Origin of the sequence: Bacillus sp. Brlt_9 (assembly GCF_051948935.1) — a bacterium.
GTDB lineage: Bacteria > Bacillota > Bacilli > Bacillales > Bacillaceae_G > Bacillus_A.
This window is the reverse complement of record NZ_JAYJLO010000002.1, coordinates 1,036,495-1,094,165: the sequence shown is the minus strand read 5'-3', so window position 1 is coordinate 1,094,165 and position 57,671 is coordinate 1,036,495. Positions and strand designations below refer to the sequence as shown.

Below are 57,671 nucleotides of genomic sequence, written 5' to 3'. Positions count from 1 at the left end.
AAATATATAACAGGTTCCGAAAGTAAACCGACTAAACAGGAAATAAAAGATTTTGCGGCAAATTGGATTAACTGGGAGTCTTACGCAACTTTTTATTTGTGGCGAGTATTATACTAAAAAACCAAGTAGCGCATCCACACTACTTGGTTCTTTTTTAAGCTTGTTCTTCGAATCGTCTTGCAATCTCTATAATAACTTGAACAGCTTTTTCCATCGTATCTACCGAAACATACTCGAATTTACCGTGATAGTTTTCACCACCTGTGAAAATATTCGGCGTTGGTAATCCCATATATGATAACTGTGATCCATCTGTCCCGCCGCGAATCGGATGAATGTTTGGTTCAATATTTAAACTTTTCATCGCTTCATATGCAATATCAACAATTTCTCTCACTGGTTCGATTTTTTCAAGCATGTTGTAGTATTGATCATTCATTTCTAAAACGACTGCATCTTGTCCATACTTCTCTTGCATTTGCTTCACAATATTTTCAACGTTATGTTTACGCGCTTCAAAATTTTCACGATCAAAATCTCGAATAATATAATACGCTTTACTTTGCTCAACATCACCATTTAATGAAAGCAAATGATAGAATCCTTCATAGCCCTCAGTATATTCTGGTGCCTCTTCTACTGGTAAATGCCCATTAAACTCCATAGCAAGTTTAGTTGCGTTACGCATTTTATTTTTCGCTGTTCCAGGATGTGTATTCGTTCCGTTAAACGTTAACTTAGCACCTGCAGCATTAAAGCTTTCATACTCCAAGCCCCCTAATGGACCGCCATCCATCGTATAAGCACATGATGCACCAAACGCTTCTACATCAAAATGCGCTGGCCCACGACCAATTTCTTCATCCGGCGTAAATGCCACTCTTATTTTCCCATGCTTAATTTGCGGATTATGTATTAAATAGTTCATTGCAACCATAATTTCAGTCAAACCAGCCTTATCATCTGCTCCTAGAAGTGTCGTACCATCCGTTGTAATAATTGTATGTCCTTTATATGATGGTAATTCTGGGAACTGTTCTGGCGTTAACACAACATTTAGCTCTTCATTTAAAGTAATCGCCTTGCCATCAAAATTTTCATGAATTTGTGGTTTTACGTTTTTCCCTGTAAAGTCTGTTGCCGTATCTAAATGTGCTAAAAAGCCGATTACAGGAACATCCTTATCTGTATTAGCAGGAAGTGTTGCCATTACATAACCGTTATCATCCATCGTTACTTCTGTTAACCCAATTTCTTTTAGCTCTTCCACTAATAACTTACCAAATTCAATTTGTCCAGGTGTTGTTGGTACTGTATGGCTTTCTTCATTTGATTGCGTATCAATTTTTACATATCTCGTAAATCTTTCAATAAGTTCTTGTTTCAAACTCGTTCACTCCCTTTTATGTTTCTCCCTCTATTATAGTCCTTAAAACGAAATATTTTAACTTTTTTGACTGCGAATATATATTTCATTTGTATTTTAGAAATTATAAATAACAGCTAAAAAGTCGTAATATTTGTACATTAAAACTCTTACATGTAATATACATAATTATACACTATGGGAGGTTTTAAAGATGAGGTTAACTCTCTTTCGCTATTTTCTTTTTTTCTTAGGATTAATTTTTTTCGGCCTTGGAAATGCTCTTGCAGTCAAAGTTAAATTTCTCGGTTTACATCCTTGGGAAGTTTTAAACATGGCTCTCTACCAAAGGTTTGGATGGACCATTGGTACGTGGAGTGTCATATGTGGATTATGTCTCGTTCTCATTTCTTTACTAGTAGATCGAAAATATATAAATGTGGGTACATTTTTAAATGCACTACTTATCGGTCCCATTATGGACTTTTTCTTACAATCAAATATCCTTCCAAACGCTAGTGATTATTTATGGATAAACTTACTCATTTTATTTGCTGGTATTGCCATTACAGGTATCGGTGGAGGTATGTATGTTGCGGCTGGAATTGGCGCTGGACCTCGTGATGGATTCATGCTTACTATTTCTGATAAAACAGGTCTATCTATTAGCCGTGCTCGAATCATTGTAGAATGCATTGTACTAGTTATCGGATTTATGCTCGGTGGTCCTGTTTTTATCGTAACTTTTCTATACACTTTTATTCAAAGTCCAATCTTTCAGCAATCATTTAAGGTATTTCAAACACTACTACATACTTTACAAACCAAAGATAAAGTTAGTGAGCATATTTAAATTACAACTTAATACAAATCAAACACCCTATTTACGATTCTCACCGCAAATAGGGTGTTTCTTTTTCATCTCACAATTTAAGAATATATGCTACTCACTCACAATAAAAGTATATACATCGTTATAAATACAACCATTTACCCTAATAACGTACTTCCCGGGTTTACTAAAACGAATTGTGTATTTATTTAGCTGAATGGCTTCTTTATCTCCAGAAAGAACATCAATGCTTCTGCCACTTAATACATATAATTCATTTAGGTTCATTGATACATCAATTACATTGAAATTCCCCTCTTCCACTTGCTGTGATTCCGCAGCGCTTACACTTCGTTCTAAAAACAGTAGTCCACTTAATCCAATCGTTCCCGCTAAAGCTACTCCCGCAAACTTTTTAATCTTTTTCATCACAATGTCCTCCTTATAGATTTTGTGTAAAGGCGATTTCCCCTTTACACCACAAAGCCTATATGTAATATAATGAAATGTAAACGAGGACAGTACGACAAAATACTACATCTTTTTCTCCAATTGAATAGAAATCCATCGTTTGGAATTTTGACGCATTTAAAATTGTTTCCCTAAATCACTTTCCCCATAATTTATTCAAATACTGAATAATTACTTATTGATTTAACATTCTAAAAATAGTTGATAAAAATGCTTTCTATTCAAATAAGAAGATTTTACTATAAAATCCATGCAACCAATTTTATTCCGCTTTCCATAATCTCTCTACATTCATGAATTGTTCTTCTTTAAACTCCATCTTATATATATCTGGTTTTGACGTATTCATTAAAAATTCAAAACCATATTGTTTATCGAAATAGTTCATCATTAATGTCATGACAAGCCCATGTGTACCAATTACAATTTTTTGTCCTTGAAAATCCATTAATATTTCTTTTAACACTTTCACTATCCGTCTCTGACAATCCTTATATGACTCTCCTTCTGTTCGTGCAAAATCCGGATTTGCGAACATCTTCTTTACAAGTGGGTACACCTCTTTATCTGATATAATCTGATCCTCACTTGAAAACATACACTCTTTGAGATTTTCATATACTACTATTTCTTTTTCATAGAAGTTCGCTGACTCCTCTATCGTTAACATAGCCCGATTATAGGGACTGGAAATAAAAGTATCAATCCTCTCCGCTTTTAATATATCATTTACCCTACGGGCATCCATATGTCCCTTCTCAGTTAACCCGCGCGTTCTTTCATTTCCTTCTAACTTTGGAGATTCACCATGTCTAACCATATAAATATATGTACTCATAATTCCTCCTTGTAAATATTCATTCGTCTTTTATAAACTTTTCTGATCTGTTCGTCTAATCCATTCTCCTACTAAACTCTCGAATAATTCAGGCTGTTCAATTTGCAAATTATGCCCTGCCATATCTAACACTGCTAATGTCGCTCTTGGATAATCATCAATAATTCCTATAATATCTTGATAACCTACCGATATGTCTTGTCTTCCGGCTAATAAAAGAACGGGTTTCTCATATTTCTTATGATGAAAAGCCATAGTAAGAGAGTAATTCTTTTGCAACCTTTCAATAAATTCATAATTAGCAACAGCTATTCCTGGCTTAATTTCCTCTTTAAATCTCGTATATGTATATTCATTCGCGACCACTGCTAACTCGCAAAATTCTTCTCTATCAGTAGAAGTTAGTGTATTTAAAAACTCCTTATCTTGTACAATTACCTGTTTATCTGGTAAACGTCTTTCTTTTTGATGGGCTACAACAACAGGACATACTAATAATAATCCATTCACTCTCTCACACATCTTTGAAAGTATCCCTCTAGCTAAATATCCGCCGAAAGACTCTCCTACTAGTAAAAAATCTTCCCTTGGAATGATTTCTTCAATAAATGTATTTAACACTTCTAATATATGATTTGAACTATTTAGCCAATCTGGAGCGTTCGACTTCCCCATTCCAGGTAAATCAATATATATTCGCTTATAACCTTCATATTTCTGAAATACTGATTCCATACATTTCATCATTAACCTATGGCCTATGGTCAGGGGCGCAGCCATGTATGATAATGACCGGTTTACCCTCTCCCACAATCTCATAATATATTTGTATATCTTTAATTCGCCATAACATAAAAAGTCCTCCCTATTTATACATTCCTTTTGAATAGAAACACTAGCAAACTTATAAGAATACACGTTCTCAATTTACATTCTTTTATAATTAATTGTCAAATTAAAATTTTCAGATTATAAAAAACAAGAAAGCTTCCTCCTATTTTTATTACATAGAAGAAAGCAGATTTATTTTTACCCAATCCTAATTTGAAACCTTGTTATTATTAGTTTCGTTATTCGTTATTCTTCTATTTTCATTAACACAATTCTCCAACCATCTGGATCCTCTATCGTTATCCCCTTGTCTTTCCAGTATGGGTTTTCAGGTTCGACCTCATCATATCCCAATGCATGCAGCCTTTTACTTACCTTTTTCATTTCACTATCTTCACTCATATAAAATACCAGTAAATTATCTTTTGTCGGAGCTGGACAAGGACTTCCATCTATATGTCTTGTAAATTCTAAATGATACTCTTCATCTGGGAGTCCAAACATGATCCCATCATAACCTTCATGATCGTAGAATTCACCTATACGTTTTAAACCTAATCCTTTTTCATAAAATATTGTAACCTCTTCAAACTGATCAGTTGGACGTGCGATTCGAAACTTCACCCAATTCTTCATGCTTTTCCTCCCATACTAAAAATTTCATACTTGATTACATATTATTGTACATACGTAACACGTTTTTGAAATCACTCGTTAGTATGAGAATAGATACATACAAAGGTCTTACTCAAAATAACCTATTACGACCAAAAACTCACCTTCCAAGAAAGTCCTTACCATTTTATATGCAATTTTGCATCTCCACTTGCAAATCACTAAAAAATCTTTAAAATTCAAAGGATGACTAAATATACATTTCCTATTTAAAATCTTGATGCAATACATATTATCAAACGCAATATTTTTTAAATTTTAAGAAGTATTAAACTCTTCAATACTTTCCTTATAAACAAGATTTTCATAAGGAAATCTGATACAATTCTTAAGTAATATTATTATGTATAGATATTACGAATATAGTGCATAATTAAAGAAGGTGATTTTATTGGAATTAAATAAAAATTTACAACTATGTATATTAATTGGAACATTAATATGTTATTCAATCTATTTTATGTTTTTCTATCTGTTCCCCACTCATTTTTCAAATTCAGATGTACGCTTCGCTTCACTTATTGTTGAAACCATTACATTTGTCTCATTGATTTACTCTATATATTCTAAAAAAGTTAGTTCAAATCCGTTTTGGATATGTATCACAATAGCGATTGGTAGTTTTTTATTAGGAAAAATAGTATATACATATCAAGATAGCTTCTTCGAAATTCCAATACATCGTTTTACTATTTCTGATGTATTTTACATGTTTTTTCTACTCTTCTGTCTTATCGCTTTCTGCTATAAAATTTTAAAAGAATGTGATAAATGGGAAAAAGCGTTCTTTATTTGTGATATATGCATCGTACTTACTTCCATATTCACATTGGAATGGTATTTATTTAATCAACCAAATTTAAATATATTCTCTCTTTCACTAGGAGATGTTTTCCTTTCATTTCTATATCCAATTGCAGATTTATTATTTCTTCTACTAGGTGTTAGTCTTTTTTTCCGTCCAACAATTTTTAATTCCAAACGGAAAATTTACATCTTTATTTTTGTATTAATAAGTTCTGCAACTTTTAACTATATTTATTTTTACTTAAATAATCATTTATCAACTGAAACGATAACATTATTACGTCTTTTATATAGAATACCTATATTATTTATTGCAATAGCTGGATCTATTTCAGGAGATCATAATAGCCATAAAAATTATTTTATTGTTAACCCTATAATAGGAAAAAAAGCTTTAGTTGTATTTCCCTATCTTGCTGTTGCAATACTAATCGGGTTTACATTAAAAGAACAAACAGCATCTTCAACTCTCATTACAGGAAATTGTATTACTTTTATTTTCGTACTCATTCGTCATTCTATTGTACGTATGCAAAACAATTCCCTAACAAAACGTTTACAGGCATTTAATGCTCAACTAGAAGAAAAAGTTACTTTACGAACTTCTGATTTAGTTTATAAATCAGAGGCTCTATCTCAAAAACAACAAAAATTCAGATCACTATATGAATATCATCCTGACCCTATTTTTACGATTGATTTACATGGAATCTTCTTAAATGTAAATAAAGCTGGGAGTATGTTACTGGGAGCACCAACGAATGAGTTACTCGGTGAAACTTGTTTTTCGATTATTTTAGAAGAAGATAAACATAAACTAGCATCTGCATTAGAAAAAGTGAAACAACAAGAATCGGCATCCTTACAACTTAGCTCTCAATATAAAGATGGCTTTACTTATTTTTTATATGTTACCATCGTTCCTATTATGATAGACGGACAAATTTCAGGAAGCTATATTATGGTGAAAGATATTACTGCACTAAAAAAGCAGCAAGAAGAAATAAAATATTTAGCATTCCATGATACTGTAACGAAAATTGGGAATCGTGCCTTTTTCCATAAGAAATTAAAAAGAGTTATAAAAAATGCTAAAACAACAGACAGTGAGTTCGCATTATTATACTTAGATTTAGATCGCTTTAAAGCAATTAACGATACACTTGGACATTCGTCAGGAGATTACATATTAGAAGAAGTAGCAAAGCGATTCCAATCATGTCTTCCATCACATACTCATCTGTCAAGAATCGGTGGTGATGAGTTTACTATCTTAATTGAAAATTATACTGACGAAGATTCCTTATTCGAGTTATGTAACCAATTATTTGAAAGCATAGAAAAACCGTTTGTCATACACGAGCATACATTAACTTTATCACTTAGTATCGGCATCGCTATTTATCCACATTCTGGAATCGATACCGCTACACTTCTGAAAAACGCTAATGTTGCCATGTATGATGCGAAAGCAAAAGAACTTAACTCTGCCTCTATTTATGACGATGTAATTGCTAAAAAAATTGAAAGACGATTACGATTAGAAAAAGATTTACCAAACGCAATACAAAATGAAGAATTGTTCCTTTTATATCAACCTCAAGTTGATAGCGAATCTAACAAAATTATCGGTGCTGAAGCTTTAATCAGGTGGAACCATCCCGAATTAGGCGTTATTTCTCCATATGAATTTATTCCGATTGCTGAAGAAACACTACAAATTATTCCAATAGGAAAGTGGACATTACAGCAAGCCTGTGAACAAATGAAACGTTGGCACACACTCGGATATTCTCATTTAAAAATTGGTGTAAACTTATCTGCTAAAGAATTTGAACAAGAAGATTTTGTAAAGTCTATTTCTTCTACTTTGGCAACTACAGGCTTACCAGCCAGTTCTCTCGATCTTGAATTAACAGAACGAATTGCAATGATGGATGAGCGAGAAACGTTGATAAAATTACGTACACTAAAGAGTTTAGGCGTTCACATTTCAATCGACGACTTTGGTACAGGCTATTCTTCGCTAGCTTACTTACCTTTATATCCAATCGATACGTTAAAAATTCCAAGAGAATTTATTACAATGTCTGAAACATGTGACGATGGAATGGAAATTATTAAAACAATCATCACATTAGCAAATACATTAGGAATGTCTGTCATTGCTGAAGGTGTAGAAACGAAAGAACACGTAAATTTCCTTCAAAAAAACAAATGTCAGTTTATTCAAGGTTACTATTATAGTAAACCTATTCATATTAATGCATTTACTGAGCTATTAAAAAGTGGGATTCACCCATAGTACATAGTTAATCGGGATAAGTAATAATGAATTTGAACAACTATAGTAAAAAGGAAAGAAGATACCTTCTTTCCTTTTTACTATTTAAATTTCTATTACTTCACCACTTCATTTATTATATCTATTAATTGATGAATTCCCTCATCATTTGTTTTCTTATAGCCATTCATGTTTTGAATGTATCTCTCCTTATTTGTATTCAACTTATTTACTGCATGTATGAATGCATTCGTACTTACTTTGTCTTGGAATATAACTTCTGCATATCCTTGTCGAGAAAAATATTCAGCATTTAAAACTTGATCTCCCCTACTGGAACTGTTAGTTAACGGGATCAGCAACATCGGTTTCTTCAAGAATAGCAATTCAGAAATAGCAGTAGAACCCGCTCTCGAAACTACAACACTCGCCATATTTAGTATATGCGGCAACTCTTCCCCTATATATTCAAATTGTATATAGCCCTCCATGCCAATAGATGAATCCACCTTCCCTTTACCGCACATATGAACAATATTAAAATTTAATAGTAATGTTTCCAAACTTCTCCTTACCATATCATTTATCCATTGAGCACCTTGACTCCCACCCATAATTAACAATACTGGTTTATCTTGCTGAAATTTACAATAGCTTCTTCCCCGCAATACGTTGCCCCTCTCAATTTCTTCTCTTACAATTGGTCCTACATAAACTTTTTTCTCATTACGTACATTTTCTCCGGTCTGAGGAAATGTTGTGCATAGTTTTGTAGTAAATGGTAATGCTATTTTATTTGCTAATCCTAACGTACTGTCCGGTTCACGTATTATTACGGGTACTTTATTCATCCACGCTCCTATTACTACAGGAACGGAAACAAATCCTCCTGCCGAAAAAATAACATCTGGTTTTATCCGTTTCATTAATTTATAACTTTGTATGCAACCTTTTATTATTTTAAAAGGATCTTTAAAGTTCTCCCAATCCCAATATCTCCTAAGCTTCCCCGTTGAAATACTATTGTATTTAACATTTTGAACTAATAGTTTTTCAATTCCGTTTTGAGATCCAATATACTCAACTCCCCATCCTTTTTCTATGAATTTAGGAATCAATACCATATTAATCATTACATGTCCGGCTGTACCGCCCCCAGTAAAGAGAATCTTTTTATTCATAATTTATATCCACCTTTATTATTAAAAATCTTATTTTATACTAATCTATTACATGTAAGTAAACTTACTATTATTTATATAAACCTTTAACTCAAATCCTATATCTTGCAAAAAATCTTTAATGAGATCATAAAAATCATTTCCATACTCACTACATTCATACTGAGCAAAGACTTGAATTACCGACCTAGTTCCTGTACCTATTACTGTTTTTTTCCTATCACCCTTTTTACCTTCCACATAGGCTCGACATTTATTTATCGCCTCATAGATACGCAAAACATGCTCTTCTTCATCTTTCCAGTCCAGCGTATCAACAATTAAAAGAAATAGGGTATTTTGATTATTTATTGCTTTATAGCCATTCATATATTTCTTACACCCTTTTTATTTTTCATTGAATGCAGATGTCACTACACTTCGCATACTCAAGTACATCTTTTAATGATTGATGGAATTGAATTTCTGGGACCCAACCTAACCTTTTTATATCCTCTATTACTAAACTCTCATTTGATTCGCTCCCACTATGCTCTGCTTCTTTTATGGAAAAATTCAGCTGTGTTAATTCTTTGTATTGTTCTATTACATCTAATAAAGACCGTTTTACTCCTGATCCAATATTATATTGTTTTCTATTTATTCCATCGCGTAATAACACATGATACGCTTTAACCGCATCACGTACATCTAGAAAATCCCTACTATCTTTCAAACTGTTTACTTCAATAACGGCTTTACTTCTACCTGATGCTATATCTATCATTTTTTTTGCGAGAATCGAACAAATACCATTTGATACTCCTGGACCAATTAAGTTTGAGGGCTTTGCAATGATAATATTTGAATCCATTAATCTGCCCCAAGCCTCTGCAATAATGACTTGCATCGTTTTACTTAAACTATATGGATTTGAAATTTTTATTTCGTTTATAGGATCTGCTTGCAAAGCAGATCCTATAACTAATGTTCTACAATGTGGTGCTTCTTGCTTAATTGCTTCTAATAAATATAACGTTCCTATTACATTAATCTCTACATATTCAAGTGCAGCTGTCCAAGACTCTATAACCGAATTCCTTCCTGCTAAATGCAATACATAATCTGGCTTTATTTGTTTCATTACCTTCATTACTTCGCTCTTATTTGTTAAATTACAAGTAATACCATTTTCAATTTTTTCTCTATGTGTACGATTTTGAAACATAGGAATTACATGAAAGCCCTGTTCTAAAAAATATTGGCAAGCATGGCGTCCTGTAAAACCATTTGCACCCGTTATTAAAAGGCTCGCATTTTTTTTCATCGTAAAAACCCTCCTTTTAATAGCATTTGTTTCACCTCATGTTTTGCAAGTAAGTCTTGTTGAGAACTAAAACTCTTCACATCCACAAGCGGATAACTAGCATAATATTCTTGAAGCCCTTCTATAGGAATAGTCGGTAGTACCACAAAATAATTTTGATCAAAACTTATACTCGTTTTACTCTCTACCTCAGATAAAAGCATTTCACTTAATTTTTCACCCGGCCTTATCCCTACCTCTTTTAACTTCACATTTTCTTTATTCGAATCTTCAATTAACACTTCTGCTAAATCTGTTATTTTACATGCCGGCATTTTCATAACAAAGATTTCCCCGCCTCTGCCTTGATATACGGCTTTAAATAACAATCCAACAGCATCTTCAATTGTTAAGAAAAATCTAGTCATATTTGCATCGGTAATCCCTACTTGTGAAGATTTTTTAATTTGTTTTTTAAAAAGCGGTACCACACTTCCACTTGTCCCTAAAACATTTCCACCACGAACACAAATAAATTTTGTTTGCTTCGTTTGCACATTCGCATGAACCATTAACTTTTCACCAATTGCTTTTGTCATCCCATACGTATTTGATGGATCTGCTGCTTTATCCGTTGAAACATATATCACTTTCTCAACTTGCATCTGTATAGATGCTTCAATTACATTTTGCGTACCATGTATATTGGTTTTTATAGCTTCATAAGGATAATACTCACATACTGGAACGTGTTTTAAAGCTGCAAGATGGAATACATAATGTACACCTTGGCATGCATAGACTAATTGATTCTTGTCACGAATATCTCCAATAATAAATTTTAATCTATCATCATTTATAAACTGTTGCTGCATTTCAAACTGAACCGTTTCATTTCTTGAAAAAACCCTAATTTCTTTCGGTGATTTTTCTAATAGTTGTTTTATAAGTTCATGTCCCCACGAGCCTGTGCCACCAGTGATTAAAATTATTTTATTTAGCATTCCTTTTCCTCCTACCAAGCATTTCAATTAAAATTTATTGAATTATTTTCAATTGATTCAAATCATAATCGTCGTTTGTTACATTTAATTGACAAAATAAAAAAACCAAAACTATTAAATATAGTTTCGGTTTTTTATTTCACCTTACAACAGTAAGATTTTTTATACTGTTTGCATGATAACTAAATTTCCTGTAAAAAACACCGCTCATTTATTTCTTATACTCGTAATAAAATAAATAGAATGACTCATAGCCAATAGTCATGCTTAAATTTATAAAAAGGGAGGTAACGGAATGTACCGAAGCAATTCAAATCATACATATAACGGACCTTCCAAAGCACTGCCTCTCTCCCTATTTGATGTGAAAAATGAATTGAAACATAAAAGCAAACTCATTCCTTCTGGCACGATGTATAAATTAACAAAAGAAGATCAAATCATTATCAACAATATAAAAATACAAACAGGACAGCTAAATAAAAATAATGTGACAAGAACACGCGCATACTACCAATTTTACATTCAATATCCAGAAATACATTGGGCACTACTTGGGCATATGGTATCACGTAACGGCGGTTGGAATATGACTGATTTGAAGGGCGATTTATATACGAAAATTTTATCAGAGAAAGATCAAATCACATTTTTTTCTTTTTTAGAAAGAGGGAATTGGCTTATTTTTCAAGATGTATATCCTCAATTTCTGCTTTATGAACAAAGTGTAAAAAGAGCACAAAAGCTATTTCACCTTCTCCCTCACCTAAATGTTTCTACATTTATGGAAACGATGTGGAACGATTTTTGGAAAACCGGTAACAAACAAACATTAGCGATTGCAACTATTATTAATGAACAAAACTACTTAGAAAAAAGAGTGATTCAAAATGTACACTTTAAAAAGACTGTACTAAATAGTATTGGATTTAAACTATTTGATTTCTTTCAATTTAATCATATCCTTTTCCCATTCTACGCAAATGATAAGAAAGAAAAAGTATTACTATTTGGTGATACAATGAAACATTTCACTTCCTTACATGAACGGATCTTAATTGGAAAAAGGTTGTATTCATTATTATTTCGGGATACACATGTTTTATCTCAAGTAATAAGCTGGGCCCAACACCATCCTCATACAGGATCAAGGAAAGATTACTGGCCTCATTTATTTTCCAGTGTGAATGAATCTTTTTCCCGTGAGTTTTATAAACGCCGAATAAAGAAATGCCAGTTGCGTAATGGCGCTTATCGTATATACAGCCCTGCACTCATCTATGCATGGCCAGATATAGAGCATGAAGAAGTTGACAGTGAAGATTGGTTTACGGACTGGCAAGTCGTAAATTACTTAGTGGATAAGGAGGAAAATATACATGGACAAATTACAGAAGACTACTGTAAAACACTCGAAAAAATTGAACTTGCCATTCTTGCAAAGAAAAATGTTCTCCTTCGAGAAGACGAATAACCTTTTCGCATTAGTCATTACAATCTTACTCTCTTCTATTATCGGAACTTACTTAGATGCTTTTTTTGTTGCGAAGCAAATATATTCCTTTCCGGTTAGACCATTCTCATCCATCTTTTCAGTTAACATCGGCTTTACTTTGTTTGTACTACCGATTTTAACAACGATTTTCATACAAATTTCAAAAACATTATCTGCAGTTTCTAGAATTCTTTTTATTATTTTAATAGGTATTTGTGCCAGTATTTTTGAACAGATTGCTGAAAGATTTGGTTTCTTTATTCATAGCTTGGATTGGAATCATACATATTCTTTATTTGGCTATATGATTTTCTTTTCTTTTATTTGGAAAGTATATGATTTCATACAAAAATAAAGAGATCCTTATAGATCTCTTTTTAAGCATACTCTTCGGTTATTACTAATGATGTAGGGTTTTGAAGACTTTTTGAACGTAAACGATAAGCAACGATTTTCTTTTTATATTGCTTTATTACATCAACATGTTCTTCATGGCTATACAGAGAAAACTTAATCTCTTTATTCCCTTTCTTCGTGTGAATAACGATTGGTGTTCCTTCCCCTTGCGGCGGAAAATAATGTTTATCTAAAAATAGAGCCTCATTAAATTCATGAATAACTTGTAGTTTCGTTTCTCCCTCTATATTTTTTCCTTCTATCGATATAGAGGTATTCTCCGCCTCAAGCTTTTGATGCAATTCAAATCTACTAATAATTGATTCTACAACAGAAGTGGGCATACTAGAAACTAATACTTTAATAGCGCCAAAAATAAATAATGTAACTATAAACCATGTTGTCATTGTTATCATCTCCATTACATTTAAAAAATAAATTTCGTTCCATACGGTATGAATATACTAATGAGTATTCCCGTTACAATCATCGTCACCGAACCGATCGTCGCTTCTTTCTCTCCTTCCTTCACGAGACGGCTCACACCGATAATATGTGACGCGCAGCCCATCCCTACTCCTTTTCCAATCGTACTCGTTATACGGAAAAACTTAAGTACTGTTGGTCCGATAATAGCACCTGTTATTCCTGCAACAACTACAAAACTAGAAGTCATAGATGGAATACCACCAATTTGATCCGCTAATGATAGGGCAATAGGCATCGTTGCTAACTGTGGTAAAGTAGTTAATATAAGTTCCTTATCTATATTTAAAATTCCGCCAATCACTACATTCATACTCGTTACAGCCACTATACCTATCACTACTCCGATAAGTATCGATAAAAAATTTTTCATAAGTATCTTTCGCTCTTTAAATAGAGGTATGGCTAATGCTACAATTGCAGGGCTCAATAAGCTTGAAAGAACGTCTCCCCCATTTTCCCTATACTCATGATGAGAAATACCAAAAATCAAAAATAAACAAATCATAATTGCCGTAACTGTTAACACCGGTAACGTAAATGCAAACGTAAATTTTTTATATAGCTTTGTCGCCAAGAAATAAATTGCTACAGTAATAATAATTAAGACCATTTGAATCGTGCACCTTGTCGATTTTATTTTTTTGTTGTTATTAATAATTGACTTATATACCCTGAAACAATCAAAGTTACTACAGTACTTGCAACTACTAAAAGGAATATAATACTCCCCTTACTTAAAAGAAAAGACCCGTATTCCATCAGCCCTGTTGTCGAAGGGATTAAAAATAACGGTAAAAATACGATTAACTTTTCCGCACCTACCTCAAACCATTTTAACGGTAAAATGCGAGTGGAAAGGAGCAGGAACAGTATTAACATCCCTATTAAACTTCCCGGTATTGATAGATGGAATATTTCCTGAATCCACGTACCAACTAAGCTAAATATATATAGCACGCCTACTTGAAGTAAAAGCGTCACGTACTTCATTTCTTTCCCTCATTTCACTATCACACATCCATATTATGAAATTTCATTTAGCGTGTCGGCAAACCGTTTAATTCCAAGTTGAATTTGTTCTATATTCGCTCTACCAAACGTAAATCGTATATATTCATTTTTCGAACCTAAAACACTGCCCGGAACAAATGCGACACCATTCCGTATAGATTCACCTAATAAGTGATATTCATCAAACTTTCCTTTCACTTTACACCATACATGTATTCCACCCTCTGGCACGAAACATTCAACTCGGTCTCCCAATGTTCCTTCAAGCTCTGCAATTAATTCATCTCTTCTTTGCTTCAATTGTCCACGAAGTATCGTAATATGTGTATGAAAATCCTTTGATTCTAAAAATTGATTTGCTACCCACTGCGTAAATACACTATGGCCAAAATCAACTTGTTGCTTTGCATCTGCTAAACGCTCAATTACGCGTGTAGGACCAATTATCCATCCAATACGTAATCCTGATGCAACAATTTTTGATAATGAACTTATGTAAAGAACATTTCCATTTTGGTCCATTGATTTTAATGTTGGGTTCACTTCTCCATTAAAAGAAATTAAACTATACGGATCATCTTCTACAATTGGTATACCGAACTCAGAAGACAGTTCTAAAATCTTTTTACGTCTCGCTAATGAAAGCACAGTACCCGTTGGATTTTGATAATCTGGATTCAAAAATACCATACGAATGCGATGCTTTTTGTTCAAATCGATTAAGTCATCTGGATTCATTCCATGCTCATCAACAGGTAAATGAAATATGTTTAAACCGGCCGATTTAAACATTGGAAGCGAAAAACAATACGAAGGATCTTCAATCGCAATCGCATCGCCAGGTTTTAATAAACATTGAACGATAAGATTAAGCGCCTGTTGTGCTCCAGATGTAATAAGAATAGAGCTTGAATCTGCTTCAATTTGTTTATATTGCTGAACATGTGCTGCAATTGTTTTTCTCAACATCTCATTTCCAAGTGGATGGTCATAGCCGAGATTTTCCATAAATGTTTTCTCCGACAAAATTGTTCGAAATCTATCACTCGGAATTAATTCTGGTGACAGTTCACCACTTGCTAGATTAATTAAATCATCTTTTTGTGTTTCCGTTCGAATTTGTTGAACGAGTGGTACGTTAGGTAAGAACGATCCATCCTCCACATACCTACCCCAGTTCGGTATTCGTTTATGTGAGACACCCCATATGTCTGTATTAACCCATGTTCCGCTTCCCTTTTGCCGTTCTACTACTCCAAGTGATTTTAATTCTTCATACGCAGCTACTATTGTACTCCGGTTCACCTGTAATTCCTTTGCCAATATACGCTCAGAAGGTAACTTACTATCAGAAGGAAATTCACCTGAAGAAATGCCTCTTTCAATATAATCAGCAATTTGTTTATATACAGGTGTCTTATCTGCACGATTTGGTTTCCATTCCATCTAGTTCCCTCCTTTTAAAACGAACTATCCTCATTTTTTACTAACAGTATTCACCGTAAAAATAGTATTAATTAGTCACATTTCCTTATCCGTAAATCGATATATCCAAAATGACTCTCTTTCTGATTACTCAATAGCTTCTGAAATTCCAACTTCATACTCTCATTTCAGTTCTTTTACAAACTATCAAATCATTACCGCATACCATGTTACCCCGACCAGTAGAACAAAAAGAAGAAAAATATAGATTGCAGATAAGTTTTTCACATTTCTTTTTGTAGACTTACCGTAATTCTCCTCCACGTTTCTTGCAACTAGTACAGTCCCAAACAGCGATACAATTACAATAATAACGACTAGTGAAATTGCAAAACTCATTGTCTTTTCACCTCTCTAAGACCCATCTATTTTAATTAAAGAACTTACATAAAAACCTTCCTCTTTAAAACGTTGATAACATACTACCTTTCTTCTCTTATCATAATAGATGTTTGCAAAAAGCGGACCAACCACTTTTATGTTTTTTTGCTCATCCACTTAAAAAATAAAAGCAACTGATCACTTATGATCAGTTGCTTTTTCGTAAAGTTAATTATATTCATTTTTCACTTAAAATTGATCCGATTTAAAAGTTTAGTCTTTTCATAATGAAACATCGACTGAGATAACTCGAAAATTGTCCCGTTTACAAGACAAACTGTATTTTCAATAAGAAGCGCCGGATCACCTTCATTTAATTCTAAAAGCTGTGCATTTTCTTTATTTACTTTTTCACAACTAATAACTTTATCTGCAAAACCAATATTTAATTGTAAATCTTCAATGAAATAACTGTATACAGAGCTTAATGCTATTTCTTCGTTCAAATATGGAATAATATCCTTTTTGAAATAACTTACTTCAATAGAGAATGGTTTAGCATCTACAATTCTTAAGCGCTTCAAAAAATACAACCTAGTTCCAGCTTCGCATTGCATCCGCTTTGCTATCTCTTCGTCCGCATCTATTACTTCAAGCTCTAACACTTTCGTTTCAATATTTTGTGAAACAAGATTTTTCGTTAATCCACGTAAACTTCCTAAATTAATGTAATCTGTTACAGAAGTTTCGCGTAAAAACATACCACTACCTTGCACTTGAAAAATATAACCTCTATTCACAAGCTGACTAATTACTTTACGTATCGTATTACGGCTTACTTCAAATCGATTCATCAACGCTTCTTCTGTAGGTAGTTTTTTCGTTTCATTAAAAAGCCCATCTCGAATGTTTTGCTCTAACACATCTGCAATTTGTTTATACTTTGCACTCATACACTTTCTCCTAAAATACTCTTTTATCTGTTATAACTCTTCCCCTCTCGTTTCGATCACACGTTTATACCAATGAAACGAAAGTTTCTTCTTACGTTTTAAGTTATCATTATGATCGACAAAAATAAAGCCATATTGCTTTTTATATCCATTTAACCAACTTAAAAGATCAATCACTGACCATGCATAATAACCTTTTAAGTTAATTCCCTCTTCAATTGCACGCTTCATTACTTTTAAATGCGCTTCAATAAATTTAATTCTCGGAACATCTACAATTTCTCCGTCAATGATTGGATCTTCATCACCAAGTCCATTTTCCGTTACATACATCTTTATGTCACCGTAACGCGCTTTCAACATATGCAATCCATCTAAGAAACCTTCGGGAGATATTTCCCATCCCCATTTTGTATATGTTTTATCATCCATTTTAACTGTTCGATAAAAACCATCAAAAGAAGGGTTACCTGGAGCAAGCGTTGAGTTTTCTCGAGAATGTTCCTCACTCTTTATATTCATATCGTATCTTTCTACTCGTATTGGTTGATAATAATTCAAGCCAATAAAATCATTTTCTTCTGCATTTTGTTTAATGATTTCTAATTCTTCAACCGTCCAATTAGGAGTCCATCCTTTTTCCTTTAATTGTTGTACAACATAAGACGGATACTCGCCTTTTAAAATTGGATCATAATACCAATACGTTTCATATTCATTCGCATGATTTGCTGCTCGTATATTTTCTTTTTGATCATCCACACTATAAGCAGGTAAGAAAACATGTGTAATCCCAATCTCACCATATTGTTTCAGCTGCTTGTACACCGCAACTGTTTTCGCATGTGCATAAAATACATAATGAGTCGCTTGAAAATACTTTGGAACATCATTTTGAATTCCTGGTGGATGTGCACCTTTTAAATAACCTAATCCACAAAACATTACTGTCTCATTAAAAGTAATCCAATGCTTAACTCTGTCACCAAATGCCTTAAAACAAGTTTCTGCATATTTTACGAAAGCCTCTGCTGTTCTTTTATTCGTCCATCCACCATCTTTTTCTAACGGTAATGGTAAATCCCAATGATATAAAGTGACAAACGGCACAATCCCGTATTTTAAACATTCATCAATTAAGTTGTTATAAAATTCAATCCCTTTTTCATTTACCTTTCCATCTCCAGTCGGCAATATTCTCGCCCAAGAAATAGAAAAACGATACGATTCTAATCCCATCTCAGCCATTAAGCGAACATCTTCCTTATATCGATGATAATGATCAACAGCTACATCACCATTTGTTCCATTGTATGTTTTGCCAGGAATTTTTGAAAACTCGTCCCAATTCGTAACACCTTTTCCATCTTCATTCCATGCACCTTCTACTTGATAAGAAGCTGAAGCAGCTCCGAATAAAAAATCATGTGGAAACTTCATAGTATATACCTCCATTTCATTACAACAAATAAAATTCATTCATACATATAAAATTTATAGGTACAAATTTTATATGTATGATTATATCTTATGTTTTTATTTTTTTCTATTATAAAAGTACAATTTCTATTGTTGGTTATTGGAAAAGAAAAAGAAGCGATATATTTTATCACTTCTTACTCTCATCATCTTTATTCTTTTATTAATGACTTATTCGCTCTTATAACTTCTTGATACAATAATGGTGACCACTTTTCATTTATGTAGTCTTGAATTACCCAGCCCACTCTCGAAGGATTCTTTTGTTTTATATGGTTTGCAATTTCAGGATTTATATAAGAAGCGTAGTAATATGGACTATTCCATGCTGTACCACCAGAAGACAAGCTTGTAAAATTAATATATAGATGATTTAAATCCTCGCTATTGTTCATCGTTTCATCCATCGTATCTTTAATAGATTTTACTTTCTCATCATAACTCACTTTATATTTATCTTGTACTGTTACATTTACATTTTGGTTTACAGTTGTGGTAAACGTCTCATTATCTGGCCAATAAAAATTATTATATCCTCCAGATTCATTACTACCACTATATCTTTTTAGTAGTACAATTTTCCCACGAGCATCTCCAAGTTTTATATTTCCTTCTGTTTTTAAAAAGATAGGATCAACATAATAATTTTTTTCAAACGTACTACTAAATGAACCTTCTACCCCTTTCATATCCTCATACTCTTTTTTTAAGGACATAATAATCGTTTCACTCGGGTTATCTTTTAAAAATTGTTTCGCTTCGTTTATGAATTCATGTAGTGTTACATAAAGATATAATGGTCCATGATGAAGAACTATCGTATTATCATCTGTTAAACGTCCTCTTATATCAAAAATGCGAGCTCCATGATCCATTTGATAGCGAAAATCATACTCTTGCGTCATTCCCCACACTTGCTTAATCGGATTTTGCAACTTGAACGTCCCACTATCATGTGTTCCTGGAATTGAAATTCGTGCTAACGGGATATTATCAGGTATAGGTTGCATCCATTTTGACCAATTTTCAAGCTCATTAACAGAGCTAGCTGCAACTACTTGCTTATCATGTAAAGCAAATACAAATGTGATAAATATTGTAATACATATGAATAATTTCAAAATTAACTTCTTATTGCTCATTATTATCCCTCTCTCTTTCTGTTTTTACATCAAACTTATTGAATATAATATAAGCTAGTTCATAAAAAATAAATAACATTTCATCAATATGAAATATTGCATAGAAGTAAAGTTAAAAAATCATTCACATATACTAAATTAGAAAAATTTAAAGGAACTTCATCTGAAGTTCCTTTTGCTTATTTTATGTTCAATACATATGAACCATCTTTATTCTCATATTTATAGACGTATAAATAATATTTTCCTGGCCTTGCATTATAAGTTCCTTTAACTACCTTTCCTTCATTTTCACCATATGCTACATAGTTATTTAAATCTGATTCATGATGAAGTACCCATGTCATTCCGATATTTTGTTCATTTAGTAGAGAAATATTAATATTTTCCGGTGAGTCAATTTGGAAAGTAAATACATCTACTCTATCACTATTATGTAGCGTTCCTTTCACCGGTGTATGAAAGTTAACTTTATTTGCCTGTCTAGGCTCATTGTTTGGTTCATTTTCTGTTACTTGTAACTCATTCCCACCGTTTGGTTTTCTTTGTTCATAACCTAAGTTTACTAGTATAGACTTCAAATCTGGTAAAACACCAATTTTATCTGCATATGGATCTTTAGATTTTGTTCCTGTGCTATGGTTGCTTAATATTGCTCTTAGTTCACTTGGTCTATATGGTTGTCCTAAATTTTCTTTAGCAATGCTTTGTACTAAAGTCGCTGCCCCAGCAATAATTGGCGAAGCACTAGATGTTCCGCTAAAGCTTGAAGTATAAAGATTTACAGCACTTCTACTTTGCTCGGCTGTAGTTGTATCTACATTTTCTCCCCATCCGTACACATCAATACGGCTTCCATAATTCGAAAACCACATACGTTCATGAGGGAAAGATGAAGAGCCAGCTCCTACCATAATTGCACCCGAATCTTTAAAATCTTTACTATTACGATTTAAGACTTGCTTACCCTTTCTATCTTTGAACTGATCTAAATCATTCCACCCATTTGCTCCAGCCTCTATAATTACAATTCCCTTATCTGTACCAGCACGAATTGCATCAAAAATATCTGGTTGTACTTCAACAGGTAAATATTTATCACCATATCCATCAAAGGATGCTTGCGCCTCTAACAATAAAACATCCCCAGCTTCTAACTGATTTACAGCGCTTAATATTGCATCAGCCGTATTATACTGTCCGTTATCTCTTATTTGAGAGATAACCTTTGCTTTCGCTTTTGGCGCAATCCCAATATTCCCAACTCCATTGTCCTCAGAGGATACAATTCCTAGTACAGACGTCCCATGACCGACATGCTGATCTATATTTCTTCCAGACATTAATTCAATATTTTGATGTAATAAATCCTCATGATTTAATAGCCATCCGTATTCCATATCAACAAAAGTGATACCATTTCCATTACCGCCTTGAATTCCCCAGGCGAAAGGCGCATTAATACCGTATGGGGCTGCTTCAAGATAACCTTGTTTTTTAAATCTAGGATTGTTATTAGGATTAAGAGCTACACTTGATGATTGCACTTCAGGTGGCATTATTTTCTCTTGTTTCTTCATATACGCATCTTCTATTAAAGAAGATGCCTTTAACTTATCTACTATTTCTTCTTCATACCCACTATTTTGATTTTGAAGAATATAGTAGTTTAATAAACTTGTAGATACATGATTAGGTGCTTTCACTTCAAGGTTTTGTATTTGTTCCGGGCTTACAGATGTGAATAAACGAGTAAATGTTACATCTGGATATTCTGTCAAAAGATCTTTTATTACTTTATCATTCGTTTGAGATTGTATTTGTTTTTCAATACCATCTTCATATGGCAAATCCAAATCCGCTTTAAATTTTACAATGATTTGCTTATCTGTTTCTTGTTCTATCCCTAATTTACTCTGCTGTTCTATAGAATCAGCATATACACTATTGATAGTGCCTCCTGTTCCTAAAAGTGTTGTAATGATTACAGTTGACGCACACATTTTTTGAAATATTTTCATTACATCAATCCTCCTATTAATAATTATTAATCATTATATTAATCTATAATGATTTTATTTCTATAACGTATTCCCTTTCTACTAAATAGATTATAGTAATCAGAAATATGAACTTCAATGTATTTTCATATGCAATATTTCATATTCTGACTCTACACTACACGAATATGAAACTTATAGTGATTATTTATTTTATATGTGCTAATATACTTACATTAATATATTACGTATATAAACATTTCAAACTACATTACTTAATAGTTTCACCTTAATTTTTTCTTAGGAGGATTTACAATGAAATTACTAAAAATAAAACATATAATCCCTTTATCTGCGGCTGCAATTACATTCGTATGTAGTCAAAGTACAGCTGAAGCTTCTACTATTCATACAGTAAAAAAGAACGATACACTTTGGGGCATTAGTAAACAATACGGCGTTTCAATACAATCCATTAAACAGGCTAATCATAAAGGAAACAATCAAACCTTTATTGGTGAACAGTTACATATTCCAGGTTCCGTCAACTCAAATGAAATCACTGTTCGCCAAAATGCCAAGCCTGCGAACATTTCTGGACAAATTATTTATCAAGTTCAACCGGGAGATTCATTAGAAACGATAGCAAAACGTTACAATGTCACTGTCCAATCTATAAAACAAATGAACAATACAGTCGGAAACAAGCTTTATACAGGACAACATTTAAAAATTAACTCAAGTATTTCACAAAAAGAAAAAGACTTAATGGCACGCTTAGTTACCGCTGAAGCAGGTGGCGAATCATATAAAGGAAAAGTAGCAGTAGCGAAAGTTATACTAAACCGTGTAAATGCAAAAGGTTTTCCAAATACAATAACCGGTGTTATTTATGAACCTATTAAACACGGCTATGCCTTTACTCCTGTTACAGATGGAAGAATTAATCATCCTGCAAGCCCAGAAGCAAAAATGGCAGTAGAAGAGGCTATCTCCACAAATGGAATACATTCTGACTGGCTTTATTTCTATAATCCGAAAACATCAACAGACAAATGGATTACGACACGTCAAACAGTAGCAGGAATCGGTAACCACGTCTTCGCTAAATAAGATTTAAATTCATTTACAGACCTCTTCACTTAAAAGGTCTGTTTTTTTATATGTAAAATTTTATTAATCATATGACATAGTGATTTTTTAAAACTATCTCTTCTTTCAAATAAAAACATTTGTATTTACTCCACCAGTCGGAGAAATTAAAAAGCAACAAGTTCAAATACTCCTTCTTTATTAATAAAAGCTATTTCTTAACTTCATAAAATTGTTATACACTAGAAAAATAAAAAACAAACTATTCGTTAGCAGGTGAAAGAATATGTATGATGTTACAATTATCGGAGCTGGAGTAAGTAGCATTTTTATGGCTTATTCACTAGCTAAAAGTAACAAAAAGGTTTTAATTCTGGATAAAGGTAAAGCGCTAGAAGATCGTCATTGTCCTTTAGACGCAGGAAAAGCATGTACTTGTAATACATGTGCTAAATATTTCGGGTTTGGTGGTTTAGGAAAATCTGAAGGGAAGTTTAATTATACAAACGGATTTGGCGGAGAACTTGAGCAAAAAGTCGGTAAAGAAGGCTTTATACAACTTATGGCTGAAGTAGATGAAATTCTATGTCAGTTCGGAGGAAGTTCTGTTTCAAAATATTCTACAGAAAATCCAACTCTCAATAAGAGAGCTGAAGCGTGTGGCTTACAAATGCTCACAACAGAAGTAAGGCATCTTGGTACTACCCTTTCAAGTGAGATTTTTCAGCAACTCTATGAATTTTTACTTACGAAAATAAATATACAATTTCATATAGATGTACAACATATTATGAAACAGAAAGATCATTTTACAATAGAGACAAATGAAGGAACAGTTCAATCCAAGCAACTAGTATTTGCAACTGGACGTTCCGGAGCGGATTGGTTAAAAAAAATGTGCACTTCTCTCAATATTTCTCAGGAACAAACTCGTGTAGATTTAGGTATTAGAGTAGAGATGAAAGAACACCAATTACGTTCTATATTAAAAGATACATTTGAGACAAAACTTTCTTATGAGCATGAAAACTTCACTGCAACTACGTACTGTATGAATCCAAAAGGACGTATTATTAGAAAGTACGAAGAAGGTTTAGTTATGCCTGACGGTCAAAATTTTCGAGAGAAAGGAACTGGCACACCTAACTTAAATTTCACTTTATTTATCCCGCGCTATTTTTCAACTCTCAAAGAAGCAAATATATACGCGAGTTCAATTATTAAAAACATTAACCAAGGAAAAGATCGGATTGTTATTCAGCGCTTAGAGGACTTACTAAATGAACAACCTACAACAGAGAACGTCATGAAACATAACCGTATACATCCTACACTACAAGGAGATTATGGCGATTTGCATACAGAGATTCCTCCATTATATATTGAAGGGCTTAAAGAGTTTTTATTACGATTAGAACAATTTATCCGAGAACCGATTGATAAAGATACTTTGTTATATGGAATTGACGGAAAGTTCTATGCTCCTATGATAAAAATCAATAACCATTTTGAAACAAGTGTGCATGGACTATTTTTAGTTGGAGATTGTTCCGGCGTCACTCATTCCTTATCTCAAGCTGCTGCAAGTGGGTTGTATGTTGGAAAATATTTATCTCATATTTAATTTCCTTCATTCAGATTGCAATTAAATATTTTAAATTCCATAGTAATAACTTACTAACGCTTCTCCTGCCAGGAATCAGGATTTTACGAGATACATATTTAACATAGCTATTGACATTCAATTCTAACAAATTGAATGTCAATAGTTTTAAAAGCCTCTATTCATTTCCACTTTCATTTGTTCGATATTTTGTAACATCATCATAGTGTTTAATATGTTAGGATGTCTATAAGTATTTTTTACTACAACTATGACTTTTTCTGTTCTGTTTCTAAAAAATAGATTTACGCTTTAAAATTCCCCATTGTACGTATATGAATACTTCATATTATGACCTTTAGAAAGCATAAGCTGAATGGTTCATTATACTCAGATAGTTATAAAAACATAATATATAACATAAGTTAAATAAATTGTATAAAGAAGGTGTAACAATGAAAAATAAAATTAATTTACAAATGCAAAATATAAGCTTTGTTTTAATAATTGCTTTAGCAGTATGGTTAAAAACATATCTTATTACAAGATTCAGTTTTGATTTAAAAATTGAGTCTTCTACACAAGAGCTTATTTTATTTATTAGCCCTCTCGCTACATCATTAGCTTTTGTCGGATTAGCATTATTTGCAACCGGTGAAAAGCGAAATTATATAGCGCTATGTATTAATTTATTATTAACAATCGTACTCGTTGGGAATGTCATGTTCTATGATTTTTATAGTGATTTCGTAACGTTACCAGTACTTGGACAAACATCAAACTTTGGTCAATTAGGCGGCAGTATTTTAGAAATATTGAACTATAAAATTATACTCGCTTTCGTAGACATTATTTTCTTCTTTATTTTGTTAAAGAAGAAGGCACTAGTCTTCCAAACAGGACGTGTAACTCATCCGGCACGCTTCGTATATTTTCTCTTAACGATCGGTGTATTTTTTGCAAATCTACATCTTGCAGAAAAAGAACGACCTGAACTATTAACGAGATCATTTGACCGAGTCATGCTTGTTAAAAATTTAGGACTATACACTCATCAAGTATATGATTTAACACTGCAAGTAAAAGCAGGATCACAAAAAGCACTTGCTGATAGTAGTAAATTACAAGAAACTGAAAACTACGTAAAGGCAAACCAAAGTGAGCCAAACCCTAATATGTTTGGTGCAGCAAAAGGAAAAAACGTAATTGTCGTTACTCTTGAATCCTTGCAAACCTTCTTAATAGGCGCATCAGTTAACGGTCAAGAAGTTACGCCATTTTTGAATGAATTCATAAATGAAAGCTATTACTTCGATAACTTTTTCCACCAAACTGGGCAAGGAAAAACATCCGATTCTGAATTTCTAATTGATACGTCGTTATATCCATTAAATCGAGGAGCTGTATTTTTCACGCACGGTAACAATGATTATACTGCGACTCCGGAAATTTTACGTCAGCAAGGCTATTTCACTTCTGTATTCCATGCAAATAACGCAACATTTTGGAATCGTAATATCATGTACTCTGCTCTTGGATATGATCGTTACTATAATGAACTTGATTACAAAATTACACCCGAAACACATTTAAATTGGGGATTAAAAGATATTGAATACTTCGATCAATCAGTAGATATATTAAAAACTGTTGATCAACCATTTTACGCTCGTTTCCTTACGTTAACGAACCATTATCCATTTACGTATGATGAAGATACAAAATTCATTGAACCATATAACTCTGGTAATGGTGTATTTGATCGTTATATCGTAACAGCACGTTACTTAGACGAATCCATTAAAAAATTTATTGAGCGTTTAAAAGCCGAAGGAATGTATGATGATTCTATTATTGTGTTATACGGTGATCATTATGGTATTTCTGAAAAACATAATCGTGCAATGGCACAGTTTTTAGAAAAAGATCAAATAACAGAATTTGATACTTTAAATTTACAACGCACACCTTTATATATTCATATGCCTGGCCAAACAGAAGGTCAAACGATTTCAAAGCCTACGGGACAAATCAATATGAAACCTACGATTCTAAATTTATTAGGGATTGATACTACGAACGATATCCGTTTTGGTCATGATATGTTTTCAGATGAATATACCGGCTTTGTCGTTTTACGTGATGGTAGCTTTATTACAGACAAGTATGCATACACAAACAACACTTTCTATGACCGCATTACAGGTGAAATTGTAGATTTACCAAAAAAAGAAGCACAAGCACTCATTAACCGTGCACAAAATGAATTACGAATGTCTGACAAAATTATTGAAGGCGATTTATTACGTTTCTCAGAAAGTAATAAAATGAAAACTGGCGAAGTACAAACTAAAATTAAAGAGACTGAAAAATAATTTAAATAGTAAAAGGGAGCAACTCATTACAGTTGCTCCCTTTTACTATCTTATAACATATGATGCAATTTCATATAAAAAAACCTCATATATTTTACTTTTATTCTACACTTGTTTCTAAAGTTACATCTGTATAGGTATAATCATTACCTATATTTAAAATCACTTCACATTGACGTAGTCTCAATTCAAAGAGCATGATAGAATCATGGTAGACTTCTGGATTTGATTTCATTTTATGTAATATCTCTTGTTTTTCTTGTATTTCTAAATGCGTGTTTTCTACAGCTTGTTTCAAGGAGTTAAATGGATTCCTAAAGAATATATGAATATCCCTCTCTTGCGTGTTTTCAAATAGCTCAAATTGCAAGAAAAATTTCTTCATAATAGAAGTTGTTACCTCGGTATAATCTTCATTTTCTACATACTGTTTATATTTGTTATATAGAATACTTTTGTTTTTAGGAAGAACTCCAAATAATTTACCGGCACTTTTTAGTAAAAATTGTGCTGGCGTAAATCGACGTAAAATATTTACTTCATCCATTTGTATTCTAGTCGTCATTCTGTCCGTATCTCTGCTCCAGTCATCAAGCACTTTAAAATCACATGCTAACTGTATTCGATTTTCTCCAAATAAAGAATTAAGTCCTTCACTAAGTTCTTCTAGGTATGATTGACTTTCAAGGAGCTTATTATTAGAAGTTGCAATCCAATTTTGCATAGAAAGAGCAAGTTTAGGTAATACCGTTTGTTCTAAATATTTATGCACTCTCTCATTCATTGCTTTATTTAGTTCCGTATCCATGTGCCCGAAATTACTTTCTTCACTAATTAAATCCGAACAACTCTGTAATATCTTCGGAATATTTTCAGTAAGATCGTTCGTAATTTCCGTTTTCATTGTGCGATATGACTGTGTAATGAAATGAATTTTTTCCTTCTCAAAAGCAGTAAGGTTATTCATACTACCATTTAGTTTCACTAGCATATCTTCATTCCAATTAATCGCATCCACTAGATTGTTTTCTTTCTCAACGCGTTTATCCAAAAGATATGTAATTGTTTTTCGAATGAAGAACAATAGCTTTTCAGTACGTTCTGCATCGATATTTTTATGATTAAAGTTAAAATGAATAAACTCAGTCAACTCATTTAATTGTTGACTACTTGTATATAGCGAAGAGTAAGGGAAAATTCTCGCTTGCGGGAAATATGTGTTTATTCTCGCTTGCGTATCATATAATACTCTTTTCACTTCTGCTTCACTGTATATGTTATCGATTTTATTTAATAAGAAATGAATTTGTAAATTTGGTGTATGTTCTTGAATGCTTAATAGAATGTCACGTTCTTTGTCAGTAAAAGGTGAATCCGCATTCAATACGAATAGTAATTCGTCTACAGAGTTTAAATATTCGAATATTTCATCTCTAGTGTCGTTATTCCTATTAAAGCCAGGTGTAACTACAAATGTAAGTTTATTTTCACTTAAAAATCTGCACGGTAATTTAAATTCAACACATGCTCTATCTCTATATGTTTGATGGTGTTGAGACATCATATTATGGTAATCAGAGATATCTTCCGTTGTTGTAATTGCATAGTCTGTTATGGCGTTAATTTCTGTATGAGCATCATTTTTTAAAACTACTACATTCGAAATTGATTTTTCTATTATATTTTCTCCTAATATAGAGTTAATAAATGTAGTTTTTCCGTTCCCTGAAGTTCCTGTTACTAAAATGCGGTTTGTGCTTAAATTTGCGAGTTCGCCAACTAACCATCTAAATCGGTGACCCATTTCTATATTATGCTCTTGTGCCCACTCTGTAATAGATTCAAAAAGATGCAAACTATACTCTAAGCCATTCACATGATTAATAGAATATAACAACAGATTTTCCGCATGTTTTATATTGTCTGAATCTATTTTGGAAGGGAAAATCTCATCCCATGCCAATACAGCCGCTGATGGGAATACAGCATAAGATGGATTGACTACCTTTAACCAATTTGTTAACAAGTTTGGAATAATATCGTGCAATTGTTTAAGCATATATTGACCTTGAATTAATTCAAAGTACGTTTCTTCGTAAAGAGAAGAAATTTTGTCCCATATATCGGACGAATGTATTTCAATATGTAAGAAAAATTCATTTATTGTGTTAAGCCATAATAAGTAATTTTGTTCATTTTTATAACTGTTCCAAAGTGATGAAACCATTTGCGTAAATTGTACTTGATCTACATTATTTAACGTAACTAATACTTCATAGAAATAATCTGGTGCAATATGTTTAGTAAATCTTTTATCGATATATCCTTTTAAAACCTCAAACCACGGATAAGATTCTGTTCGAATTAACTCATTCACAGCAAGCTCTACTGCACTATCAAAATCTTGCTGCTCCTCATAAAAGGAACGGGCAATTTTTGTGACATTTGGATAATCCGGATTTAAAGAAACTGCTTCTTTAATAACAGCGAAAGCTGAGTCAACATTATTTTGCTCTATGTAAAGAGAAAGTAATTGTAGTCTAATTTCCGTCATCAATATTATATTATCAGTAGTAATGGAAGTATAAACATTTTCAGCAACTTGTAATTGATTAAGCTCAAAATAGGCATCCGCAATATTTTTTTGTGCCCACGGTGCTAATTCATTATTAACTTTCTCCCATTTAAAAATAGCTGCTTCAAAATCTTGATGCTGATAATAAAACTCACCTTGTGCAAAACGAATGTAAGATCCATCAGAAATCTCATTTCTTTCTTCGTTCACATAAACTTCTCCAAGTACGTCAAGAGGTGATTTTGTTTCATTCTCCATTAGGAATGTTTCATAATACATCTTTTTTATTAATTGTTTTTCTACTCTCATCTTTTCCCCCACTATATATTGAAAATACATTTTTAAGATATGTCAATACTTTTTGTATGTATGCTTTTTATCTTAACAAAGAATATCTTTTGGAAAATTTCATTTTCCTTTCATTTTTCAAGTTAGATTGAATTTTTATGAGAAAAGTTTCAGTTTTTTTTCAATTCCCTTTCAGTTATGAAACAGCATTAAATGTTCCTAATAACCTAATAACACTATAATCTTCCGCATTATATTATCAGGAAAACCCTATATGAATCATATTATAAAAACATTTTATAACGAATATATATACGACATTCCCTTCACTAATAAATAAAAGAAATCATTATCATATATTTCTCACATTCTTTTCCTTTGAAATATTCCAATAGGTACGCAATTAAATTCCATTAACCTCTATAAATAACTAGTCCAAAAAAAATCTATATGCATATCATGTTATAGTAAAGAATTCAGGAAATCCTAAAAGGAGGCATTTTCATGTTTGAAGATAAATCTAAAATAAACTACCCATATGAATTTACTGAAACTACAACAATCCCGCTAAAAAATCCCATTAATAAAAACTTCAAAAACGGCTCTGGTACACATACTTTTCCAATTAAAAAACACTATAAAGAACAGGTGTTATATACGGAAAAAATTAATAATAATAAAAATAAATAACCTTATAGACTCTTATAACAATTAATCAAATAAGAATCTATATTAGACCTTGCATAGTTATAGGTAATCTATAAATCTTTCTTATACAACTCGTGTACTTTTAAAAAGTGCTGATATACAGCGCTTTTTTATACATAGATAATAGAAGAACAAAAAAGGTATGGATATTTTCCACACCTTTTTTGTTCTTTACTATTTATAAATGGCGTACATTCATGTTTATTTCACCTAATGGTACTTTAATGGGCCTTCTAGAATTCATTGAATTGAATTTATATCCCTTCCGATTCCTACTTTTTATAGGCCATTATTGCTCTATTATACATATTTTTAAATTTACCAAACACAATTTCAAAGTTACTTAGTTTTCATAAAATATTTTTTGTTTCCGCTGGAATGGATAGGATTTAATCTCATCTGTATCTAAATTTTCATGAAATAAATGAACGGCTATAATTTGTCTACAATCGTAGGTATGATAATAATATGTTCCAGACTCCATACACATTACGCTTGTATAAATGGTATTATCTAATGCACCTTCTTCTGTTATTACTCCGCCTTTAGGAACCTCGCAATTTGATAAGATATGAAATAGGGCCGATACTCCCTCTTCTTCACTATCTATACCTTGAATATTTTGTTTACCATATGCTGCTCGCACAAACCTTGATGGCGGGGTGAAATCCCCTGGAAGTCCCATTGAGCCTGAGCCCTGACCAAAAGCACTTAATGGTAAGTTACTCCACTCAGTTGGCGCGAATGGCTGCGATTTAAGACCAATATATTGTCTTAAATTTTGCAAATGCCAATTAAATTCCGGACTATTCGTCATCACGCCTAGTGGGTTGTCATACATTTTTAATCCTTCACTTATCGGCTCCAGTACAATGCAATCCCCCCATTTATCCGCTAAAATCCAATGTAGTGGTGGCGTAAGTCCTAAATCCGGTAATGGTATATCCAAAAAGGTAAGGCTATCTATAGATTTCTTTAACTCTTTGACAGAATTGAATTGTGTAAGACTCCAAGTTACAAAATCAAATGGAGCCAAATTCGTTTTGTTGTCATCTATGCTTTGACTATAAGTAGCGAATCCTGGAAAATAGAGTGTTGCACATGTCATACCTGCTTCATTTACTCCGTCCGCCATAATGATCCTTCCTTGATGATTAATTCCCATTCCAACCGTAGCATGTTTCGTATTAATAATTTCACCAGTTATATTATTCCACTGGTAATGTCGAGGAATGATTATTACTTCTTGATTCATATCTAATGTGAAGTCCATCGTTCTTGCAAAAAGGTGCTGACCGTTTTTTGTCTGTAATGTCAAACTAGTACACATAAAGAACACCCCATTTTATGGTTTTATCTACACTTTACATAATTCCGATAAATCTGTAAATTAAAAACCTCTTTCTTTACAAAAAAATAAGAAAACACATATAAACTACAAATAGATTATTTCTAGTTTATAAATGAATTTTATATATATAGTTGCAAAAGAATTATATGAAAAAGGAGCGACTTGTTCTAATCTGTATCCTCTCTACTACACTGATATTTCCAAAACAACTTTTGCACCGCACAGCTTTTCCGAATTACTTAAGTAAAGGTTTCCACCGTGTTGCTTTGCAAAATTTTTAGCAATGTATAAGCCCATTCCATGATGATTTTTAGAGTTTCTACTTTTATCTCCTCTATAAAACTGCTCTGTAGCTGAATTTATTTCCTCTTCTGTAAACCCTCTTCCCGAGTCCTCGACAATAAATTGCAGTTTTTCACTAATCATTTCCACTGAAAACATCAAGTCACCGTTTGTTGGAGAATATTCAATTGCATTCATCATTATATTCATAATGGCTCTTTTCAAAGCAGTCTCATCAACATGAATCAAATTTGGCATATCCTGAACATTTTTAATTAAATTTAACTGTTTGCCCAAAACACAAATTGCACATTCTTCTATAATATTACGAATAAAGTTATGTAGATCTATTTGCTTAAATTGAAGTGAAGTGCCTTCCTCACATTTCGTAATATCGAGCAAAGATTTCATATATATTTCCATCTCATCAATACTTTTCAAAATATGCTCATTACATTTCTTCTGATTTGAATCTAGCATTGATTCATTTAATAGCTCTGCATTCCCTCTCAATATCGTTAATGGCGTTTTGATGTCATGTGCCAAAGCAGCAATCTGCTCTCTTCTATTTGTTTCCATATTCCACTGCGTACGTAACGAACGATTTAATTCATCTTTCATTTTTACTAAAGAAGTTAATACTTCATTCACTTCTTTTATTTTAGATTGTTCCACTTGAAAATCTAAATCTTCCTTTTGAATTTTATCTGTTACATTTCTCAAAATCAGCATTTCCTTTGACAATGATTTACCAAAAGAGCGAGATAGAAATATCACTTCGGCAACAAATAGTAGAATAAAAAGAACAATTTCACAAACTTCCGGACTTGGTAAATACTTCTGCAAAAAAGGATTTTTAAAAGTAGCATGTAAAGTATATAGAATGACACAAACATCTTTATCGCGTTCTATAATTGCATAATAGTACTTACCATCGCCTTTTTCATCATTCTGCATGTTATTCCATATTTGCCCCGCATATTCTTTATTAATACTCCCTTGAATAACGTTTCCTGAAAAATCATACACAGCATATTTATATTGTTTTAAAATTTGATCATCGTCCTCTTCGGCTTTAACTATGGCGTCTCTTTGTGATTCAATCTGTTTTTCATAATAATTCGCTGGAAGGATTATCTCTGCGTTAACTCCAATTTGGAATAGAATCATAAAAAAAGTAACTAATGCAATCGTTCCTATTGAAAATGCAAAGATATACTGGATTAATATTTTGCTAAGGTTGATTTGTTTTTTTACTTTCTCCATTTATAACCAATTCCCCATACTGTTTCTATTGGATTCATGCCATACTTAGATAATTTATGACGGATATTTTTAATATGTTCCACAATTACTTGGTTATCACTTTCTCCCTCATAACCAAAAACATTTTCGTAAATCTTTTCTCTTGAAAATACTTGTCCATGATTCAAAGCTAAATACTCGCAAATTCCATACTCACTTTTCGTAAATGCAATAGATGTATCGTCATGCCATATTTCTTTACATGATAGATGAAATGTAAGACCTGACAGGAAAAATGCATTTTGCTTTTCTCTATGCTCACGCCTTACATGTGCGGACACCCTCGCACGCAGTTCTCCAAGTCCAAAAGGTTTTGTAATATAGTCATCTCCACCGAGACTAAGCCCTGTGATCAGATCCTTCTCCATTGTTTTGGCTGTTAGAAACACAATTGGACTATCAACCAAATCCCGTATTTCCTTACAAAGTGTAAATCCATCTATTTCTGGCATCATGACATCTAATAGAATTAAATCATAATGACAAAATTTCTCCTTTTGTATAGTAAGAGGATTACTAACAGCAGTTACCTCATGGCCTTCTTTCTCTAAAGCACTTTTTATAATATAAAGGATGCCTTCTTCATCATCAATTGCTAATATTCTTGCCATATAGAATCCCTCCTCTCGCTTCCATTATAATACAAATGCACTTACATTTCTTTACGGCCTTCATAAAAGGAAAACCATACAAGGGAAATAACAAATGCAATGATCGTGAAACAAACGCAAATCACTGCTCCAGTTGCTGCCTCTACTGGTAAGGCACGAATAGAACTAGTACTTAATTTGTATTCCAAAAAATAATTGCATAATCTCATACTCCACGCACATGGCGTGTATTTCCAAATCACATCCCCCATCCCTGTAAGCATTAAAGCTGCCAGCAAGCTTTCTATAATTCCAATCCCCATGGAAGCACCTTTACTAAAGCGAAAATTTAAGAACAGATGCCATATATACATAAAGATTTGACAACTAAAAAGAATGAAGGAAATTTCAACATACAAAGCAAATGGAATTTCATTTTGTCCTAACAGAAAATGAAAACCTGTCGCAAACCCAACGACTGCCAACATAGTGGAACAAAACCCACATATTAAAAGTAAACATACTTTACTAATTAACGCTTTACGTCTTCCGTATTCCGTTGATAAAAGTTCTTTAAAATTCCCTGCCAAAGCTTCCTGTTCCACGACAGAAGAACACACTATGCTAATTAGCAACGGAAAAGATATCGATAATACTTGTATATAGCCTGAAACTTTATTTATAGAATCAAATTTTGAAAAGGAATAATAACTTAAAAAAAGAGCAATACCGATGATTGGCATCGCTACATGTATCCAGAAAAAAATCGTGTGTTTCATTTTTATAAAATCAGCTCTTAATACCCTCGACAAAACCGCCATATTATTTTGCCTCCTGCTTTTCAAACCACTTTGCCGTCACATAAGTGAATAACAGGAACAACACAACAGAAATTACTATACCTGGCAAAATTGCATCGTAGGAAAGGAGTTCTGGTTTAAACGTTACACTTCCGGTTTCTGCATACAAACCATTTGGTAGTATTTTTAAAATAGGAATCATCAGTCTACTTGGATATGTGTATGGACTAATCATCCAAATATCTTTTGTTGCCAATACAACGCCAAAAATTCCATTTGCCCCTATATTCAACAGAAGCGTCGGAAATAGACCTATTTTGTTACCTAAAAACAAGCAGATTGGAATTTGCCACATAAAAGTAACGATTAAAAGAACGCTTCCTAATAGTGCATTTACCGTAGGAATGATTCGGAAATCCCCTTTATTTACTAGTAAACTAGATAACTCGATTCCACAGAAAAACAGTATGCATGAAAAACTCAAGATCCCTAAAATTAGTAACACTTTAGAAATCCATACTCGTTTTAATGAAACTGGTAACGATAAGATGGAACGATTATTCATTTTTTTATCTTTCTCCGCAAGAAGTACACAACTTAAAGAAACCATTCCTGGAAGCATCGTAATGTACCACCAATTGTAACTAGATAATTGAAAATAATCCCTCGATAATAAAAAAGCAATTAGTATTGTAGCAAATGGAACTAGCCATATAAGTTTGTTCAAAAAAGTATGTTTAATTTTAATTTTTTCAGATGCAATATATAGATTCATTTCTTATACCTCCCTTCTATACTTTCCAGCCACTTGTACAAATAAATCTTCCAGGTCATCATCCTTATTCAGCTTCCCCTGGTACCCCAATACACCGCCTGATATAATCCCAACATGATCTGCAATTTGACTTACTTCGCTTAAAATATGGCTGGATAAAATGACAGTAATTCCTTTTGCGGGAAAGGAAAGGATTAGCTTTCTTAATTCCTGAATCCCAAAAGGATCTAGTCCATTCATCGGTTCATCTAATATTAAAAACTTCGGATGATTCAGCAAGGCAATCGCAATTCCCAATCGTTGCTTCATCCCCATAGAAAAATTCTTCGCTTTTTTCTTATCTGTATTCTCTAGCTCCACAACATGCAATACTTCATCAATCCTTGATTTAGGCAAACCTAAAACAGTCGTACGAACCTGCAGATTTTCTCTTGCTGTTAAATTTTCATAAAGTGGTGGAGACTCAATTAAAGCACCAATAGAATGTAAATCTTGCCGCGTCCATTTATGACCATCAAAATAAATCTCACCAGAAGTAGGTATAAGCATACCTGTTATCATTTTTAAAGTTGTCGATTTCCCTGCCCCATTAGGACCTAACAATCCATAAATTGCATATTTCGGTACAGAAAGTGAAATATTTTGTACCACACTGTTCTTTCTAAATGTTTTGCAAAGATTTTTTGTTTCTAACATCATCTCAGTCATCCTAAACTTCCTCCTCGTATATTGTAATTCTAGAGTAAACGACAATTATAAGGATTCTATAAGGAAAAGAAAAAACATAGAGAGAAAAAGAAGTTTTTACATGCAACCTGTATGAAAACTATGGATTCATATGATTTTTCTATAATTGGTTGCAGCTGAAGAATTTATAAAAAAAGAATATCTAAACAAAAAAGAAGCGATTTATTTCATCGCTTCTTTTTATTAAATCATATTATCCCTACATAACCCTCTTAAACATCTTCTCCAACTCATAAGTAGAATGATGCACAAGAATCGGTCTGCCGTGCGGGCATGTGTATGGGTTTGTTGTTGTACGAAGTTCCTCAAGTAAAGCAAATATTTGATCGTTCGTTAAATATTGATTTGCTTTAATGGAGGCTTTACAGCTCATCATGATGGCTGCTTCTTCACGCAGTTTTTTAATATCAACTTTTTTTAGTTTGACAACTTGTTCCATCATTTCGTCGATAATTTCTGTTTCTTGCCCTTTCGGGAACCACGTTGGATGCGAGCGAACGATAAAGGATTGATGGCCGAATTGCTCCAAGAATAGTCCAACTTTTTTCAGTTCTTCTAGCTGCTCTTCGACACGTAAAAATTCAGTAAGAGATAAGTCAATACGGTATGGTACAAGTAGTTCTTGTACTTCTTGTGCTACCCTTCCTACTTTATCACGGAAGTATTCATAATTAATACGTTCCTGCGCGGCATGCTGGTCAATCATATATAAGCCTTTATCATTTTGAGCGAAAATATATGTTCCATGCATTTGTCCAATTGGATAAAGCGGCGGTAAATCATTACCGTTCATTTCAATCTCTTTTATTTCCTGAACTTCTTCTTCTAATTCCTCTAACTCAAAGTCTTCATCGTTACTGCTCCATGATTTCTCTTCTCGAATCGGTTCTTGAATTATAGGTTTAGTAGATGGCTGCCAACTTTGTTCTTCTCTTACGAGCGACTGTGGTGGTTGCCATTCTTGCTTCGGCGGTTGCCACAGTTGTGCTGGCTGTTTCACAGCCAGTGGTTCTTCTTGTTTTTCATCCATGCCAGTCGGTAAAACGATGTTTGGCATAGATGGTTCTTTCGGCTTCGTATGCTCAAACTGGAATTGTTCTTGCACACTTTCATCTTTTTCTTTTTTCTTCGTTGTTACACCTGCATCTGGAATGAGCTGTATTTTTTTGAATGCTGCTTGCAAAGTTTCTTCGATCAGCTTTAGTAATTCTTGTTCTTTACTAAAACGAACTTCTAATTTCGCTGGATGCACGTTAACGTCAACTAGCATTGGATCCATTTCAATCGATAAGAAGCCGATTGGATATCGTCCGACTGGCAATAATGTATGGTATCCTTGCTGAACGGCTTTCATTAATACGAAATTTCGAACGTAACGACCATTTACGATCGTTGACATATAATTTCGAGATGCTCTCGTTACTTCTGGTAATGTTACATAACCTTTAATTGTGAAATCTAAAGATTCAGCTTCAATTGGAATAAGCTTCTTCGCAACTTGAATGCTGTAAATCGATGCAAGTACTTGTCTTACATCACCATTTCCTGATGTGTGAAGCAATTTCTTTTCATTATGAAACAGCTTTAACGATACTTCTGGGTGTGACATTGCGATACGATACACGATATCTGTAATATTCCCAAGCTCTGTATGAATGGTTTTCATATATTTAAGACGCGCTGGTGTATTAAAGAATAAGTTTTGTACTGTAATATCTGTTCCTTTTCGGCTCGCTGTTTTCTCCTGCTTTATAATGTCTCCACCTTTAATCATAAGGTGCGTACCAGGCGCATCACCTGTGCTAGTGATTAATTCTAATTCACTAACTGAGGCAATACTCGGCAATGCCTCACCACGGAAACCGAGTGTTCTAATGCGAAACAGATCGTTCTCATCTTTAATTTTGCTCGTTGCATGTCGTTCAAAAGCGACAATACAATCTTCTTCTGCAATGCCATCCCCATTATCTATGATGCGAATTTTTGATAAACCAGCTTCTTCTAAGTGGATTTCAATAGATGTACTATTCGCATCGATAGAATTTTCCACAAGTTCTTTTACGACTGAAGCAGGGCGCTCTACTACTTCCCCTGCCGCAATTAAGTTAGAGAGTTGGTCATCGAGTTTGCGAATTTTCCCCATCTACTTACTCATCCTTTCTTTAACTTTTTCTGTAAGCGATACAGTTCGTTCATCGCTTCTAAAGGTGTCATATCAAGTAAATCAATTTTTTTAATTTGTGCAAGTACTGCCGTTTCTTTTGCATCTAGAACTGGCTTGTCTTGTTTTTTTGAAGACTGTTCTCCACCAAAGAATGATAATTGTGATTCTTCTTCAGTCTCTACTTTCGCCCTTTGTACTTCTACTGGCTCTTCTTTTACAACTACAGGTTCTGGAATAACTTCTTGCTCCTGCACTTTCACTTCTACACGCTTTGGAATAATAATTTCTTCCTGTCCTTCTAGTTGTGCTAACACTTCTTTCGCACGAGCGATTAAACTATCTGGAAGCTCCGCAAGTTGTGCAACATGAATTCCGTAACTTTTATCAGCTGCTCCATCTTGAATTTTATGAAGGAATACTACTTTTCCGTTCTCCTCAATTGCTGAAACGTGTACATTCTTCAGTTGATCTAAACTTTCTTCTAGCACCGTCAATTCATGATAATGCGTAGAGAATAACGTTTTCGCACCAATTTGGTCATGAATATGTTCAATGATTGCTTGTGCAAGTGCCATACCATCATACGTAGATGTACCGCGTCCAATTTCATCGAATAAAATTAAACTTCTTTCTGATGCATTTGCAATTGCATTTTTTGCTTCTAACATTTCGACCATAAATGTACTTTGACCTGATATTAAATCATCCGCTGCACCAATTCTCGTAAAGATTTGATCAAATACAGGTAATACTGCTTCTGTTGCTGGTACGAAACAACCGATTTGCGACATAACAGTTACAAGTGCTAATTGTCTCATATACGTACTTTTACCAGACATGTTCGGTCCTGTAATTAAAAAGACATCCATCTTCTCTGGCATAATACAATCATTCGGTACATACAATTTCCCGTTCAATACTTTTTCAACGACAGGATGACGACCATCTTTAATAAAGATTTCACGCTTCGTTGTTAGTACAGGTTTTACAAACTGTTCTTCTTCACTAACTGTCGCAAAACTTTGCAGTACATCTAATTCACTAATTACTTTCGCTAAATGCTGTAATTTCGGAATGAAGACTTTTACCTCTTCACGAAGCGCTGTAAATAAATCGTATTCTAGTTGTACAATTTTTTCTTCTGCTTCTAAGATTAATGTTTCTTTTTCTTTCAGTTCATCTGTAATGAAACGTTCCGCATTAGCAAGCGTTTGTTTACGCTCATAGCGCCCTTCTGGAAGTGCTGCAAGATTCGCCTTCGTCACTTCAATGTAGTAGCCGAAAATACGATTGTACCCGATTTTTAACGATTTAACTCCTGTAATATCACGCTCTCGTTTTTCAAGCTCAGCAATCCACGTTTTTCCGTTTTTACTAACGTAACGATATTGATCAAGCTTGTCATTATAACCGTCTTTAATAATATCTCCATCTTTAATAGAAAGCGGTGGGTTTTCTTGAATACTTCTTCCTAGTAATTCAGTTAAGCTCTCACATGGATCCGCCCCTTGAATTAACCTTGCTGCATAAGCATTATCTAACAAACTAATCGCTTCTAAAATAGCTGGTACTTGAAGTAAAGATCGTCTTAACTGTAATAAGTCCCGTGCATTCACATTACCAAATGCAACTTTCCCTGCTAAACGTTCTAAATCATATACTTCTTTTAGTTTTTCTTTTAAATCTTCACGTAAGAAGTAATCATTTACAAATGTCTCAACCATTTCTAAACGCTCTTCAACTTTTTCTTTCTGAATAAGTGGACGTTCCATCCACTGTTTTAACATACGACCACCCATAGCTGTTTTTGTTTTATCTAATAGCCATAATAATGATCCTGTTTTTTCTTTCGTTCGAAGTGTTTCTGTCAGCTCTAAATTTCGCTTTGAATGCACATCAATTTTCATAAATTGATTCGTATAATAAATTTCTACTGGTTGTAAATGATCTAACGAACGTTTTTGTGTTCTTATTACATAGTTAAATAAGCGCCCAATTGCTTTAATTAACTTTGCTTGTGAAACATTTTTCACAAGGTGTTCTAATCCTTCAGGAATTGCCGTTGCATCTTCATATGAAATCGTCATTTTTAACGTTTCAGTTAACTTGTTTAGTTCATCTTTAGAGAATGAAGAATCTACAACAATTTCTTTCGAACCAGTTGCATACACTTCTAATAAAATATCTTCTACTGAACCAGTCAGTAACGTTACTGTATTTTGTCCAGTCGTTAAATCATTACAAGCTAACGCATATGATCCATCTTCAAAATGCGTTAATGCTGCTAAGAAGTTATTTTCTTTCTCATCAATCGTACGCCCTTCCATCATCGTTCCTGGCGTAATTAGTTGTACGACTTCACGGCGTACTACACCTTTAGCTGTTTTCGGATCTTCTACTTGCTCACAAACCGCTACTTTATATCCTTTTTCAACAAGTTGTTCAATATAGTTTTTAGCCGCATGATGCGGTACACCGCACATCGGTATACGATCACTACTACCACCATCTCGGCTCGTTAATGTAATTTCAAGTTCATGAGCTGCTTTAACTGCATCTTCAAAGAACATTTCATAAAAGTCGCCTAAGCGAAAAAATAAAAAGGCATCTTGATAGTCTGCCTTAACCTTTAAATATTGCTGTATCATAGGCGTATATTGCTTCATACTTATCCTCCATAATTCTTACATAATAATCTATATTCATATATGTCACATTTCACGGACATCCATATCTCCTGTTTCAGGAGTCTTTCTTCATTATAGCACATTTCATAAGGAATCATGTTCATTCAAGTACCACTTATGTAAAGTAAAAAGCTAGGAAGAACTTCTCCCTAGCTTTCTATTACTCTTCTTCTGCATCAACGATAAAGTTCGGATCTAATTCTTCAAACTCATCATCATCGATTTGGAAATCTTCGTCTGATTCTACACAACCTTCAGGGTTTACACTTACACAAATTTTCGTTTCGCCAACTACTTCTGTTACAAATTCACGTTCTACAGTTACAACAATTTTATTACCGTTTGGTGATACAAGAGCTTCTAAACAATTTGGTGGCTGAATGACACGAGCAATAATTTCTAAATCATCACCAGAAAAGTTTTTATCACGATAGCCAATGCTTACTTCATCCGTGTAGTTCACACGCTCTGTTACAACTTCTGTCTTTGTATTGCCATCAAATGAATACCAAGTGTTCACATCATAGAAACCTTCAATTTCCACATGCTTTCCATTCTTTCTTGCTTCGTACGAGTGGTTAATTACCCAGCACCCTAAAATACTTGTTGGTTCATTATTCGATTCACATGTATGCGTTGACTTTGTATACTTACGTCCTTTTCCAACCACTGCTTTTGTAATAATCTCTCTAAATTCGGACATTCGTAACCCTCCTCAATCACTATTCACTTAATCATATGCGTGACAATAGCGGAATGTGTCATTCTTTTTTTGAGAAGAACTTACGTTTAATTCACTAAAAAAAGAGATGTCAATTCGACATCTCTTTAACAACCACAATTTCCCTTTTTACTTTCTACCGCTGCGCCCGTTTCGCCCTTCAATACATCGCCATTCGTTGAAATTAATATTTCATCTGTTACGTTGTTAGAAATCGTACTTGCCACTAGCTGTAGTAAGTCATTTACATATGTTTGTGAAGATTTAAATTCTTGTACAACCGGGATGCTATCTAACTTATCTTGCAGAGCATCAATTTCAGCTTCTACTTTTTTCAAAGCTTCCCATTTCCCGTAATGCTGCAAGTTTACTGCTTGTTTTTGCAGCGCTTTAATTTCATCAATTGCGCGCTTTACATTTTCATTTTTATGAATTTGCGCCTCTGCTTTTTTAAAAAAATCAACTTCTTCTGTTTCAGAGATCATTTTTGCTAATTCTTTTGCTTGCTCAACAATTTCATCTTTCGTATATGCTTTCATCTATTATTCCACCTCAATCGGCTCTTCAACTAGTTCTCCGTTAAGAGACCAAGTTTTTGCGTCCGTTACTTTTACTTTCACAAGCTGACCAATTAAAGATTTTGGAGCAACGAAGTTTACAAGTTTATTCGTACGAGTATAACCTGCAAGTACTTCCGCGTTATTTTTACTTTCCCCATCAACTAATACTTCTACAATTTGACCCTTATAACCATCATTCTTTTCAATTGCCAATTTATTTACTAATGCATTTAAGCGTTGAAGACGTTCTTTCTTCACATCCATCGGTACATTATCTTTCATTTTTGCAGCTGGTGTACCTTCGCGCGGAGAATAAATAAAGGTAAAGGCAGTATCAAATCCTACTTCACGATATAACGACATCGTTTCTTCAAATTGCTCATCTGTTTCATTTGGGAAACCGACGATAATATCGGTTGTTAATACCGCGTTTGGAATTGCTTCTTTAATTTTTCTTACAAGCTCTAAATAATGCTCGCGCGAATATTTTCGCGCCATAATTTTTAACATCTCTGTGCTTCCAGATTGAACTGGTAAGTGAATATGTTCTACTAAGTTTCCACCTTTTCCAAGCACTTCAATTAAGTGATCATCGAAATCGCGTGGATGGCTCGTTGTAAAACGAATACGAGCTATATCAACTTTACGGAGTTCGTCCATTAAATCGCCAAGACCGTATTCTATATCTTCAAAGTCTTTACCATATGCATTTACGTTCTGTCCAAGTAACGTAATTTCTTTATAACCATTCGCAGCTAAATGACGAATCTCTTGGATAATATCTTCTGGACGTCTGCTTCGCTCTTTTCCGCGTGTATACGGTACGATACAATATGTACAGAACTTATCACAGCCATACATAATATTTACCCAAGCTTTAATATCACCACGGCGTACTTTCGGAAGATTTTCAATTACGTTTCCTTCTTTTGACCAAACTTCAACTACCGTCTCCTTCGAGAACATTGCATCTTTTAGAATGTACGGTAATCTATGAATATTATGCGTTCCAAACACCATATCTACATGCTGATTTTTTTGCATAATTTTATTTACAACAGACTCCTCTTGAGACATACAACCACATACACCAATTAAAAGGTCCGGATTTCTTCGTTTTAGTGACTTTAAATGACCGAGTTCACCGAACACTTTATTTTCAGCATTTTCACGAATGGCACAAGTATTCAATAATACTACATCTGCATCTTCAGTTGAAAAGGTTGGTTCATATCCAAGTGCAGTGAAAATACCAGCCATTACTTCTGTATCATGCTCATTCATTTGACAACCATATGTACGAATATAAAACTTTCTTCCTGTACCAAAATTGCGAAACTCTTCAGGTAAGCCAAAATCCCGTTCAATTTTAACTTCTTCTTTCCCACGTTTTTTCGCGTCTTTTAAGGAAGGTGGTTGGTATACACTTTCAAAGTATTTGCTATAATCTTTCTCTTCTTTTTTCGTAGAGGAATTTGCTTGCTGACTTGCTAATCGTTGTTGCTCGTTCATCGGTAATCTCCTTTCACCCTTAACTATACACACTCTATTGTCCATTTTAATGCGCTTAGACTCACCTCAAAAATGGTTAGATGGCTTGAGAGATAACTTGTCCTTTGAAACTTGAGTAACCAATCTAATCATTCATAAGAATGAAGTCTTCCCCACGCAAATAGACATTCCCTTTTATTTGTCCTATCCAAAAGCATATTGCTTTATCTCTATAAACATTACCATAGTATGAAGCGTTTCGCCAATTTAAACAAGAAAGAGGCTCTGTCTGATTTTATATTTCATATGCAATGAACTCACCATTTTCATACAACGATTTATATATTATTTTACCATTCTGAATTTTCTAAGTAAATATGACTATCCTATATTTTTCCCATAAAAAAGGTTGCCGCATGGCAACCTTTTCTTCTTACATTACATAAATTCAGCAACAAGTTCATCAAACATTTTCTGATCCATATTTAAATCAGATTGTACTAAAGGCTTCTTACTATAGCCTTTTACAAGCTCTTGATATGAAGGTTGCGCTGTATTTTGATAAATTAAACCTGTTACTAACCCGTTATTTTCCATTAACGTTTGCATAGCCATCATGCGATTAGACGGATCATATCCCTCTACTGTACTTAGTTTTGTTAAATTCTCTTTAAACCAATCGTAAGTATTTACTTTATTGTAAGTAACACATGGGCTAAACACGTTAATTAATGAAAACCCTTTATGGTTAATACCAGCTTCAATAATTTGTGTTAATTCTTTTAAATCACTTGAAAAGCTTTGCGCCACAAATGTTGCACCAGCTGTTAAAGCCATTTCCATAACATTTAATGACGGTTCAATTGAACCTTGTGGTGTACTTTTCGTTTTAAATCCTGCTTCACTACGTGGTGAAGTTTGCCCTTTTGTTAATCCGTAAATTTGGTTATCCATTACGATGTACGTAATGTCGATATTACGACGAATAGAATGGATTGTATGTCCCATACCGATCGCAAATCCATCACCGTCACCACCTGATGCGATAACTGTTAAATCACGGTTTGCCATTTTTACACCTTGTGCAATTGGAAGGGCACGACCATGAATACTATGCACACCATATGAATTAATATAACCTGAAATACGGCCAGAACAGCCGATACCAGAAATAACAGCAAGTTCATCTGGATTTAAGCCAACGTTAGCTGCCGCACGTTGAATTGCAGCTTGCACCGAGAAGTCTCCGCAACCTGGGCACCAGTTTGGTTTTACACTGTTACGAAAGTCCTTAAATGTTGCCATTTAATACAACCCCTTTTTTGCATTCGTTGTAAATCTCTTTCGGCAAGAATGGGTTTCCATCATATTTTAAAAGACTAGAAATTTTCTCACCGTTTCCAAGATTCATTTTCATAATGTTAGCAAGCTGACCTGTTGCATTGTTTTCTACCACTACAACACGCTTCGCATTTTTCACAAGTGGATCGATTTCAGCTGTTGGGAACGGGTGAATTAAACGCACATGAGCATGGTTTACTTTCATACCCTCTTGTTCTAATCGCTCCATTGCTTCTTCGATCGCACCACGAGTTGAGTTAAATCCAACAAGCAATACGTCTGCTTCTTCATGCTTAACATTTTTATAGACAGGGGTATTAAACTTCAAGTTCTCCATTTTACGGAAACGTTTGTCCATTTGATCTTTACGGTTTATTGCTGATTCAGATGGTTTACCAGTTTCATCATGTTCTACACCTGTCACATGGTGAACACCATTTTTCATACCAGGTAAAACACGTGGTGAAACGCCATCTTCTGTTACTTCATAACGCTTGAAGTATGCTTTATTTTCACGTTCTGGTAATTCTGCTTCTAAATCAAGCTTACCACGACGGATTTCCACTTTATCTAACTTAAGTGGTTCTACCGTTTGTTTTCCTAAAGAAAGCTGTAAATCTGTTAAGAAAATAACAGGTACTTGATATTCTTCAGATAAGTTAAATGCTTCTACAATATCGTAGAAAGCTTCTTCAACAGTACTTGGTGCCATTACGATTTTTGGAATTTCACCGTGCGTACCGTAAATCATCGCCATTAAATCAGACTGTTCTTGTTTCGTTGGTAATCCTGTACTTGGACCGCCACGTTGTGTATCGACAATTACTAATGGCGTTTCTGTAATACCAGCTAAACCGATCGCTTCCATCATTAAAGATAGACCCGGACCAGCAGATGCAGTTAATGTACGAACACCAGCATAATTTGCACCGATTGCCATTGTACAAGCTGCGATTTCATCCTCAGTTTGGATTACTGTCCCGCCAACTTTTGGCAGTTTTTTAATTAAGTATTCCATAATTTCAGATGCAGGTGTAATTGGATATGCAGACATAAAGCGAGCACCACCAGCTACCGCACCAAATGCGATTGCATCGTTTCCAATCATAAACATGCGTTTCTTACCATCAGCTTTTTCAAGCTGCATCATGTTTACTTTCTCACCTAGCAATTCTTTCATATATTGAGAGCCACGTTTAATTGCGTCCATATTCTTTTGAACAACTTGCTCTCCTTTACGACCAAAGATCTCTTCAACAACATCTAAATAAGCTGTTTCATCTAATCCTAATACCGCACTTGATGCTCCAACAGCAACCATGTTTTTCATTAATGATGTGCCTAATTCTGAAGCAATATCTGTAAACGGTATCACATATAGATTTACATCTGTATTATCAGGTATTGTTGGATTAAATTTCGCATCTGCAACTACAATTCCACCTGGACGTAATTCGTGGAAGTTAAAATCAATTGTTTCTTGATCAAAAGCAATTAAAATATCTAAATCATCTGAGATCGCGCGTACTTCTGTTGTACTTACACGAATTTTATTATTTGTATGGCCGCCTTTAATACGTGATGAGAAGTGGCGGTAACCGTATAGGTAATATCCTAATCGGTTTAATGCAATACAGAAGATTTCTCCTGTACTTTCAATTCCTTCACCTTGTTGGCCTCCAACTTTCCATGAAAGTTGACTAATCATCTCCTACACCCCTTTTGGCTGCATTCATTGTAGTGTATTTTTTTACAGTAATAGTTTAGCATTTTTTATACAAATAAACTACAACGGACGCAAATTATGCCTCTTCTGATTTCCCTGAATCTTTAGTATAAAGCTATTTTGTTTTTCATTCTAGTATTAGGTCTTAAAAAAAGCAATAATATCAAATGAATTAATTCTAATTTTTCTGTATTTTTAAAATAAAAATCTTAAAAACTTATACGTTCAACAAAATTATCATATAAAAACCGCTCTACAGTAGATGTAGCATAGTGTTTACAAAGCTCATTCATTACATTTTCATACTCTCGATACGCTGATACATTTACAACCGTTTCTACTATCCCATCAAAATCGGAACCAAATCCTATATTGTTCTCTCCACCTAACGAACAAATATATTCAATATGCCTTACTATATCTGCTATATTCGCTTGTTTTTCACTTGTTAAAAACTGTGGTACGAAAGTGACACCGATTATACTATTTTGCTTTATAAGAGCTTTAAGTTGTTCATCGTTTAAATTACGTGGGTGTTGACAAAGTTTCATGCAATTTGAGTGGGAGGCAATCGGATTTGTTGCAACTTCTATCACATCCCAAAAGCTTCTTTCATTCAGATGAGACACATCAGTCCATGCATGCAACGTATTAAGTTCTTGTACAACATGATTACCAAAAGTCGTTAAACCCGCCCCACGTGTCTCTAGCGCACCATCAGCTAATAGATTGGCATAATTCCATGTTAATCCAAAAGAACGTACTCCTAGGCGATAAAACAACCGTAATTTCATTGCGTCTTTCCCAATTGCTTCGCATCCTTCTAGTGTTAATATCGCTCCAATCTCGTCCTGTTTTAACATGTTAATATCATCTTTTGTCTGAATTAACTTCATACCTGATAGTGACAAAATTTCATTATAAAAAATATCTACCATTTGTAATGCTGCTTCAAACCGTTTTTCATACGCTACCGTTTCTGGCACATATATAGCAAAACATTGTATACTTCCTTTTCTTCTCTTTAACTGTTCAAATGTAATATGTAATTGCGGATCATTTTTAAAATCCCTTTTCCCCTGTGCACTCCATAACTGAAGGAGTACATCGCAATGAGCATCAAAAATTTTCATTTCCATTCCTCCATTATAAAAACAACCTGTTTGCATACTGCAAACAGGTTGTTTAAACTTAACGAGGTTCTACAATTAATTTTATCGCTGTACGTTCTTCCCCATCAATCATAATATCTGTAAACGCTGGGATACAAATCAGGTCCAAACCACTAGGCGCTACAAATCCTCTTGCAATTGCTACTGCCTTTACCGCTTGGTTCAATGCACCTGCACCAATGGCTTGAATTTCTGCTGTTCCGCGTTCGCGAATAACACCTGCAAGTGCACCAGCTACAGAATTAGGGACCGACGTTGCTTTAACTTTTAATATTTCCATTCCGCGTTTCCTCCTCGTTTCTCTAAAAAGTATTAGCAATTATTTCACTTTAACTTATATTCACGAGGAATGACGCGTATTCCTGCTAAATTTCTGTAATTTTTCTAAAAAATTAAAAAATAATAACTTATCTAAATTTTAGTCAAAAATCACTCGAAAAATGGTTGATCATCATTAATTAAGATACGCTGAATTTTCTTAGCTTTTCCTGTATTAGGATCCACATCAATTAGCACTGCACTTAATTGTGTTCTACCATTTGTTACTTCAAATCGTACTGGTAAGTTTGTTAAAAACTTCTTCAATACTGCTTCTCGGTCCATACCTAAAATTCCATCGTACGGTCCTGTCATACCAACATCTGTAATATATGCCGTTCCGCTTGGTAAAATACGATTATCTGCTGTAGGAACATGCGTATGTGTACCTACTACCGCTGTAGCACGACCATCTACATACCAACCTAACGCTTGTTTTTCACTTGTAGTTTCCGCATGGAAATCAACAAAGATAATATTCGTACGTTTTTTCGCAATGTCAATTAATTCGTCCACTTTACGGAATGGACAATCGATTGGAGGAAGGAATGTACGTCCTTGTAAGTTAATAACTGCAACTTCTGTTCCATTACAGTTCACAAAGATAAGCCCTTTTCCTGGAGTTCCTTCTGGGAAGTTAGCTGGCCTTGCAAGATATTTTGCATCATCAATAAATTCAAATACTTCACGGTTATCCCAAGCATGGTTTCCAAGTGTAACCGCTTGTGCCCCGCATTCTAAAAAGTTTCGGTATATTTTCTCTGTAATTCCACGTCCACCTGCTGCATTTTCCCCATTAATAATGGTTACTGTAGGTGTATATTTCTTCTTTAATGCCGGTACGTATTGTTGAATCATACCTCTACCAGGAGATCCTACTACATCCCCAACAAATAATATTCTCATATGTCTTACCCTTCCTATGTACTACATTTTTTATTACTATAGCTTCAAGTGATTTCCTTACAATATATTTATTATAAGTTTGGTTCACCTTTATGCTAGGTATTACTAATTCCCTTTATTTTAACCAATTCCAACACAAAAAAATAAAGTGGTGTTTCACCACTTTATTTTGCGTATTCCACTGCACGTGTTTCACGAATAACAGTTACTTTAATATGTCCTGGGTAATCCAGTTCATTTTCAATACGTTTTCGAATATCACGAGCTAAACGATGAGCTTCTAAATCATCAATTGTATCTGGTTTTACCAGAATACGAACTTCTCGTCCTGCTTGAATTGCGAATGATTTTTCTACGCCTTCATAAGACTCTGAAATCTCTTCTAACTTTTCAAGACGACGAATATAGTTCTCAAGTGTTTCACTACGAGCTCCAGGTCTTGCAGCTGATAATGCATCTGCTGCTGCAACTAAAACTGCAATGATAGAAGTTGGTTCTGTGTCCCCATGGTGAGATGCAATACTGTTTATAACTACAGGATGCTCTTTATATTTCGTTGCGAGTTCAACACCAATTTCAACGTGGCTACCTTCTACTTCATGATCAATCGCTTTACCGATATCGTGTAATAGACCAGCACGTCTTGCTAGTTTTTCATCCTCACCAAGCTCTGCTGCCATAAGTCCCGTTAAATATGCAACTTCCATAGAGTGTTTTAAGACGTTTTGTCCGTAACTTGTACGGTATTTCAAACGACCTAAAATCTTAATTAAATCTGGATGTAATCCGTGAACACCCACTTCAAACGTTGTTTGCTCTCCGACTTCGCGAATATACTCGTCCACTTCACGTCTTGATTTTTCGACCATCTCTTCAATACGCGCTGGGTGAATACGTCCGTCCTGTACTAGTTTATCAAGAGCGATACGAGCTGTTTCACGACGAATTGGGTCGAATCCAGAAAGGATAACCGCTTCTGGTGTATCATCGATAATTAGGTCAATACCTGTTAACGTTTCTAACGTACGAATATTTCGACCTTCACGTCCGATAATACGTCCCTTCATTTCGTCATTTGGAAGATTTACAACCGAAACGGTTGTTTCAGCAACATGATCAGCTGCACATCTCTGCATTGCAAGAGATAAAATCTCTTTCGCTTTCTTATCCGCTTCTTCTTTCGCACGAACTTCACTTTCTTTTACCATTACGGCAATTTCATGAGAAACTTCATTTTCTACTTTACCAAGAATAATTGCTTTCGCTTGTTCGCGTGTCAGATTGGAAATGCGCTCTAATTCTGTTTGTTGCTTTTGAACTAACTCTCCCACTTTGCTTTCCAACTCTTCAATCTGTTGTTGTCTCGCTACAAGAGAATCCTCTTTCTTTTCTAACTGTTGCTCGCGTTTATCGAGCGTTTCGTCTTTACGATCAAGGTTCTCTTCTTTTTGCATTAAACGATTTTCTTGTTTTTGTAATTCGCTTCTACGGTCACGAATTTCTAATTCAGCTTCTGTACGAAGTGTATGAATTTCATCCTTTGCTTCTAAAAGCGCTTCTTTCTTAAGTGCTTCAGCCTCACGATTCGCTTCATCTATAATACGTTTCGCTTCATTAGCTGCACCATTAATCTTCGCTTCAGCAATAGACTTTCGAACAAAAAAGCCAACAACTGCACCGACTGTTGCAAGCAAAATGGAGATGAGTATCCAAACTGCAGTACTACTCATGATTTCACCTCCCCTTGCTATGAATGAAAAAAGACTGTCGGCATGTACATTGAATACCAACATACAGCAAAGACCGTCGTCCCGCTTTTTTTAAGGGACTTTCTTCATTTCACAATTAAAATGTCATATTATTATTTCGGCAAGATTTAAGTCTTACTCCGAATATTACTTCTCTTCTTGAGAAGAGTGTTTCGTATATAAGAAAAAATATACATTCTCATTGTATCTATCGCAATTTTCATTGTCAAGCGTTGTCTACTTTTACTTTCTTTACCTTCAGCCCTAATTCATATATGAATTTAAAAAGCAGATAGCATATTATCCTGGAAAACCTTAGTAAATTCCAGTTTATTCATGTAAAACGTGCATATATCACTCTTTATACATAACCTTTTAGGTAGATTAAATATTTTATCTGCAACGATATACAACGCTTTCATAATGATACAAAAATAAAAGACACGAAGCCGTGTCTTTTATTTTTAATCAAGAAGATTTGAATCTTCCGTGCTTTCAGCACCAGAATCTTCACTAATTCCGTGATGGTCACGAACAAAGAAGGCAATTTCCTCTCTTAAATCCGTATTCTCTTTTAAGAACTGCTTAGAATTTTCACGACCTTGCCCTAAACGCTCTTCATTATAAGAGTACCAAGCACCACTCTTTTGAACGATATCAAGTTCAGAAGCCATATCTAAGATTTCACCTTCTCTTGAAATACCTTCTCCGTACATAATATCAACTTCAGCAACACGGAATGGTGGTGCTACTTTATTTTTAACTACTTTTACTTTTGTTTTATTACCAACGATGTCATTACCTTGCTTTAATTGCTCAGCACGACGCACTTCAAGACGAACAGTTGAATAGAATTTCAACGCACGACCACCTGGAGTTGTTTCTGGCACTATCTATAGATTTTCCATCTCTATAGTCCGGACTATCTCTTCATCTCTTTACAGAGAGCCTTGCACTTCCAGCAGTAGCCTATCATCTGCCGTACCCTACTCAGTTAACTAAAAGTCCTTTTCGGTAGTCTCTACACCTTCCCCATATAAATATGGAGCTTGGCACGGTATTACCCTAAATAATGGTGGGCTTCACCGTTAGCAACTATATGAATAGTTACACCCTTAGGCAATAAGGTTCACAAGGTTTTTTAACATGCTATCACTAGCAAGGGAAACCCATGGTAAACTCCTTAATCTTTACGATTAAGCAACTTGTAGTTGATTTCCGAACATAACCCCAACTTTTTCACGAATTTGGTTAATAAAGATTGCGATTGTTTTTGATTTATTAATTGCACCTGAAAGTTTACGAAGTGCTTGAGACATTAAACGAGCTTGTAGACCTACGTGTGAGTCACCCATGTCTCCTTCGATCTCAGCTTTCGGTACAAGAGCTGCTACAGAGTCAATTACGATAATATCAACCGCGCCACTTCGTACAAGTGCTTCTGCGATTTCTAAACCTTGCTCCCCTGTATCAGGTTGTGATAATAGTAATTCATCGATATTAACACCTAATTTTTGTGCATATACAGGATCCATTGCGTGCTCCGCGTCAATGAACGCCGCTTGTCCACCTTGACGTTGTACTTCTGCAATTGCATGTAATGAAACTGTTGTTTTACCTGAACTTTCAGGTCCATAAATTTCGATAATACGGCCGCGTGGGTATCCGCCTACCCCTAATGCCACATCAAGTGCTAAAGAGCCACTAGAAACTGTAGAAACTCTACGCTCCGCTTGTTCTCCTAATTTCATAATTGAACCTTTACCGAATTGCTTCTCTATTTGTTTTAACGCCATATCTAACGCTGCTTGACGATCACTCATTCAAAATTCCTCCTTAACTGAATTGCTAATCTTATTATACCTATTTTCAATTCAATTTGCCAACAAAAATCGAACATTTATTCGATTTTTTTTATTTTCCATTAAATAAAACCGCCTTTATCCGTGAAAAAAGCTAGAAGAGACTTATATCTCTTCTAGCTTTTTATACAAATGATAAAATCCATATTTTACTGAGCGTTCCCTAATTTGTTGACGACTTCCACTTAAATGAAGAGGGAAAACTACAGTTGGTTCATCTTTAATCGCCAGTCCAACAAATACTGTTCCCGGCTCTTTATGTTCTGAAGCATCTGGTCCTGCTACCCCAGTGAAACTAACTCCGATATCCGCTTTTAATAATCCTCTAACATTTTCAGCAAGATAACGAGCACATTCTTGACTAACGGCACCGTCAGTAGACAACACTTCCTCAGGTACATGTAGAACATGCTGCTTCACATCATTATGATAGCAAATGACACCGCCTTTAAATACAGAAGACACACCAGCACTTTCTGTTACTTGATTCCCGAAGAGACCACCCGTTAAACTTTCTGCACACGCTAAAGTTAATCCTTTTTTCTTCAATAACTCTATCGCCTTATTATGAAGAAACTCTTGGTCATATCCGTAGAAAAATTCTCCTACTCTTTCTAAAATCAAATCTTCCATATGCTGAATGAGTTTCTGTGCTTCATGAACACTTTGATGCTTAGCAGTTAAACGTAATGTCACTTCTCCATCATTCGCGAGCGGAGCGATTGTCGGATTCGTTTGTCCATCAATTAAATCTTGAACTTTCACCTCTAATTGAGATTCCCCAATCCCGAAAAAGCGAAGCACACGAGAATAAATGTTTTCTCCTGTTGTAAAGTTATGTAAAAAAGGCTCTACATAGCTTACATACATCGGCTTCATTTCTTTCGGTGGTCCTGGTAATAAAATATAAACTTTTCCGTTCTTATTTAACCCCATACCAGGCGCCATGCCGTGATCATTCGAAAATACAGTTGCTCCATTTAAAACGAGCGCCTGCTTTTTGTTATTCTCCGTGAATTCGCGACCTGTACGCTTAAAGTAATCGCTTATTGATGCTAATGCCTTTTCATCATATACAAGCTCTTCCCCTAAGCTAGACGCTATTGTTTCCTTCGTCAAATCATCTTTTGTCGGTCCTAATCCACCTGTAAAAATAAGCATGTCCGCGCGCTCTTCTGCAACTTCAATCGCCTGCTGTAATCGAGTGTTATTATCCCCAACTACAGTATGGTAGTACACGTTAATCCCAATTGAAGCTAACTTTTCAGATAAAAACTGGGCGTTTGTATTTGCAATTTGTCCAAGTAACAATTCTGTTCCAACCGCAATAATTTCAGCATTCATCCCAATTCCCCCATAAACTTCTATTTTGAGTTTACAAAAGCAGCTCTATTTTTCCAGAAATAATCCCATCCTGAAATAACAGTAAAAATTAATGCAATCCATATAAAGATATCAGCAACTGGAATATGGATTAAATTTAAAGGTACATCGTGTAATAAGTATGCCGCAATCGCGATAATTTGTGTCCATGTCTTAATTTTCCCTAGTTGATTTGCCGCAACTACTTCTCCTGTTCCAGCAAGTACAAGACGTAAACCAGTTACCGCAAACTCACGGCTTATAATAATAATAACGATCCAAGCAGGTACGTATTGCATCTCAACTAACGTAATAAGTGCAGCTGAAACAAGTAATTTATCAGCTAACGGGTCAAGAAACTTCCCTAAATTCGTTACAAGATTATATTTTCTTGCGTAATGCCCATCAATCCAATCTGTAGCAGAAGCAACAATAAAAATAAGTGCCCCTACTAAATGTTGAATTGGTAAATCAACATCACCAATTGTGTATGAGCCCCAATCAAATGGTGCTAACATAATTACCATAAAAATTGGAATTAAGAAGATTCTAGATATTGTAATTTTATTTGGTAAATTCACAGCTATTCCTCCATCATATCAAAAACATTTGTTCATTGAAAAAAGTCATCGAAGCGATGACTGTTATTGTGCAGGTTGCTCTATCCCTTGGTTCTTTATCACCAATCTTTGGTGAAGTTCTTTTTCTGGATCCAATGGATAAGCGACCACTTGGCCATTCAGTTTAACTTCAACATTCGTTGCATTTCCAATATTAAGTCGCACTTCTTTTAATGTTGATACATCACGTTTTTCTATTTGGCCCTCTTGTACTGTAGCGTTTAGAATCACATTCCCAGCATCATCTTTAACATCTACATAACTCGCACCTTTACCCGATAATTCCAGTTCTAATGTTTTATTGTTATGAATTTCCAAAGTAGATACTTTACCAGTTGTTCCAACTACTTTCACTTCTTCTTGTCCCGTTGGTTGCGCTGGTTGTTCTTCTTTCTTTGGCTCTTCTTTTTTCGGTTCTTCTTTTTTTGGTTCCTCTTTTTTCGGCTCTTCCGCTTTCACATCATCTTTCTTCGTATCTAACGGAGAGTTTTCCGCTTTTTTAACTTCAATTTTCTCGCTTTGGGCATTCGGAACCTTCGCATCATCTTTTCCAGTTAACGCTTGGAAAACAAACCAAATTACCACTCCAAATGCAATTACTAACAGCGCAACTAAAATTTTCGGCATGTGATCTGCAATTGGCCATGATGAAGATTTTTGCATGGTTTCTTGCGTTTTTTGCCCTGTTGATACTTGTGGAACGTCGCGTTTTTCAGATTGTGGTATCGTACTCTGATATTCTACAAGCAATTCCTCTCCATTTAATCCAACCGCATCTGCGTATTGTTTAATGAATGCACGCGCATAAAAAGCTCCCGGCAATACATCATAATTGCCTTCTTCAATCGCTACTAAATGGCGTTTTTGAATTTTTGTAACCTCATGCAGCTGATCAATAGACAAGCCTTTCGTTCCTCTTGCTTCTTTCAGCTTTTGTCCTAATTCTGTCACTACTAACACCTCAATATTTCTTTAAAAGTCAAACATAGAGAAATTATTTTGCGTACCTTGCTCAATTTCATCTACTAAATTATATTGAATTTCTTCATCATAATCGTTACGTAACTCGATAATATAATCAAAATCATCTAATGTGTATTCTGACTGGCTCACAAATACATCAGGATGTTCCACAACTTTCGTTGCAGGCAACCTCATAATTTCACGAACGAGCTGCCAATGCCTTTCGTTAGCACGCTTTGTTGACACGATTCCATCTAAGATGAAAATATTGTCGTCGCTATACTCGTCTTCAATCAATTGACTACGAACCGTTTGCTTAATAAGAGTAGATGATACAAATAACCATCTTTTATTTGCGCAAACACTTGCGGCAACAATGGATTCTGTTTTTCCGACACGAGGCATTCCTCGTATTCCGATTAGTTTATGACCTTCTTTTTTCATTATTTCAGCCATAAAGTCTACAAGTAATCCTAATTCATCACGTACAAATCGAAATGTCTTCTTATCATCTGCATCTCGTTGTATGTACCTACCATGTCTAACCGCTAGCTTATCTCTTAGCTTTGGCGGACGATATTTCGTTACCGTTATGTTATCCATCGTATTTAAAATTGATTCAAGTCTAGAGATTTGCTCTTGATTATCACACATTAGGAGTAATCCACGTCTTGCATTATCTACACCATTAATTGTGACAATATTAATGCCGAGCATACCGATTAACGAAGAAACGTCACCAAGCAAGCCAGGTCGGTTTTTATGTATTTCATATTCAAAATACCATTCAATCATCCAAGATCACTCCCCTTGCTTACTTTACACCTACGTACTATATTATATGATTTCACCTTAATAGGGAAGCTAAATGTATAATCTATCCTGCGTTATTATTATACAAAAAAAATAGAGAGGAGAATCTCCTCTCTATTTTTTACTTATGTTGTACGAACTTCACCATTAAGTTTGCGATTGTATGTTGCTCTTGTTCATCAGCAACTTTCCAAAGCTCAGATAATAATTTCTCTTGATCGTTGCGCGCTTCTACTTCATTTGCTAAATAGTCTCCAACACGAAATGCCATATCTGATACAGCACCACCATTAAGACCTTTTCCTTGCGCCTGTTCTAAACGTTCTCCTAAAAAGCTCTTCCATTGATCAAAATTATCTAAAACTGACATGTGTAAGCACC

49 protein-coding genes and 3 pseudogenes (1 of these 52 running past the window's edge) are annotated in these 57,671 nt (G+C 34.2%); 9 read left to right on the top strand and 43 right to left on the bottom strand.

Annotation, left to right across the window (positions count from 1 at the left end; genetic code table 11):
• Positions 1–117, top strand: the 3' end of a protein-coding gene (locus tag VF726_RS11945) for a DNA-3-methyladenine glycosylase family protein (RefSeq protein WP_440168218.1). Its footprint begins 795 nt before the window's first position; the window shows 117 of its 912 coding nt (coding positions 796–912); its start codon lies off the left edge, out of view; the stop codon is at positions 115–117.
• A gap of 37 nt (positions 118–154) precedes the next feature.
• Here the strand turns inward: VF726_RS11945 and pepT are convergent, their stop codons facing one another.
• Positions 155–1,387: a peptidase T gene (pepT, locus tag VF726_RS11940; RefSeq protein WP_440168216.1), complete on the bottom strand. Its 1,233-nt coding sequence runs from the start codon at positions 1,385–1,387 to the stop codon at positions 155–157.
• Positions 1,388–1,580: 193 nt separating this feature from the next.
• Here pepT and VF726_RS11935 point away from each other — a divergent pair, with 193 nt between their 5' ends.
• The gene (locus VF726_RS11935; protein WP_440168214.1) at positions 1,581–2,219 is read left to right on the top strand and encodes a YczE/YyaS/YitT family protein; all 639 of its coding nucleotides are present in this window, start codon (positions 1,581–1,583) and stop codon (positions 2,217–2,219) included.
• A gap of 90 nt (positions 2,220–2,309) precedes the next feature.
• Here the strand turns inward: VF726_RS11935 and VF726_RS11930 are convergent, their stop codons facing one another.
• The 4 genes and pseudogenes from VF726_RS11930 to VF726_RS11915 all read right to left on the bottom strand — a co-directional run bounded on the left by VF726_RS11930 (position 2,310) and on the right by VF726_RS11915 (position 4,974).
• Positions 2,310–2,627, bottom strand: a complete 318-nt coding sequence (locus VF726_RS11930) for a hypothetical protein (RefSeq protein ID WP_440168212.1) — start codon at positions 2,625–2,627, stop codon at positions 2,310–2,312.
• A gap of 304 nt (positions 2,628–2,931) precedes the next feature.
• Positions 2,932–3,507 (bottom strand): histidine phosphatase family protein, encoded by a 576-nt coding sequence (locus VF726_RS11925; RefSeq protein ID WP_440168210.1) that lies wholly within the window; start codon positions 3,505–3,507, stop codon positions 2,932–2,934.
• Positions 3,508–3,537: 30 nt separating this feature from the next.
• Positions 3,538–4,360, bottom strand: a pseudogene (locus tag VF726_RS11920) (alpha/beta fold hydrolase).
• A 224-nt stretch (positions 4,361–4,584) separates the two neighbouring features.
• Positions 4,585–4,974, bottom strand: a complete 390-nt coding sequence (locus VF726_RS11915; RefSeq protein ID WP_440168208.1) for a VOC family protein — start codon at positions 4,972–4,974, stop codon at positions 4,585–4,587.
• A 430-nt stretch (positions 4,975–5,404) separates the two neighbouring features.
• On the opposite strand from VF726_RS11915, the gene VF726_RS11910 reads away from it, so the two are divergent.
• Positions 5,405–8,125 (top strand): EAL domain-containing protein, encoded by a 2,721-nt coding sequence (locus VF726_RS11910; protein ID WP_440168206.1) that lies wholly within the window; start codon positions 5,405–5,407, stop codon positions 8,123–8,125.
• Between the two features lie 95 nt (positions 8,126–8,220).
• On the opposite strand, the gene VF726_RS11905 is transcribed toward VF726_RS11910, so the two are convergent.
• The 4 genes from VF726_RS11905 to VF726_RS11890 are packed head-to-tail and all read right to left on the bottom strand — an operon-like array spanning position 8,221 to position 11,574.
• The gene (locus VF726_RS11905; protein WP_440168204.1) at positions 8,221–9,285 is read right to left on the bottom strand and encodes an undecaprenyldiphospho-muramoylpentapeptide beta-N-acetylglucosaminyltransferase; all 1,065 of its coding nucleotides are present in this window, start codon (positions 9,283–9,285) and stop codon (positions 8,221–8,223) included.
• Between the two features lie 48 nt (positions 9,286–9,333).
• Entirely contained in the window at positions 9,334–9,654 is a 321-nt protein-coding gene (locus VF726_RS11900) for a DUF6572 domain-containing protein (RefSeq protein WP_440168202.1), read from the bottom strand.
• Between the two features lie 25 nt (positions 9,655–9,679).
• Positions 9,680–10,591: an NAD-dependent epimerase/dehydratase family protein gene (locus tag VF726_RS11895; RefSeq protein ID WP_440168200.1), complete on the bottom strand. Its 912-nt coding sequence runs from the start codon at positions 10,589–10,591 to the stop codon at positions 9,680–9,682.
• Positions 10,588–11,574: a UDP-N-acetylglucosamine 4,6-dehydratase family protein gene (locus VF726_RS11890; protein WP_440168198.1), complete on the bottom strand. Its 987-nt coding sequence runs from the start codon at positions 11,572–11,574 to the stop codon at positions 10,588–10,590. Before VF726_RS11890 ends, VF726_RS11895 begins: the two co-directional genes overlap by 4 nt.
• A 295-nt stretch (positions 11,575–11,869) precedes the next feature.
• Between VF726_RS11890 and VF726_RS11885 the strand changes: the two genes are divergently transcribed.
• The gene (locus VF726_RS11885; protein ID WP_440168196.1) at positions 11,870–13,048 is read left to right on the top strand and encodes a DUF2515 domain-containing protein; all 1,179 of its coding nucleotides are present in this window, start codon (positions 11,870–11,872) and stop codon (positions 13,046–13,048) included.
• Positions 12,954–13,424 (top strand): CBO0543 family protein, encoded by a 471-nt coding sequence (locus tag VF726_RS11880; RefSeq protein ID WP_440168194.1) that lies wholly within the window; start codon positions 12,954–12,956, stop codon positions 13,422–13,424. The genes VF726_RS11885 and VF726_RS11880 overlap by 95 nt, the downstream gene beginning before the upstream one ends.
• Positions 13,425–13,446: 22 nt before the next feature.
• On the opposite strand, the gene VF726_RS11875 is transcribed toward VF726_RS11880, so the two are convergent.
• The 9 genes from VF726_RS11875 to VF726_RS11835 all read right to left on the bottom strand — a co-directional run bounded on the left by VF726_RS11875 (position 13,447) and on the right by VF726_RS11835 (position 22,366).
• The gene (locus tag VF726_RS11875; RefSeq protein ID WP_440168192.1) at positions 13,447–13,872 is read right to left on the bottom strand and encodes a YfmQ family protein; all 426 of its coding nucleotides are present in this window, start codon (positions 13,870–13,872) and stop codon (positions 13,447–13,449) included.
• Between the two features lie 20 nt (positions 13,873–13,892).
• Positions 13,893–14,564, bottom strand: coding sequence for an LrgB family protein (locus VF726_RS11870; protein ID WP_440168190.1), 672 nt, complete (start codon positions 14,562–14,564; stop codon positions 13,893–13,895).
• Positions 14,565–14,587: 23 nt separating this feature from the next.
• Complete coding sequence (locus VF726_RS11865) at positions 14,588–14,944, bottom strand: CidA/LrgA family holin-like protein (protein WP_440168188.1); 357 nt, start codon at positions 14,942–14,944, stop codon at positions 14,588–14,590.
• Positions 14,945–14,977: 33 nt separating this feature from the next.
• On the bottom strand, positions 14,978–16,411 hold the full coding sequence (gene pdxR / locus VF726_RS11860; protein WP_088097449.1) for a MocR-like pyridoxine biosynthesis transcription factor PdxR: 1,434 nt from the start codon (positions 16,409–16,411) through the stop codon (positions 14,978–14,980).
• A gap of 186 nt (positions 16,412–16,597) precedes the next feature.
• Positions 16,598–16,789, bottom strand: a complete 192-nt coding sequence (locus VF726_RS11855; RefSeq protein ID WP_000006456.1) for a hypothetical protein — start codon at positions 16,787–16,789, stop codon at positions 16,598–16,600.
• Positions 16,790–17,016: 227 nt separating this feature from the next.
• Positions 17,017–17,724: a GntR family transcriptional regulator gene (locus tag VF726_RS11850; RefSeq protein ID WP_440168186.1), complete on the bottom strand. Its 708-nt coding sequence runs from the start codon at positions 17,722–17,724 to the stop codon at positions 17,017–17,019.
• A gap of 30 nt (positions 17,725–17,754) precedes the next feature.
• Complete coding sequence (locus VF726_RS11845; RefSeq protein ID WP_440168184.1) at positions 17,755–19,164, bottom strand: GH1 family beta-glucosidase; 1,410 nt, start codon at positions 19,162–19,164, stop codon at positions 17,755–17,757.
• A 191-nt stretch (positions 19,165–19,355) separates the two neighbouring features.
• Positions 19,356–20,345 (bottom strand): phosphatidylinositol diacylglycerol-lyase, encoded by a 990-nt coding sequence (gene plcA, locus VF726_RS11840; protein ID WP_440168182.1) that lies wholly within the window; start codon positions 20,343–20,345, stop codon positions 19,356–19,358.
• 179 nt (positions 20,346–20,524) lie between these two features.
• Positions 20,525–22,366, bottom strand: coding sequence for a S8 family peptidase (locus VF726_RS11835; protein WP_440168180.1), 1,842 nt, complete (start codon positions 22,364–22,366; stop codon positions 20,525–20,527).
• A gap of 294 nt (positions 22,367–22,660) precedes the next feature.
• Between VF726_RS11835 and VF726_RS11830 the strand changes: the two genes are divergently transcribed.
• The 3 genes from VF726_RS11830 (at position 22,661) to VF726_RS11820 (ending at position 27,415) form a co-directional block, all read left to right on the top strand.
• Positions 22,661–23,458: a cell wall hydrolase gene (locus VF726_RS11830; RefSeq protein WP_440168178.1), complete on the top strand. Its 798-nt coding sequence runs from the start codon at positions 22,661–22,663 to the stop codon at positions 23,456–23,458.
• Between the two features lie 265 nt (positions 23,459–23,723).
• Positions 23,724–25,061, top strand: coding sequence for an NAD(P)/FAD-dependent oxidoreductase (locus VF726_RS11825; RefSeq protein WP_440168176.1), 1,338 nt, complete (start codon positions 23,724–23,726; stop codon positions 25,059–25,061).
• A 434-nt stretch (positions 25,062–25,495) separates the two neighbouring features.
• Complete coding sequence (locus VF726_RS11820) at positions 25,496–27,415, top strand: LTA synthase family protein (RefSeq protein ID WP_440168174.1); 1,920 nt, start codon at positions 25,496–25,498, stop codon at positions 27,413–27,415.
• A gap of 100 nt (positions 27,416–27,515) precedes the next feature.
• Here VF726_RS11820 and VF726_RS11815 read toward each other — a convergent pair whose 3' ends face one another.
• Positions 27,516–30,329, bottom strand: coding sequence for a dynamin family protein (locus tag VF726_RS11815; protein ID WP_440168172.1), 2,814 nt, complete (start codon positions 30,327–30,329; stop codon positions 27,516–27,518).
• A 453-nt stretch (positions 30,330–30,782) separates the two neighbouring features.
• Here VF726_RS11815 and VF726_RS11810 point away from each other — a divergent pair, with 453 nt between their 5' ends.
• Positions 30,783–30,968 (top strand): hypothetical protein, encoded by a 186-nt coding sequence (locus VF726_RS11810; RefSeq protein WP_000461128.1) that lies wholly within the window; start codon positions 30,783–30,785, stop codon positions 30,966–30,968.
• Positions 30,969–31,329: 361 nt separating this feature from the next.
• Here the strand turns inward: VF726_RS11810 and VF726_RS11805 are convergent, their stop codons facing one another.
• The 24 genes and pseudogenes from VF726_RS11805 to VF726_RS11690 all read right to left on the bottom strand — a co-directional run bounded on the left by VF726_RS11805 (position 31,330) and on the right by VF726_RS11690 (position 57,660).
• Positions 31,330–32,316, bottom strand: coding sequence for a choloylglycine hydrolase family protein (locus VF726_RS11805; protein ID WP_440168170.1), 987 nt, complete (start codon positions 32,314–32,316; stop codon positions 31,330–31,332).
• A gap of 207 nt (positions 32,317–32,523) precedes the next feature.
• Entirely contained in the window at positions 32,524–33,885 is a 1,362-nt protein-coding gene (locus tag VF726_RS11800; protein WP_440168168.1) for a sensor histidine kinase, read from the bottom strand.
• Positions 33,873–34,535 (bottom strand): response regulator transcription factor, encoded by a 663-nt coding sequence (locus tag VF726_RS11795; RefSeq protein ID WP_262740355.1) that lies wholly within the window; start codon positions 34,533–34,535, stop codon positions 33,873–33,875. Before VF726_RS11795 ends, VF726_RS11800 begins: the two co-directional genes overlap by 13 nt.
• 41 nt (positions 34,536–34,576) lie before the next feature.
• The gene (locus VF726_RS11790) at positions 34,577–35,335 is read right to left on the bottom strand and encodes a lantibiotic immunity ABC transporter MutG family permease subunit (protein ID WP_262740356.1); all 759 of its coding nucleotides are present in this window, start codon (positions 35,333–35,335) and stop codon (positions 34,577–34,579) included.
• A gap of 1 nt (position 35,336) precedes the next feature.
• Positions 35,337–36,089, bottom strand: coding sequence for a lantibiotic immunity ABC transporter MutE/EpiE family permease subunit (locus VF726_RS11785; RefSeq protein WP_440168165.1), 753 nt, complete (start codon positions 36,087–36,089; stop codon positions 35,337–35,339).
• 3 nt (positions 36,090–36,092) lie between these two features.
• Positions 36,093–36,797 carry a lantibiotic protection ABC transporter ATP-binding protein gene (locus VF726_RS11780; protein ID WP_262740358.1) on the bottom strand — a complete coding sequence of 235 codons (705 nt, stop codon included), beginning with the start codon at positions 36,795–36,797 and terminating at the stop codon, positions 36,093–36,095.
• A gap of 238 nt (positions 36,798–37,035) precedes the next feature.
• Positions 37,036–38,979, bottom strand: coding sequence for a DNA mismatch repair endonuclease MutL (mutL, locus tag VF726_RS11775; protein ID WP_071713265.1), 1,944 nt, complete (start codon positions 38,977–38,979; stop codon positions 37,036–37,038).
• Between the two features lie 8 nt (positions 38,980–38,987).
• The gene (mutS, locus tag VF726_RS11770; protein WP_440168163.1) at positions 38,988–41,666 is read right to left on the bottom strand and encodes a DNA mismatch repair protein MutS; all 2,679 of its coding nucleotides are present in this window, start codon (positions 41,664–41,666) and stop codon (positions 38,988–38,990) included.
• 181 nt (positions 41,667–41,847) lie between these two features.
• Entirely contained in the window at positions 41,848–42,390 is a 543-nt protein-coding gene (cotE, locus tag VF726_RS11765; RefSeq protein WP_001288800.1) for an outer spore coat protein CotE, read from the bottom strand.
• 125 nt (positions 42,391–42,515) lie between these two features.
• The gene (locus VF726_RS11760) at positions 42,516–42,947 is read right to left on the bottom strand and encodes a RicAFT regulatory complex protein RicA family protein (protein WP_060631942.1); all 432 of its coding nucleotides are present in this window, start codon (positions 42,945–42,947) and stop codon (positions 42,516–42,518) included.
• Positions 42,948–42,950: 3 nt separating this feature from the next.
• Entirely contained in the window at positions 42,951–44,480 is a 1,530-nt protein-coding gene (gene miaB / locus VF726_RS11755; RefSeq protein ID WP_440168160.1) for a tRNA (N6-isopentenyl adenosine(37)-C2)-methylthiotransferase MiaB, read from the bottom strand.
• A 417-nt stretch (positions 44,481–44,897) separates the two neighbouring features.
• Complete coding sequence (locus VF726_RS11750; protein ID WP_440168158.1) at positions 44,898–45,764, bottom strand: 2-oxoacid:ferredoxin oxidoreductase subunit beta; 867 nt, start codon at positions 45,762–45,764, stop codon at positions 44,898–44,900.
• A complete protein-coding gene (locus tag VF726_RS11745; protein WP_087958638.1) occupies positions 45,751–47,508 on the bottom strand; it encodes a 2-oxoacid:acceptor oxidoreductase subunit alpha in 1,758 nt (585 codons plus the stop codon). Before VF726_RS11745 ends, VF726_RS11750 begins: the two co-directional genes overlap by 14 nt.
• Before the next feature lie 227 nt (positions 47,509–47,735).
• The gene (locus VF726_RS11740) at positions 47,736–48,695 is read right to left on the bottom strand and encodes a dipeptidase (RefSeq protein WP_440168156.1); all 960 of its coding nucleotides are present in this window, start codon (positions 48,693–48,695) and stop codon (positions 47,736–47,738) included.
• 22 nt (positions 48,696–48,717) lie between these two features.
• Positions 48,718–48,978 carry a stage V sporulation protein SpoVS gene (spoVS, locus tag VF726_RS11735; RefSeq protein WP_000404341.1) on the bottom strand — a complete coding sequence of 87 codons (261 nt, stop codon included), beginning with the start codon at positions 48,976–48,978 and terminating at the stop codon, positions 48,718–48,720.
• Between the two features lie 149 nt (positions 48,979–49,127).
• The gene (locus VF726_RS11730) at positions 49,128–49,922 is read right to left on the bottom strand and encodes a TIGR00282 family metallophosphoesterase (protein WP_048530450.1); all 795 of its coding nucleotides are present in this window, start codon (positions 49,920–49,922) and stop codon (positions 49,128–49,130) included.
• Positions 49,923–50,086: 164 nt separating this feature from the next.
• Entirely contained in the window at positions 50,087–51,652 is a 1,566-nt protein-coding gene (gene rny, locus VF726_RS11725; protein WP_440168152.1) for a ribonuclease Y, read from the bottom strand.
• Between the two features lie 482 nt (positions 51,653–52,134).
• A pseudogene (locus tag VF726_RS11720) lies at positions 52,135–52,557 on the bottom strand (recombinase RecA); the annotation flags it as partial.
• Positions 52,558–52,884: 327 nt separating this feature from the next.
• A pseudogene (recA, locus tag VF726_RS11715) lies at positions 52,885–53,493 on the bottom strand (recombinase RecA); the annotation flags it as partial.
• A gap of 144 nt (positions 53,494–53,637) precedes the next feature.
• Complete coding sequence (gene cinA, locus VF726_RS11710; RefSeq protein WP_440168150.1) at positions 53,638–54,876, bottom strand: competence/damage-inducible protein CinA; 1,239 nt, start codon at positions 54,874–54,876, stop codon at positions 53,638–53,640.
• A 20-nt stretch (positions 54,877–54,896) separates the two neighbouring features.
• Positions 54,897–55,475 carry a CDP-diacylglycerol--glycerol-3-phosphate 3-phosphatidyltransferase gene (gene pgsA, locus VF726_RS11705; RefSeq protein WP_001052973.1) on the bottom strand — a complete coding sequence of 193 codons (579 nt, stop codon included), beginning with the start codon at positions 55,473–55,475 and terminating at the stop codon, positions 54,897–54,899.
• A gap of 63 nt (positions 55,476–55,538) precedes the next feature.
• Entirely contained in the window at positions 55,539–56,465 is a 927-nt protein-coding gene (locus tag VF726_RS11700; RefSeq protein ID WP_440168148.1) for a helix-turn-helix domain-containing protein, read from the bottom strand.
• Positions 56,466–56,486: 21 nt separating this feature from the next.
• Positions 56,487–57,272 carry a DUF3388 domain-containing protein gene (locus VF726_RS11695; protein WP_000574107.1) on the bottom strand — a complete coding sequence of 262 codons (786 nt, stop codon included), beginning with the start codon at positions 57,270–57,272 and terminating at the stop codon, positions 56,487–56,489.
• 139 nt (positions 57,273–57,411) lie between these two features.
• Positions 57,412–57,660 (bottom strand): DUF3243 domain-containing protein, encoded by a 249-nt coding sequence (locus tag VF726_RS11690; protein ID WP_440168144.1) that lies wholly within the window; start codon positions 57,658–57,660, stop codon positions 57,412–57,414.
• Positions 57,661–57,671: the final 11 nt, after the last annotated feature.

Excerpts from the sequence above, each read along its gene's own strand:
- VF726_RS11845 (WP_440168184.1), bottom strand. The coding sequence starts at position 19,164 with ATGAAGTTTCCACATGATTTTTTATTCGGAGCTGCTTCAGCTTCTTAT.
- VF726_RS11800 (WP_440168168.1), bottom strand. The coding sequence starts at position 33,885 with ATGGAGAAAGTAAAAAAACAAATCAACCTTAGCAAAATATTAATCCAG.
- VF726_RS11745 (WP_087958638.1), bottom strand. The coding sequence starts at position 47,508 with ATGATTAGTCAACTTTCATGGAAAGTTGGAGGCCAACAAGGTGAAGGA.
- VF726_RS11850 (WP_440168186.1), bottom strand. The coding sequence starts at position 17,724 with ATGAGTGCAAAGTATAAACAAATTGCAGATGTGTTAGAGCAAAACATT.
- VF726_RS11785 (WP_440168165.1), bottom strand. The coding sequence starts at position 36,089 with ATGAATCTATATATTGCATCTGAAAAAATTAAAATTAAACATACTTTT.
- spoVS (WP_000404341.1), bottom strand. The coding sequence starts at position 48,978 with ATGGAAATATTAAAAGTTAAAGCAACGTCGGTCCCTAATTCTGTAGCT.
- miaB (WP_440168160.1), bottom strand. The coding sequence starts at position 44,480 with ATGAACGAGCAACAACGATTAGCAAGTCAGCAAGCAAATTCCTCTACG.
- VF726_RS11890 (WP_440168198.1), bottom strand. The coding sequence starts at position 11,574 with ATGCTAAATAAAATAATTTTAATCACTGGTGGCACAGGCTCGTGGGGA.
- VF726_RS11825 (WP_440168176.1), top strand. The coding sequence starts at position 23,724 with ATGTATGATGTTACAATTATCGGAGCTGGAGTAAGTAGCATTTTTATG.
- VF726_RS11855 (WP_000006456.1), bottom strand. The coding sequence starts at position 16,789 with ATGAGTTTTGCAATTTCACTAGTCGTTATTATTGTAATTGTATCGCTG.
- VF726_RS11835 (WP_440168180.1), bottom strand. The coding sequence starts at position 22,366 with ATGAAAATATTTCAAAAAATGTGTGCGTCAACTGTAATCATTACAACA.
- VF726_RS11905 (WP_440168204.1), bottom strand. The coding sequence starts at position 9,285 with ATGAATAAAAAGATTCTCTTTACTGGGGGCGGTACAGCCGGACATGTA.
- plcA (WP_440168182.1), bottom strand. The coding sequence starts at position 20,345 with ATGAGCAATAAGAAGTTAATTTTGAAATTATTCATATGTATTACAATA.
- cinA (WP_440168150.1), bottom strand. The coding sequence starts at position 54,876 with ATGAATGCTGAAATTATTGCGGTTGGAACAGAATTGTTACTTGGACAA.
- VF726_RS11815 (WP_440168172.1), bottom strand. The coding sequence starts at position 30,329 with ATGTATTTTCAATATATAGTGGGGGAAAAGATGAGAGTAGAAAAACAA.
- VF726_RS11805 (WP_440168170.1), bottom strand. The coding sequence starts at position 32,316 with ATGTGTACTAGTTTGACATTACAGACAAAAAACGGTCAGCACCTTTTT.
- VF726_RS11790 (WP_262740356.1), bottom strand. The coding sequence starts at position 35,335 with ATGGCGGTTTTGTCGAGGGTATTAAGAGCTGATTTTATAAAAATGAAA.
- VF726_RS11820 (WP_440168174.1), top strand. The coding sequence starts at position 25,496 with ATGAAAAATAAAATTAATTTACAAATGCAAAATATAAGCTTTGTTTTA.
- VF726_RS11900 (WP_440168202.1), bottom strand. The coding sequence starts at position 9,654 with ATGAATGGCTATAAAGCAATAAATAATCAAAATACCCTATTTCTTTTA.
- VF726_RS11795 (WP_262740355.1), bottom strand. The coding sequence starts at position 34,535 with ATGGCAAGAATATTAGCAATTGATGATGAAGAAGGCATCCTTTATATT.
- VF726_RS11885 (WP_440168196.1), top strand. The coding sequence starts at position 11,870 with ATGTACCGAAGCAATTCAAATCATACATATAACGGACCTTCCAAAGCA.
- VF726_RS11740 (WP_440168156.1), bottom strand. The coding sequence starts at position 48,695 with ATGCAAACAGGTTGTTTTTATAATGGAGGAATGGAAATGAAAATTTTT.
- rny (WP_440168152.1), bottom strand. The coding sequence starts at position 51,652 with ATGAGTAGTACTGCAGTTTGGATACTCATCTCCATTTTGCTTGCAACA.
- cotE (WP_001288800.1), bottom strand. The coding sequence starts at position 42,390 with ATGTCCGAATTTAGAGAGATTATTACAAAAGCAGTGGTTGGAAAAGGA.
- VF726_RS11810 (WP_000461128.1), top strand. The coding sequence starts at position 30,783 with ATGTTTGAAGATAAATCTAAAATAAACTACCCATATGAATTTACTGAA.
- VF726_RS11870 (WP_440168190.1), bottom strand. The coding sequence starts at position 14,564 with ATGGTCTTAATTATTATTACTGTAGCAATTTATTTCTTGGCGACAAAG.
- VF726_RS11895 (WP_440168200.1), bottom strand. The coding sequence starts at position 10,591 with ATGAAAAAAAATGCGAGCCTTTTAATAACGGGTGCAAATGGTTTTACA.
- VF726_RS11780 (WP_262740358.1), bottom strand. The coding sequence starts at position 36,797 with ATGACTGAGATGATGTTAGAAACAAAAAATCTTTGCAAAACATTTAGA.
- VF726_RS11930 (WP_440168212.1), bottom strand. The coding sequence starts at position 2,627 with ATGAAAAAGATTAAAAAGTTTGCGGGAGTAGCTTTAGCGGGAACGATT.
- VF726_RS11730 (WP_048530450.1), bottom strand. The coding sequence starts at position 49,922 with ATGAGAATATTATTTGTTGGGGATGTAGTAGGATCTCCTGGTAGAGGT.
- VF726_RS11915 (WP_440168208.1), bottom strand. The coding sequence starts at position 4,974 with ATGAAGAATTGGGTGAAGTTTCGAATCGCACGTCCAACTGATCAGTTT.
- VF726_RS11935 (WP_440168214.1), top strand. The coding sequence starts at position 1,581 with ATGAGGTTAACTCTCTTTCGCTATTTTCTTTTTTTCTTAGGATTAATT.
- mutL (WP_071713265.1), bottom strand. The coding sequence starts at position 38,979 with ATGGGGAAAATTCGCAAACTCGATGACCAACTCTCTAACTTAATTGCG.
- pdxR (WP_088097449.1), bottom strand. The coding sequence starts at position 16,411 with ATGGAATGGAAACCAAATCGTGCAGATAAGACACCTGTATATAAACAA.
- VF726_RS11880 (WP_440168194.1), top strand. The coding sequence starts at position 12,954 with ATGGACAAATTACAGAAGACTACTGTAAAACACTCGAAAAAATTGAAC.
- VF726_RS11865 (WP_440168188.1), bottom strand. The coding sequence starts at position 14,944 with ATGAAGTACGTGACGCTTTTACTTCAAGTAGGCGTGCTATATATATTT.
- mutS (WP_440168163.1), bottom strand. The coding sequence starts at position 41,666 with ATGAAGCAATATACGCCTATGATACAGCAATATTTAAAGGTTAAGGCA.
- VF726_RS11695 (WP_000574107.1), bottom strand. The coding sequence starts at position 57,272 with ATGATTGAATGGTATTTTGAATATGAAATACATAAAAACCGACCTGGC.
- VF726_RS11875 (WP_440168192.1), bottom strand. The coding sequence starts at position 13,872 with ATGACAACATGGTTTATAGTTACATTATTTATTTTTGGCGCTATTAAA.
- VF726_RS11925 (WP_440168210.1), bottom strand. The coding sequence starts at position 3,507 with ATGAGTACATATATTTATATGGTTAGACATGGTGAATCTCCAAAGTTA.
- VF726_RS11830 (WP_440168178.1), top strand. The coding sequence starts at position 22,661 with ATGAAATTACTAAAAATAAAACATATAATCCCTTTATCTGCGGCTGCA.
- VF726_RS11750 (WP_440168158.1), bottom strand. The coding sequence starts at position 45,764 with ATGGCAACATTTAAGGACTTTCGTAACAGTGTAAAACCAAACTGGTGC.
- VF726_RS11760 (WP_060631942.1), bottom strand. The coding sequence starts at position 42,947 with ATGAAAGCATATACGAAAGATGAAATTGTTGAGCAAGCAAAAGAATTA.
- VF726_RS11690 (WP_440168144.1), bottom strand. The coding sequence starts at position 57,660 with ATGTCAGTTTTAGATAATTTTGATCAATGGAAGAGCTTTTTAGGAGAA.